The sequence below is a fragment of the Lunatimonas salinarum genome (assembly GCF_017811155.1).
GTDB classification, from domain to species: Bacteria; Bacteroidota; Bacteroidia; order Cytophagales; family Cyclobacteriaceae; genus Lunatimonas; species Lunatimonas salinarum.
This window is the reverse complement of sequence record NZ_JACVCV010000009.1, coordinates 1-57671: the sequence shown is the minus strand read 5'-3', so window position 1 is coordinate 57671 and position 57671 is coordinate 1. Positions and strand designations below refer to the sequence as shown.

Sequence of the window (57671 nt, the reverse complement as noted above, 5' to 3'; positions counted from 1 at the left end):
AACCGAGGAGAAGTCTTCTCCGGGAAAAAATCCTCTTCCGGCTATCTGTAGCTCCTTTCGGATCACGGCATCCGTAGCGGAATTGCCTGGCACCTTGATTTGGCTAAAAAATGCCCAGTAACTTTCCCGCTCCTTGGAATCCTCTATGGGTGCATATTGCAGCCATAGCTTGTAGCCTTCATTCGCAGACGCTTTAAAGGGAAGCTGGAAAACGAGAAATAGGCAAATCGCCCACAAGTAATTGCGATAGGAATTCATCATTGTATTTTGGTCTAAATAGGTTTGAAGAACCAAAATACACCATTTTACGCTCGCAACCAATTCAAAATACCCTATGTCTCACGGATATTCGGTAATTTCACCATCCAGGCACACCAGCACCTGCTAGCTTCAGCGCGTAATGCTGAAGCAGCAAAATGGTTTTGGCATCCTGAATTTCACCGGTGTAGACCATTTCCATGGCCTCCTTTATGGAGACTTCCAGCAGTTCGATGTCCTCCTGTTCCTCGTCGCGGCCTCCGCCATCCTCCACCTTCATTTTTTCGTCATAGGCGGCTACAAAAAAATGCATCTTTTCTGTAACCGCACCGGGAGAGGAAAAGGCTTCAAATACCTTCCTAACATTGGCGACCTGGTACCCTGTCTCTTCCATCGCCTCCCGTTTAATGGTTTCCTCCGGATTGCCCTCGTCGATCATACCGGCACACACCTCTATCAAGAATCCGCTTGGATGCCCACTTATAAACGCGGGAAGCCTGAATTGCTTGGTTAACACCACGGTTTGCCGCTTTTCATGATATAACAGCAGGGCGGCGCCGTTACCCCGATCAAAGGCCTCTCGGACCACCTCTTCGGTGATCCCATCGGTACGCCGATAGGCATAGGTTACCTTTTTCAGTGTATAGTAGTTGTCTGAAAGAATCTCTGTTTTCAGTATGCTCGCTCGGTCACTCATAATGTTAATTGGTCAAGTCCTCATCAAAAAACAACTGCCACTCACTCCCCAAAGGTCGTCAGGAATCAAGCAACGTCAAATTTACCTGCTGAATAAATCCTTCCTTCTGCGGATTCAGCGTGAAAAAAACTTCTACGTTGCCGTTGGTACATTCCAATACGAAGTATCCCCTTAACTGATTCAGTGCTGTGAGCTCTGATGTACGCAGGATGGGTCCGACCTGCTCCAATAGTTGGGTCGCATGGGCCTTTCTGCTGTCATATGAGCTGTCGAGAAAGAAATTATCCGCAAAAATACCCAGCTGATCCTCCGGCCAAGCGCCGGTGATGACGTCCAGCAATTCGGATTTCCGTTGCTCCAGCAGGGGTGATGGCTTCAATTTTCGAGGCTTTAGGTTCGCTAGGGCAATCAACGTATCCAATGCCTGTGCATTCAAGGCGCCGGGCGACCCGTAGGTCCGGTTACTAAACGAAACAATGCCGATACCATATTCCGGATACATACGCCATTCGCTACCGAAACCCGGCAGTCCTCCACTATGGGCGATCCTCACCCGCTCCCTGCAATCCTTCAGCCAACTCAACCCGTAGCCGTAGGCAGTTGCGGATGCACAGTCTGTTCCAAAGGGTGTCTTGGCATTAACCAGCAGGCTGTTAAACCGAACCGGTTGGTGCATTTCCCGGATGGTACTGCGTTTTACAGGTCCCGTCTCCGGATCGTTTCTAGGCGGCCAAGCATCTAGGTGAAAAGCCACATATTTGCTGAAATCATCAATCGAACTGATCAGCCCTCCCATGGCTCCATAGGCCCCATCGTGCAGGTAGGGTTCGGGTTCCCATGTGCCGCCTGTCCACCGATATCCCCAAGCCAGTATCTCATCCGGAATATCCGTGTATTCCCATTTGGTGTCATTCATCCCCAATGGAATCAGGATTTCTTCCGTAATATACTGCTGATAGGTTCTTCCACTTACCACGTGTATGACCTTTCCCAAAAGGGCATAGCCCAAATTACTGTACTCGTAGGTTATTCCAGGCACGTTGGAAAGCGATAGGCCCTGCCTCAGCACATCCAATAGCTGCTCGTCCGAGACGTCCAACTGCCGGTCCCCCCAAGGGTTGTCTTCTGGAAACCCGGCAGACATGGTCAACAAATGCTGTAAGGTGATCTCCGGCGCGTCGGTGGTAAGTCTACCGGCTTTTTCCATCTCCGGGAGGTAGTTGACTACCGGATCCATTAGATCCAGCTTCCCCTCGTCCCTCAATTTCAAAATCGCCAGGGCTGTAAAGCTTTTGCTCATAGAAGCGATGCGGTACAGCGTTTGGCTGCTGGCCTTCTCACTTGTTTCCAAGTTGGCCGTGCCCATGCTGGCGCTGTATTGCAACCGTCCTCCCGCAATGATGCCGAAACTCAACGAGGGATAGTGATTCTTCTCGGCGAAATCAAAAAACATCTGCTGTACCAGGGGATATGCGTCCGTCAATCGATGAAAGGAAGTACTGTCCTCAAAGGATGGAACCACATAGGCGGGGGTACTGGAAAACCTCCCAGACTCATCAACCGGTTCTGCCTGAGGGCTTTTGCAGGCAATGGCCATCAAACATCCGAAGCAAAAGAGTAGGGTCGATTTCATAAACTAAGTGTATTCATGCCCGGAGAAACTTACAGCTTTCGGACAGTTAGCTAATTGGAAGATAAGATGTTTCGGGCCATGGACTTATAGGCATCCAGGTCTGGTAAGGGTACCGACGTTTCCTTTGCTTTCTCGTCCCATTCCCTCATTTTAAGGATCAACGGATGGTCCGGGTCGGCCTCAAATGCCGCCGCCTCTTCTGCTGTCATGACGCCTCCTTGATAGCTAAGCGTTTGTTTACTTGCTTCGGAGAGCTTCTTGAAGTATTCGGGATACCTAAAGGTGAGGTAGCGCTTCGCCTCCACATGGCTTTCCACCAGCTTGGCCATTAATTCCGGAAAACCCAGATCTCTTAAAAAATCTGCGCCTATCTTTTCGTGATCCAGCACACCGAAGCCTCCCATTTCCTCCAGCTGTTCTTGCTGGGCAAAAAGGTGACCAATGTCGTGAAATAAGGCTGCCAACACAACGGTGTCATTGTACCCTTCTGCTTCAGCCAACTGCGCTGCCTGACACATGTGTTCCATTTGGGACACGGGCTCGCCGATATAGTCGGCATCGCCAAAGGATTCGTATAGTTTGAACGCTTCCTGAATCCGATCTTCGGTATTCAGGGAGGAATAATCTTTTCTCATATTCGGCGGGGACTATTAGATGGTGGTAAAACAAAATTGCATCTTCTGCGGCTAGAGCAAAAGATCCTCCTTATGGAGGGGTCAAATCTGCGAAGCAGAAAATCATCTGCTAAAAATAACAAATATTTTACTTTCGTGATCCGTGCAAGTCCGTTTGTTTATTTATTTTTAGCGCATCGAATGACCAACTGGGGGCTACTCGGAGATTGGCTTTCCCACAACCATCTCCTGCACACCCCAGGGGCATTGACTACTAAGCCAAATCCTGCCTTCTGAACCAAACCATAGGCCTGACCACTACACATGCTCCGAATTCCATCCGTTTCGAACAAGCTATCCTCCAGCGGGCCTTTCGCCATGAGCCTCTTCGCGGCCTGCATGGCATTTTTGACATACAGCAGCATGTATGCCTTTCGCAAACCCTTTGCCGCGGCCACTTTTGACGGGGAGAGCCTCTGGGGTATGGATCTGAAGGTTTGGCTGATCCTGGCCCAAACCCTCGGCTACATGGCGAGTAAATTTTATGGAATCAAGATGATCTCCGAACTAACCAAGGAACGACGTGCCATCCTTATTCTTGGGTTGATCGGTGTCTCCTGGTTGGCTTTGCTGGGCTTTGCTATACTACCGGCCCCACTGAATATTCTATGCTTTTTGCTCAACGGCTTTCCGCTGGGCTTAATTTGGGGGTTGGTATTTCACTACTTGGAAGGACGCAGGTTTACCGAGATGATGGGCAGTATCTTGGCGGTAAGTTTTGTTTTTTCTTCCGGATTTGTCAAAACGGTCGGTAAATTCCTGTTGGACACCGTGGAAGTAAACCCCTACTGGATGCCATTCTGGACAGGAGCCCTGTTTATGCCTCTGTTGGCTTTTGCGGTGCTCATGCTAAACCAAACGCCTGAACCCAGTGGAGACGATATTGCGCTCAAAACAGAGCGACTGCCCATGTCCAAAAAAGAGCGGCGGGCGTTTTTTCGCAATTTTCGCCCGGGCATCATCTTGTTGATTTTGGTGTACATGATGCTGACCGCACTGAGAGACATCAGAGATAATTTTGCGGTTGAGATATGGGAAGGGCTAAATATCGAGGTGAATCCCGAACTGCTCACCCAAACAGAGATCCCCATCACCTTGATACTATTGCTGATGATGAGCCTCCTGGTCTTGGTCAAGAACAATCAAAAAGCGCTGTTTCTGTACCATGGCATCATCATCGGTGGACTATTACTGTGCGTAGGAACCACGGTACTGGTACGTGGGGAATTAATCGCACCATTTTGGTGGGTAGTGGCTACCGGTACGGGAATTTACATGGCGTATATACCTTTCAACTGCCTGCTGTTTGACCGACTCTTGGCGGCTTTTAAATACGTGGGAAATGTGGGTTACCTGATGTACCTCATCGATAGCTTTGGGTATCTCGGTTCGGCCGGGATTATGGTGTTCAAGCAGTTTGGAAACGTGCAGGAGCTTAGCTGGTTGCAGTTCTATGGCGATAGTCTGTTGATTTTACTCAGTCTGGGCATCGTGTTTATGCTAATCAACGGGCTGTATTTCTATCGAAAACTGACCCACAGCGAGCGTTCGAACGTATCCACACCGATCACCCACCCAGTTTCTACCAACTAGCCTACTATGAAGAAAACAGCCATTATCGTAGGCGCAGGCATTGGTGGTTTGGCTATATGCAGAGCGCTTCACCAAGCCGGATTTGGACGAAAATAATTTGAACCACATAAGACACATGAGAGAATAGAAGAAAAAAACCAAATCTTATATGTCCTTATATCCCTTATATGGTTCCTTTTTTTTAAACCATATAAGCCATATAAGTGCATAGAAGGAAACCCGCAAATCTTTCATGTTCTAATACCCCTTATATCGTTCCCATTTTTTAACAACCATAAATCAGGCAGCCTCCGGTCAGATTTTCCGATCGGGATTTTTATTCGGGGACTTTTTCGTTTTACCTTCTTTCTTCTTGAAAAAAAACACCTGCCTGACCCAACGGGGCAGGAAGATGGCACCCATAATTAGGTAGGGATAATAGGAAAACATCCGCCAAAGAATACTCGTCACAAAGGTGTAACCGGTCAGGAACTCTTTGAAAAACTGGGAAAAGAAAAACTCTGCGGTTCCACTGCTGCCCGGCGTAGGGGAAATCATCATCACGATCCACATGATAATCTGACGTGCAAAAACGATGATATGCTCAAAGGCGTCCAAGTGTTCATACGCGGATATCAGCGCATTCAGCATCAAATACCTAGAAGACCAAATGAATAAAGTAGAAAAGATAATGATGAGCCAATACTTTAAGTTTTTACCCTTTAATTCTTTGGAAGCTTCAATAATCTGATCTCCGTATTGGTGGGCGTTGTATTTCCATCTGCGGATCCACCTGATGGAGAAAAGCCTTAGCAGAATCCACTTGAATACCCTTGGTCGATAAAACAAGGCCAGGGCCATCAGCAGGGAGTATACGGCATAGAGTCCGTAACTAGCCCAAAACAAAAACTGAAGGCTATTGCCAAGGCGCATCTCCAAGACCCTGCTTTCTGGGAAAATGTGCCCCTGTGCAAAAAACAGGATGATCGGCGCACCGATCACAAAAAACAGGTTGTCCATGATGGCAGTAAGCATGGTAAATGCCAGTGCCTTGCCCAGCGGAATCCCCTCCTTATGGAGAATGAACACCGCAACTGCCGTACCTCCGACGATCGACGGGGTAACTGCTGAGGCAAATTCCCACAGAATGATGACGTAAATAGCTCGGGTCCAGGTCAGGTGCTTATCGGTGACCTCGCGTATTCGATAGACATATCCGGCATCCCGTAGGAAGATGAATAGCCCGGCTAACAGCAGAAATGGGATGGATGCGTCAAAAACACCCCGTAAATTTTGGGAATTGACATTAGGATCCAGGTAAAACATCAAGAATACGATCAGCAACCCGATGAATACTGGTACCCAGACTTTGTTTGGATTCAGCGTCTTAAAAATTTCCTTATTGTCTATTTTCATAGGGAATTTATGCGGGAATAGCTTCTAACTTTTTTACCCAAAAGTTATTAAACCCCTCACCAATCGTAATCGTGACCAAAGACAGTTGAAGCAGTTCCAAAATAGCTAAGAAGGTGTAGATGACAAATATTTTATCTGGTTTCATCTCGATAAACTCACTGAAAGGAATTCGAGGACGCTGCACGAGTTGATCTAAAACTAGATTCTTTTGCTGTTCGATCGTGTAGGGATACTGGATCACCGTGTGTTTGGTGTCGTCTGCCCTTGCGGAATACCGAAACATGAGCTTCTGGTAGACCTTTAGCAATTTGAAGAGATCCAGATCCTGCAACTCCGCGTCGACATCGTCCACCTTTGCCAGCTTTTTTAATTCTGGCAAGACGTTTCCACGGCTCCACTTGGAAAGCCGCTTTTCCTCTAACTCCGCCAATTCACCCACTACCGATTTGTACTTTTTGTACTCCAGCAAATGCCGAATTAGCTCTTCCCTCGGGTCTACTTCCTCGCCATCTTCGTTCAGTTCGGGTCGGGGCAATAACATCTTGGACTTGATCTTCATCAAGGTAGCCGCAAAGAGGATAAACTCACTGGCTACTTCGATTTCCATTTTTTCCAGTGCGTGGATATAATCGAGAAAATCCTGTGTAATTTTTGAAATGGGAATATCATAGATATCCAACTCATCCCGCTCTATAAAGAACAGCATCAGATCGAAAGGCCCCTCAAAAAGCGGTAATTTGATTTCAAAACTCACTGGATACTCTAATAAATTGCTAATTTTGTGCGTAGATTTAGAATCAAAGATATCATATATCTAGCTAAATATGCGTTCTTCTGATTAAATTACAGCATCGGCTTGGGATTTCATGTCTTTTGCCCTGAAACGAAAAACATTAACCGATGATAGAAGTTAATAATTTTTACTAAGAACTTTCGCTAGCATGCAAATTCAACCTGGAAAGCTACTCGCCCAAATAAAAACTCCCGATGACCTTAAGAAGTTCAGCAAGGATCAATTGGTTCAAATTTGTGATGAACTCCGGCAGTTTATTATCGATCAGGTTTCCGTATATGGCGGACATTTTGGTGCGGGACTGGGTGTAGTGGAATTGACCGTGGCTTTGCACTATGTGCTAAACACGCCGGACGATCAACTGATTTGGGATGTGGGTCACCAAGCGTACGGTCACAAAATTCTAACCGGGCGAAGGGACAGGTTTCACACAAACCGCCTTTATAACGGCCTGTCAGGATTCCCGAAGCGCAAAGAAAGTGAATATGACTCCTTCGGTGTGGGACATTCCAGCACGTCTATATCCGCCGCCCTTGGCATGGCCATGGCATCCAAATACAAAGGTGAAAGCCACCGCCAACATGTCGCTGTGATCGGAGACGGAGCGCTCACGGGAGGAATGGCATTTGAAGCGATGAACCATGCCGGAGTGTCTGATAGCAACCTGATCATCATTCTCAATGACAATTGCATGTCCATAGATCCCAATGTGGGTGCGCTCAAAGATTACCTTACAGACATTACGACTTCCCGTACCTATAATAAGGTGAAAGACGAAGTTTGGAATCTACTAGGAAAGGTCAGTAAATTTGGTTTTAGTGCCCAAGACGTGGTGTCGAAAGTGGAAGGAGCGGTGAAATCCGCTCTCTTAAAACAAAGTAACCTGTTTGAATCGCTAAATCTTAGGTATTTCGGCCCGGTAGACGGACACGATGTAAACCACCTTGTAGAAATCCTAAATGACTTGAAGCACATTCCCGGACCCAAAATTCTCCATTGCGTAACCGTGAAGGGAAAAGGATACGGACCAGCCGAAAAGGATCAAACCAAATGGCACGCCCCTGGCAAGTTTGATAAGATTACCGGTGTCATTGCAAAAAAAGTGCATACCACCCCGCAGCCTCCCAAATACCAAGATGTCTTTGGCCATACGCTGGTCGAACTGGCAAAGCTAGACGATAAAATCGTTGGGGTGACTCCCGCGATGCCATCCGGTTCCTCTATGAACCTGATGATGAATGCTTTTCCGGAAAGATCCTTTGATGTGGGCATCGCTGAACAGCATGCCGTGACCTTTTCCGCAGGATTGGCTACTCAGGGGCTTAAACCCTTCTGCAATATTTATAGTACCTTTATGCAACGTGCCTACGACCAGGTAATTCACGATGTATGTCTACAAGAATTACCGGTTATCTTCTGTTTAGATAGAGCAGGATTCGCCGGGGCAGATGGTCCTACCCACCACGGTGCCTACGACCTGGCTTTTTTCCGCTGCATACCTAACTTGGTGGTCAGCGCACCCATGAACGAACAGGATCTTCGAAACCTGATGTACTCAGCGACGCTGTACAACGGCCCCTATTCAATTCGCTATCCCAGAGGGCAGGGTGTCATGACGGATTGGAGAACACCGCTGGAGCAAATTCCCCTAGGACAGGGCAGATGCTTACAAGAGGGGGAAGATGTTGCCATTCTAACCATCGGACACATCGGAAATTACGTCTCCAGTGCCTCCGAAATCTTAGCAAAAGAGGGCATTACCCCCGCACACTATGACATGCGCTTTGTGAAACCGTTGGACGAAACGCTGCTGCACGAAATTTTCCGGAAATTCAGCAAGGTGGTGACGGTGGAAGATGGCTGCCTGCAAGGTGGTTTTGGTTCGGCGATATTGGAGTGGATGGCGGATCACGATTACCACAGCCAAGTAGTTCGGTTGGGTATTCCGGACAAGGTGATCGAACACGGCGAACAAGAACAATTGCACGAGGAATGCGGATTCGATGCCAAAGGGATAGCAGCTTCGGTCAAGAAGTTATTGGAGCCTGTTGCTTCCAGGCACTAGGAAAAGATCGCTAGGTACAACCTAATGCAGGGCTCTTTGAGGGTGTATTCCGCACTTTCATCGGGTTTAGCCGGTTATGGGTTTTTTTATTATTTTCGTTAGAACTTATGTTAAGCTAACCACTTTATCCTCATGAAATCGCAACCCAATAACCGTAGAGTTTTTTTCAAAAAAGCAGCCGTTGCCACCACGGCAATAGGACTTGGCCTAACGAGCAATTCCTTTGCACAGGCTGCCAGAAAGCCAAAAAACAAACTCCCCAGATGGCGCGGCTTTAATTTGTTGGACTTTTTTTCTCCTGAGATGGAGCGTGGTCGAAAAAACAAAGAAGAATACCTCAAATGGATGGCTGATTGGGGCTTTGATTTCGTCCGAATACCTATATCCTACCCCAGCTACCTACAGTTTGACCGATCTAGGCCCATTCGGCCCGATGAGGTGCTAAACTTTGACGAGGAGCGATTGGCTGAAATAGACCGATTGGTGGATTTGAGTCATAAATATGGCCTGCACGTCAGCTTAAACCTGCACCGGGCGCCTGGATTTTGCATCAATGCGGGATTTATAGAGCCCTTTAATCTCTGGGAGGACGAAGAAGCCTTAGAGGCGTTTTGCGCACACTGGGAAATGTGGTCCAAAAGGTACAAAAATATTTCTTCGAAGAAGTTGAGTTTTGATTTGGTAAACGAACCCTATAAACGGCAAAATCCAAATGACCAGCATTCACCGGGCGGGCCAGTCCCGGTAGATGAATATCGGAAAGTCGCAAAGGCCGCTTTGGCAACCATCAAGGGAGTCAACAAAAAGCGGTTGGTCATCGCAGACGGTAATGGCGGCGGCGGGATGGCCGTTCCGGAATTTGCCGATTTGGACCTTTCCCAAAGCTGCCGAGGCTACTTTCCTATGCACATATCACACCACAAAGCCTCTTGGGTATACAAAGACCCAGATGCGCTGATTGATCCGATTTGGCCCGGAGAGCATAATACCAGTTATTATGGACGGGAACAGTTGGAAAAACACTACGCCCCTTGGATCGAACTCCTTAAACAGGGTGTGGGCGTTCATTGCGGAGAATGTGGCTGTTACAACAAAACACCCCACAAGGTTTTTTTGGCTTGGTTTGGTGACGTGCTGGATATCCTGCATGAAAACGGCATTGGATTTGGAATATGGGAGTTCTCGGGTACTTTCGGGGTACTCAACTCAGGACGAACGGATATTACCTACGAAGATTGGTACGGGGAAAAGTTAGACCGCGCCATGTTGAACCTTCTCATGAAATATGCCTGATCTCGCTTATACAAAAAAAGGAAACGGTCCTGCGGTTGTTTTGCTTCATGGATTCTGTGAGTCGAAGGAAATGTGGGAATCCTTCCAATCTTCCTTATCAACCGCTTACACGGTGTATTGTCCTGACTTGCCTGGTTTTGGTGATTCGCCATTAGGCGGGACTGATGAATTTTCGTTGGAAGCGGTAGCAAGCCAACTAAGAGAATGGATGGAAAACGTCCCTATTACCGATCCGGTTTTGATCGGACATTCTCTGGGAGGCTATGTTTCCTTGGCGTTGGCGCAGCAGTTAGGCAATCGCCTGAAAGGTCTTTGTCTCTTTCACTCTACCGCCTTTCCCGACAATGAGGAAAAAAAGAAGACGCGTAATAAAACGGTAGTGTTTTTGGAAAAACATGGATCCAGGGTGTTTGTCGATTCCTTTCTACCACAATTGTTCCCTGAGGAAAAACAGGAAGAGCTTTCGGAAACGATAGCGAAACTAGTAGCAGAAGCCCGAAAAATCCCCGTGGAAGTGTTGATCGCCTATACGAAAGCGATGAGGGATAGATCTGATAACACCGAAGTGTTGAAAAATATTGCCGCTAAGAAGGGAATGATTGCAGGAGAATGGGACATTGCCGTGCCCTTGGAGAATAGTCGAAAACACAGCGATTGGGTAGACCATTACCTTGAATTAAAAGGAACTGGGCACATGGGAATGTTTGAAAAACCAAATGAAACACTCGTGTACTTGGAGCAATTTTTGGCAAAAACCATGGAGGATCAAGCTATTTAGCACCACGCGGCATATCGTCCATTCTCTCATATGCTACTCAAAATTGGATCCATTTGGGCAGGGGCGTCTTAGTGGCAGGCTGTTTGTTGTAAGAGAATAAAAATGAACTAGCTTCCTTCAGCGGGCGCAGTTTTAAATTGTTAAACCTTAATACACATATTTATGGAAGAAGTTTTAGACCTATCTACGATGGAAACGCTGATCAAAGAAGGCATCGCCTTTGCAAAAATCGCTATTCCAAAAGCCCTATTAGCGCTGCTTACCTACTTTATCGGTAAATATGTTATCCGGTTTGTCATTCGGGCAGTGAACAAATTGTTTGTCAAATATGAAATAGAGCCTTCTTTGGCGAGCTTTTTAGGTAGCTTCCTAAATGGTGTACTCTACGTATTGTTAATCTTGGCGGTATTGTCGACGGTAGGCGTTGAAGTCACTGCTTTCATCGCTGTCTTAGGTGCAGCAGGTTTGGCGGTTGGTTTGGCCTTACAGGGATCCTTGTCAAACTTTGCAGGAGGGGTTCTTATTCTGGTATTCAAACCTTTTAAAGTAGGCGATACCATTGAAGCCCAAAACACCCTTGGGTCAGTAGAGCGGATTGATATACTCTATACGACGATCCGTAACTTTGACAACAAAGTAGTCACGATCCCGAACGGGACACTAGCAAACAATAATATCACCAACTTTTCAGAAAAAGAAACTAGGCGAGTGGATATGGCTGTCGGCATTGCCTATGGATCAGATATCAAAAAGGTCCGGAAAATTATTTTGGATACCCTCGCCGAAGATGAGCGCATTCATTCAGATCCCGAACCTATCGTTGTTTTCACCAACTTTGGTGACAGTTCGTTGGATCTTACCATTCGATGTTGGACAGATACCCAAAACCTTTGGCCTGTCTATTGGGACAATATGGAGCGACTCAATGAGGTATTTATCGAACAAGGGATTGAAATTCCATTTCCACAGCGAGACGTTCATCATATCTTTCCAGAGGGCAAGCTGAAGGTGGAAACCCAACAGCGGGAGAAGTAACCTGTAAGAATTAGGAAAAAGTACCGGAGCCTCCACACTACCACGTTTAAGAGGCTCCGGATAAACCCTACTTAAAAAAATAACCAACTATCAAACTATCTTTCCAATACATCTTCACTTCCCTCCACTTCACAAGTCCGACTCCTACTCCGCCTCTGCCTACTGCCCTGCCAACTACACATCGCCACAACCTCCTGCACGATAGTTTTTACTAAAAATGATTCAAAAAGTAAGCTGTCTTTACCAATCACCAACCAACCGTCTAGTTACAATCTTTGAAGAAGTCTTTGACCATCTTTTCTTCATTCCCTCTAGAGACCAAGAGACTTCCGCTCGATGGGTCTGGCTTTCCATACACCATACAGTCTTCCTGAAAAACCATGGGCTTGACTACCTCAGCGATCAATCGACGCCCGTATCGGTCTTTCAATTCTGTCCTGCCGGTCAGATGGAATCTTAACTTCCCACTTACAGAAGCTACTTCCAGATTTCGCCTATGATGATAGTCGAGATCAACGGCTTCTTCTCCCGGCCAAGTGACCGTACCATTCTCCATATTGGCTTCGAACGTAAGTGTCTTGTTACTCACCTCAAAGCCCATATTGTTCAACATCCTATCTCCAGTGATTCGCACGCCATCTACGTAAAAATCAATTAACTCAATGTGCGAAAAACTGCCTTTGGCCCAAAAATTAAGGGGATGATACATCTTGAATACGCCCCTGAATTTAACGCCCCGATCGCTTTCACTGCCCTCTCCAAACTCAACGGTTACCGACCTTTCAGCGGTATTTCTGGAAAGGGTCACCTTATCTCCGTAGTGTTCCAGTGTAGGCTGAATCTTCCGTCCGTTTGCTACCTCTTGTTGTACCAATGAAAGTGCAATCAAGTCTACCTCTTCGAAGATCATCAAAACTTCCGTGCCTCTTTCGGCCGGAATCATATCCGGGGGACTGATCAAATCTCCTTCTGCTGTCTGACAGGACGCCATTAGCAGAAATGAGAAAAGTACAATTCCGGTACCGAAATATGTTAGGAAAGCTTTCATCACCTTACCCTTTGAAAGGCGTTTACCGTTTATTTTCATTATGAAATTAGCGGAGAAAAACCTAATTTCATAAAAAATAAGAAGGTATTTTGTTCTAAAAATTAACAAAACATATAAGTGTTTTCGAAATACAAAAAATTATATTCGGAATTTTTAAATAGCTTATTTTATGTCGTTCCTACCAAATAAAATGTCTGTTATTTTTATTTATAATGTCAAACAGGAGGCATACTTCAAAAATGGGCATAAATAACAAAATGATTTCTTGCTATCGTACTGTTTTGAAATGAAGAAATCGAGCCTGCATATCGAACAAGCCTCTTGATAAACTAGGACAAGTTGTGCCCGGTAAGAAACAATTTTGAAAACATGAGAATTAATGGATGGCTGCAATCCCTGTGAGGGCAATAATAAATGGATTAAGCAGACAGTATGAAAGTAACCTGACTACACCTTGTTACTAGCAGATTCCTAAACCTATTTACCTTATTCATATCCGATTATTTTTGCCTCTTTTAGGATAAAGCATAGCTCGTTTACATCCGACTCATTCAGTATTAGCGTGCCCTTTACCGTAATTATTTGATCCATCTTCAATCTCTTTGAAGATTTTTCTTTTAAATACACCACAGCAACACTTTCTGGACCAGATTGACCGCAAAAAAAGCATTCTGCCATAGGAAATTTGGAAAGGATAAGTGCTTCGGTTGGACCTACCTCCAGCGGTATATAAAAACCTGATAGCACCAGTTCTTTGCCTTCCAAATCCCTAAGCGACTGCTGAAAGGTCGGATACAAATAGTATAAGTTGTGCTCTCTATTTAGTTTTTCTACAAAACGCGTCTGTCCAAAAACGCCCCAAAGGTTAGCGGTGTTGGGAGATTGGCCCAAAACGGACAATGCTCCCCAAAAAAGGAGCATAAACAATATTACCTTTTTATGCATAATCAAGAGGATAACAGTACGACTCGGTAAGCGACACAAAGATAGCTAAAGGTTTATTTAATGCAACATTGTTGCATTAAATAAACCGCACTAAATTGAACCTTCCAACAGCGGGTAGCCTTTATGAAATCACCATGCAGGTGAATGATTAAAAACGATAAAACCAGTTTTCCAAGAAATATGGTTTCCCTTTTATCTACTCGGGACCCATTTAATGTAGGCAGGGAGGAGAAATACGTTATGGATACCAAAAAGCAACAACAGATGAATGAATATCGTTACCTTGCGATTCCTTTCTGATGCATTTAATGCCTTTTGAATACGTTTCGGAAAAGGAGTCGATGCCATTCTTTGGTAGATGTATTGGGTTTGCAGGGAATACTGGGTATCATCTCCAGTCTGTATTGGGGGGGGCATACAGATAAACCGGCGCAGCTTGTGCCGCTAAAAAATCAATCATAAACACATGAAATCGAGCACGACGCAAGCGACACACGGAGGGACGATTGAAATTCGTGCGAGATTCCATCTGACCGCTAAAGAACAAATTATAAACAGATGAAAATAGACTTTAGCCTTTTTGACCCGGGAAGTCAACTTACACGTTGCCGAAAAACGCTTTTCCTTCTTAGTATTTTGCGTGTGTTCGTGTTTTTGGGCTTGGTAGCAACCTTGGTCGTAGGGATTACCGATAGATCCACCATTTTGATGCTATCTGTACCGTTGAGTTTCATCTTTATCTTTTTGATAAAAAAGCACAACCAAGAAAAGGACAAGGAGCTATTCCTACAGGCATTGAGCCAAATGCAGGGAGAATCGGAATTACGGGCAAAGCGGGATCTGCGCTCCTTTTACCGCGGTGAGGAATTTTTGGAAAAAGACCACCCATTTGCAGCAGATTTAGATATTTTTGGCCCCCATTCGCTATTTCAGCTACTTAACCACACGGTTTCCAAGGGGGGGAAAAACCTGCTGGCAACTTGGTTAAAAGCCCCTACGAATCCGCAAACTGCTACCTACCGCCATGGTGCCGTGGCTGAGTTAAGCCGCCTTCCGGAATTTCTTACCAAATTTGAAGGACTTGGCAGGGCGTTTCTCTCCCAAGAAAAACCAAAGACGGGCCTTTTCAAATGGCTATCCCATCCAAACTATTGGAAAAACCTGTACTGGCTACCTGCTATTTTAGGGCCGTTGTTAGGATCCACCTTGCTTATAGCCGTATTATGGTTCAATCTTCCCTTCGCCTACCTAGGCATGTTCATCTTAGCAGGGATTTTAATGCTGGGATTGATTTTTAAACCATTGATGCTTTCCATGAAGGTCATACCAAGCGAAAGCGACCTCAAAACCTATCAGTCATGGGCCTACCTACTGGAAGAAGCTTCCTTTTCGCATCCTTACCTGAAGGAGTTGCAAGCACCCATTTCGGATACCCAAGTTAAAGCTTCTCAAGCGTTGGAATCTCTGGAGAAGCAAAGCTTCATCGTACAAAACCGCTCCAACTTACTGTATTTGATATTTAACCTCTTATTTTGGGTAGACTTTTGGGTCCTTTACCGGTTAGAAAACTGGAAAAACACCTATGGAAATCACGTTAAACGTTGGGAGGAGGCATTCTGCGAATGGGAAGCCTTGATTTCTCTTGCCGCGTTCACTGCATCAGAAGGCAACGCTGCAAGCATCCAATGGATCGAATCCGAAACCTTGGAAGTAAGAAATATACGCCACCCACTAATTCGTCCCAGTGCGTGTATAGGAAATGATTTTGCGCTCTCTGACGGGCAACAAATCGTGTTACTGACCGGCTCCAATATGTCCGGGAAAACCACCTTCATGCGTACCTTAGGGATCAACTTGGTGATGGCCAACATCGGGCTCAACCCCCTTGCAGATGTGTTCATTTGTGGGCCCTTTCAGCTTTATACGAGCATGCGAAATTCGGATAATCTGGGTGAAAGTGTCAGTTCTTTTTATGCAGAACTCCGCCGCATACAAGGACTCCTGCGAGAGACAGCCAAAGAGCAGCCTGTTTTCTTCTTATTGGACGAAATCCTCAAGGGTACCAATACCGATGACCGGGTTACGGGAAGTCGGGCGTTGATCAAACAGCTGTTAAAAACCTCCTCAAAGGGCGTAATCTCCACACATGATATGGAGTTGACCCTGCTTGAAAACGAGCTAAAAGGCATCATGAACAGGAGTTTTCACCACACCATAGAGCAGGAAGAGATTCGGTTTGACTATAAAATAAAATCTGGAAGCTGTCCGAATTTCAATGCCCACAAACTGATGGAACTCATGGGGATAACATTCGATCAGTAGGAGATAAGCTCGAAATAGCTGAGAGGAGACCGAATTCGGGTGGTCATTTCCATTTATATACTTATTTTTGTGGCATTTGGAAGAATAATCAGCGCATGGTACAGGAAAATTACCAACAAAAGACCTTGGGGATATTGGGGGGAGGTCAACTCGGCCGGATGGTCATCCAATCGGCCATCAATTATAACCTCACGATCCACATCTTGGATCCAGACGCAAATGCGCCTTGCAGACATATTTGCCAGCAATTTACCCAAGGCAACCTGAAAGACTTTGATGCGGTATACGAATTCGGAAAAAACTGCGACGTGATCACCATCGAGATTGAGCACGTAAACACCGAAGCGCTCAAACGATTGGAATCAGAAGGAAAAAAGGTATTTCCTCAGCCCCACATCATAGAACTCATTCAAGATAAGCGCAGCCAGAAGCAGTTTTATAAGCAAAAAAACCTTCCCACCGCAGACTTTGTACTAGTAGCGGATAAGGAAGACATTCACAAGCAGTCACATTTTCTGCCTGCCGTAAACAAATTAGGCAAAGAGGGGTATGACGGCAGGGGCGTACAACTGCTAAAGTCCGCGGAGGATCTGGAAAAAGCTTTTGATGCGCCCGGTCTGCTGGAAAAGTACGTGGACTTTGAAAAGGAACTGGCTGTAATTGTAGCCAGAAACGAGGCAGGCGCGATAAGTACATTTCCCCCGGTCGAGTGTGCCTTTCACCCCGAGCAAAATCTGGTCGAGTTCCTCTTTTCTCCAGCAGATATTTCTGTGAAGATTGCCACTGAAGCGGAGCAACTTGCTATCGCAACCATACAGAATTTGGGCATGGTGGGAATTCTTGCGGTGGAAATGTTTGTCACCAAGACGGGGGAATTGCTAATCAATGAAATAGCCCCGAGACCACACAACAGCGGGCATCATACCATCGAAGCAAACTTTACTTCGCAATTTGAGCAGCACCTACGTTCCGTACTCAATATGCCGCTAGGGAATACGGAAGCCCGTTGCCCTGCCGCCATGGTAAACTTACTCGGAGAAGCAGGGTTTACCGGAGACGCGATCGTAGAAGGCATGGATGCTGTATTAGCCGAAAAAGGAGTTTTTATGCACCTTTATGGTAAAAAAACAACCAAGCCATTTCGAAAAATGGGCCATTTGACCATCTTGGAAGAGAACAGATCCTTGTTAAAAGAAAAAGCACTCCGCTTAAAAGAAACCGTTAAAATCAAAGCCTGATATGAGCGTAGACGTAGGTATTATCATGGGAAGCAAATCAGACCTACCCATCATGGCAGAAGCAGCCAAGGTACTGGAAGAACTGGGAGTAAGCTATGAACTTACGGTGGTTTCGGCACATCGAACACCTATTCGGATGATAGAATACGCCAAGACGGCCAAGGAGCGTGGGCTAAAAACCATCGTGGCAGGCGCAGGCGGTGCAGCGCACCTACCAGGCATGGTTGCCTCGCTGACTACGCTGCCCGTCATCGGAGTGCCTGTGAAATCTTCCAACTCCATAGACGGCTGGGACAGCATCCTGTCCATTCTTCAAATGCCCGCAGGAATACCTGTCGCCACGGTGGCCCTGAACGGCGGCAGAAATGCCGGGATTTTGGCAGCCTCTATCGTCGGTGCCTATGACGCCACTGTCTCTGAAAATCTGGAACATTTTAAGCATAACCTGAAAGCTAAAGTAGAAGAAAGCGCACGCGAAATCGAGGAAAAAGGCTGGAAGGAAATATAAGCCTGTTTAAATATACACCAACTCCTATTGCTTACTTAGGGAATCAAATACGAGTATGGCCTAAGGGAACACCTCCATAAAAAGTGATTTTGAAAAGATGGATAAACCTTCCCCATTCCGCTGCCAAGTGAAATGGGAAAGGTGAGCAAGTATACTTTTAAACTAAAAGGGTAAAATATCGTCTCCACTTTCATCGTGAAAGCTAGTCACGTCAGGCTGGGATGCACTCGCCGATTCCTTTGTGGAAGGGCCACCATTCTTGGTCGCTTTCCAAACTTTTACATCTGTATACCATTTGCTGTTATACTCCCTACTTTCGAGTTCTACACCCAGGCTTACCTGATCGCCAACCTGCATGCCGAACTGATCGATTTTATCTCCCCATACTGCTACACAGACTTTCTTGGGATAGTTACCCCCTGTTTCTATGATATACTCCCTCTTCCTCCAGACACCATTGCGCCCATTTCCTGATTGCTCATCCAATGCCTGTATAACTTTTCCGTTAACTTCCATGTTTGTTTTATGTTATGATGAAAGAACGAAGGTAACCAAATCAAACCAAAAATTAAATGTGATCTGAGGGCCTTTGCAGAACCTGACAAATAAAAGCCACAAAAAATCCCGTTAACTTGCCCATTTCAAACGAATAGATTTTTGCCGCTCGGAGGTTGCTTTTGGCAGATGCAAGCAGAATTTATAGCTTTACCAGATGGAAATATCAAAACAGGAGAGGCGGACATTTTTGATACGACAAATTCTTAAAGGCCTATTTTTTTTGGCTGTTTTGATTATCGGATTCTTGGTTTTCGAAAAAGCATTTCCTGCCAACGAACGGGAAGTTTGGTTTGGAAGCATCTACGACAATATATCCTTGGTGCTGTCTATCTTTATCACCTCAGAAGTACTTTTCGGGATAATCCCACCGGAAGTATTTATGCTATGGGCACTACGCACCGGCCATCTCGGGCAATACTTCATCGCTATAGGCATCCTTTCGCTGATCTCCTATTTGGCCGGGGCGTTCAATTTTAACTTGGGGAGATGGATCCGCAACACCAGGTTCTTTGTCAGAATTCGAAGAACCTGGCTACAAAACTCGTTGCTTCAATTGCAGCGCTATGGCGGTTACCTAATCGTGGTGGCCGCATTGACGCCACTGCCGTTTTCCGCTATCGCACTTCTCAGTGGGGCGGGCAATGTCGATTCCCGAACCTACTATATCAATAGTCTTTGGAGAATCGTGAGGTACTTTGTATACGCCTTAATCCTCTACGAGACGAGCCTTTGATCTGGCAGTTTATTTGGTGGTGTTTTCCAAAATCAGGTAAGGTACGCCGTTCTTAGCCCAGCGGTCAAAATACGTCGTAAAGTCTGTTCCAAAAACCATAGATCCCAAGATAATGTCCATATCCCCGTCTCCATCTACATCCCCCACATCCATGGCAATCCAACGCCCTTGCGCAGCATCCTGAAAGGTAGCAGCCGAGTACGCTCCATTCCCATCATTTTCCAGAAAAACGAAGCTCTCTGCTGGCCGGTCTTTGTAATCGGGAAAAAACGAAATCGCTGCAATATCCAAGTCCCCATCTTCATCAAAGTCTGCCGCCATGGCCTTGTAAGCACCGTTTAGCGGATAAAAATACGTCTCTGTGAAGTGATTTGTCCCATCGTTTTCAAAAATCCGTATCCCGTGATAGTCTTTTAAAATGGGGTCGTAATCGGCATTATCTCCGGCCGTATAAAGAATGTCCAAATGATTATCGGCATTCAGGTCCACCAATTCAAAGTAACTGGACCCATAACTGGGTGGAAAGGAGAGCAACCGCTCTTCGACAAAATTTCCGTTGCCTTGATTATGGTAGACAAAAATTCCTTCATCACCCTGACCAAACAACGCCACGATATCCTTGCGGCCATTGCCGGTCCAATCCACCACATACGCCTTCGTGGCGCCCGGTTGCGCTCTTAGTACTTTTTTGCGATATACCCCGGTAGGATCCATATTCCACCAGGAGAGGGCACCGGTGTGTTTGCCATATTCGCAAATAACGATTTCTAGCTGCCCATCTCCATCCAAATCTCCCAAATCAACGTGAACAGGTCGTTGCAAATCCTGCGCAAGTATTCGTGCGTCTCCTCCACGTTCTTGGGGCAACGTCATCAAATACCCAATATTCATATCGGTAGGATTAAAAGTCCCCATTACCAACGCCATGCTTTCACCTCCCGATTCGAAAACCCAGGACACCCCTTCTCTCGCCGGTGCATTGCGTTTGATTGAAAAATTCCGATCCATCACTGACAAACTGGAACGGCCTACATCGCTGATGTAAACCTTATTTGGTGCCGCTATCTTAACCAATGAAGTCATTGGGCTGTTGGCTCGATAAGGGGGCTTTTTCACGGTGAAATACGGTAGACCAACCGTGATTGCTTCCCTAGTAGGTATAGGCAAGGCTTCAGGTGCGTTCTGTAAATAGTAGGTTCGAATCTTCTCAAAAAGCAGCGTGTCAATGGTCGGCTGCAACGGAAACAAATTGGCCTGCTCCACAAACTGGCCTGCCCTGCCACCTTCGAGGATACCGGCGCGCGTATCTGCTGCCTCATAAATGCCATAATAATGGCCCATACGATGGATAATATATTCTCCCCAGGTCTTCTTATCAAGCAGGCCAGGCTCAGGAAAAAGATGGCAACTGGAACAATACCTTTCAGCTAACTCAGCCCCAGTTAGGCTAGGAATATCCTCAATGCGGTCAGGAACGGAAATGATCTCTCTTTTGGCCTGCTGCGTTTGTTCTTCTTGTTTATTTCCACAAGAATATATACTTACACTTAAAATGCCTCCAATAAGCAAGGGAAGCATCCTCTCCCGTAATTGTTGTATCATGAAATCCAATTTGCGCCCTTTGATCGCATCGGCAAAGGGGACCGATTCTACTCAGGTTTTTTGCATGTAATCTTCCGAGGTACCCGGTAGAAATTTCCCTCCATCAGTGATGTACGGCTAATTCAAGGATTGTACTATGCCTCTGTTGTTGTTTCGGTTGTTGTTTCGGTTCATACACCTATATCTTCATTCCACAATGTGGGACGCTCCTTGATAAATTTCTCCATCAGTGCAATGCTTGGTGCATGATTTAGGACTTCTACAATCACACCTTGAGCCCTCAAATAATCCTCTGAGCCCATAAAACTTTGGTTCTCACCAATGATTACCTTGGGAATTTTATACAGCAAAATCGCGCCGGTACACATAGGGCATGGAGACAACGTCGTATAGAGTACAGATTCTCGGTACACGGAAGCAGACAATCGCCCGGCATTCTCTAGCGCATCCATTTCCCCGTGCAAGATGGCACTGCCGTTTTGTACCCGCCGATTATGCCCCCGACCTACTATTCGCCCTTGATGTACCAGCACAGATCCGATGGGAATGCCTCCTTCGGAATAGCCTTTTTCAGCCTCTTGGAACGCCGCCAAATAAAAATCATCTACATTCATAGCCTACCATAATTTTAGTAATCGACACATAATGAATGCCATACACGACCAAAGGCTCCATTCCACGTAAAGGTCAAGTTGGCAGTTTGCACAGCTGAAGCCAAAACTCCTCAATCTGCAAAATCGCCTTTAAAAACTCATCCATGGAAATGGGCTTGGTCACATAGCTGTTGGAGTAATTCTCATACGCTTTGTTGATATCTCTTCGGTTAGAAGAGGTGGTAAGCATGATCACCGGAATAGTCCGAAGATCATGGTCTTGTTTGATTTCCTGAAGCACTTCGTGTCCGTTCAATATTGGTAGATTGATGTCCAACAAAATAAGATCCGGTCGCTCTGCGCTAATATACGCACCTCGCTTATACAGGAAGTCCAACGCATCCTTTCCGTTCTTTACCACACTGACATCCGTTAGGAGCTTACTCTCCTCAAAAGCCTCTAGCGTGAGGACGATATCCCCTTCGTTGTCCTCTACCAATAAAATATGTGCCTTCTTCATCTATTTTTTATTCACCGTAAAGTAAAACGTACTTCCAAAACCGGGCCGAGACTCTACCCATATTTTGCCTCCCCATGATTCCACCTGTTTCTTGGCGATGGACAGCCCAATTCCGCTTCCACTCTCGGCGTTCCGGTTGTGTAAGCGTTGAAAAATAACAAATATTTTATCGAAAAACCTAGGCTCGATACCAATTCCGTTGTCTTGCACCGAAATTTGCCAGAAACCACCCATATCCAGCGCCGAAACGGTGACTTGTGGGGGCACACCTTCTCGGGCATACTTAATCGCATTGTCAATCAGGCAGTGCAATGTTTGGGTAATGGGTGCCTTGTAACACAGGACAGTCGGAAGATTATCTGCATCAATCTTGGCATCCCTGTCTTCCAGCAACTTTCTCCGTAAGGCCCGGTATTCTTCCATCAATTCATTCAAGCTGACAAGCTCTTTTGTTTCTTCCAGCTTCCCCGCCTGCGAAAACTCTAGCACGTCCAATATTATTTGCTTCATCCGCCGGGCGCCATCCACGGCAAAATAAATATATTGATGCGCTTTTTCATCCAGTTGATGCTGGTATTTCTTTTGGAGTTGATTTAAAAAGCTGGTTATCATCCGTAATGGCTCTTGCAGATCATGCGAGGTGATAAATGCAAAATGCTCAAGCTGTTCGTTTGAAATCTCCAGTTCCCTCGCATATTTTACCAGCCGTTCATTGACTTCCCGCAGTTCAATCTCATGCTTTTTGCTGTCCGAAATATCGGTTGTAGCTCCCACCATGCGCGTAGGTTCACCCGCCGCGTTTCGAATAATGATTCCCTTGTCTGTCACATATTTCAACTCCCCGCTGGCGTGGATGATGCGGTAGTCTGCTTGCCAAAATTCCCGGGTAGGATCGGCCAAGGCGGCTGCCAAGCTGTCTTTAATCAAAGGAAGATCATCGGGGTGGAAGCTGTCCTTCCAAAAATCCCGCTCCCGGAGACTTCGCTTTACCTGATACCCAAACAGCTTTTCAAATCCTTCGCCACGGAAATAGATGTCTTCGGCAATATTCCAATCCCAGATGGCATCGGTAGTGGCCTGCGCCACCTTTTCGAAACGCTCGTTGGCCTCTCTAACCCGAATATCCGTTTTCTTTCGGAAGGTGACATCCTTAAAGAATACTGAAAGCCCCAATTCATTCGGATAGGCCGTAACGTCAAACCACCGGTCTATGGGTTCAAAATACTCTTCAAAAGACACCACTTTCCCTGTATTCTTCGCTTCGTAATACATGCGGTAGAATTTCGTACCCAACGCATCTGCATACTCCTCCCACAGAATCTTCCCTACAATATCCTCTCTAGGCTTATCCAAAAAGCGCTCGGCCTGAGCATTCCAGTAGGTTACCCTCCATTGATTGTCAACTGCAAAAAAAGCGTCCCCGATGGACTCTAAGATAAGGCTCCGCTCCTCATAGGCACGTGCTAGCTCCAAATGCGCTTGGTTAGACTCGATCGCTGACGACAAGTTAGCGGTTATCGTCTTAAGAAAAATAATCTGATCTACACTCCACTGCCGCTCCTCGTGGCAATCATCAAATCCGATAAAGCCCCAAAAGCTGTTTTTCAGAAAAATAGGGAGCACCAGAATGGACTTGATCTCCTGGTCATTCAGCAACGACTTGGCGTTAGTTTCCGGCATCGTTCGCACAATCGCCTGGTAGGGCTGGCCATTGGTAAGTGGGGCTATTACATCTTCGATCGAGGAAAAAGGTATATTCTGAAGGGCAGGGTTGTCAATTTGGGCACTTACGCCTGCTTTAGCCCATTCCATGCGCTGACTCGTTTCCATTTCTCCGGAATTTTCGTTCCGGGCATTTTGGAAATAATATATTCGGTCTACATGAACAGTGTTGCAAATTCTTTCAAATGCCCGTGCAATGACTTCATACCAATCGTCATAACTCAGCAATTCACTGTTCATTTCCGCAATGATGTCCAGCTGCTTGCTTTTCAAAAGCAGTCTTTCGTCCGCCTTTTTCTGTTCGGTTATATTCCTAAAAAAAACACTGACTCCGTCAGGAGTGGGATACATATTCACCTCATACCATTGGTCAAAAGAAGCAATATATTCCACTACTGACAACGGGCGTTTGGCTAACAGTGAATCCTTGTATTCGCTTAGAAACGGCAATTTGTTCACCTCCGGTAACTTTTCCCAAAAGTCATTTCCTACCATCGATTCACGCGGCAATCCGGTCAACGTCTCTGCCTTGCTGTTCCAATACGTAATTTGCCAGTCTTGATCCAAGGCAAAGAAGGCATCTCCGATGCTTTCCAGAATTCGGTTTTTTTCCTCGTATGCGTGACGAAGCAACTGCTCGCTATTTAAGCGCTCATCAATATTCTTGAAGTAACTGGAGATACCCCCTCCCGATGGATAGGTGGTGACTTCATACCAGGAAGTATTTCCTGGATAAAAATATTCAAATCTCTCTGACTTTCCGCTTTGCGCCACCCGGCGGTAAATGGTTTCGATATAGGTGCCTTTTGCGGGTGCAAACTCTTCCCAAATATTCCTTCCGATAAGCTCTTCGGATTTTCTGCCAAGTAAATTTTCAGCCTCCCGGTTGAAGTAGGTAAAATTCCAATCCCTGTCTACAGCGTAGAACGCATCGGAGATACTGCCGAGGATCTCCTTGACCTGCAGTTGGGTCGTCTTCATGCTATGGATGTCTTGAAAGCTTCCAAATATTTTTGTTCGCTTTCCGTCTACCACTTCACTCTTTCCGATACAGCGTATCCATTTTTCCTTTCCAGATGCCGTAATGAGTAGCAGTTCCTCATCGAATTCCACCCCTTCTTCTATCAGCCGGCTTATTGCCGAACGGATCGTTTCCTCACTTTCCTTTGTATAGAATTCAAAGCCTCCGGTCAGCGAGGGTTGATAATCGTCACCTACCTCCAGTAAGCGTTTCACCATCGGAGACCAGTACATGGATTCGGAACCATCTTCGGCTGTTAGGCCCATTTCCCAGCTACCTATTTTTGCCAGCTCAGCCATCTCATCTGAAAGCCTCGCCGATTTCACTTCTTCGGTGATATCGAATATCATCGAATTAAACAAAATGGTTCCATCAGACAGCCTGTAGGGAGTACCAAACCCTTCATGCCAGCGCAACTTTCCATTAGGCAACACATTGCGCCACCGGCTATGCCATTGGGTAAGGTTTAGCATAGAATGCCGAATATCTTGGGTAAGCTTTTCGAAGTCACCACCTTTTCTAATTTGATCCCATACCAAATTACTATTCGCTTCGCATTGAGCCGGCGTCATCTGCCAAATGTCCTCACTGGCACGACTCACCGATTCCAGCTTACCACTACCGTCCGGAAATAAAAAATACTGAAAAGTGACACCGGGAAGGTCGTTGTTGATGTCTTCCAGCCGCTGTTGGACAGCCTTTAGGCTGGTAATGTCTTGAAAACTACCAAACAATCGCACACATCTACCATCCAGTATTTCCGGCTTTCCGATAATTCTTACCCACTTCTCCGCGCCGGCAGCACTGACAATGGCCGCCACGATATCAAAGGGGAGACCATCAACAGTAGCCTGTTCGAACGCCTTGTTGACATGGTCTATGTAGTCCTTGCGGTAAAAGATAATGGACGATTCAAAGTCCGGTTGGTAGGTGTTTGGGTCTGTATCAAAAATATGGTGGATTTCCTTTGACCACACAAGCTTGGAGTTTAACAAGTCTATGGACCACCCCCCAATTTGAGCAAGTTCAGACGCATTGCTGATTAATTCCCTTAAATCTTTCTCTTCAGTGACGTCTTTTGCAGATGTAAAGATAATTCCGTCGTCAAAAAATACGCTTCCATTCCACGCAAGCCAGGCTATCTGCCCGGATTGCCGGATGATTCGGGCCTCAAATCTAAAAGCTGACTCGCCAAGCTGCACCCGTTGCAATTCACCCAAAAGCCTTTCCCTGTCTTCAGGATGCAAAAAATTCAAGAGCGGGTTTCCCAAAATCTCCTGATTCGAATAACCCATGATGTGCCGACCAGCGGAATTTATTTGTAGGATCATGCCGTTGAAATCCAAAACGCCAACTAGGTCTGGCAAGGACTCGACCACGTGTAAGCGCTCGTTTTCCATACGCTTTCGCAGAATCTCTGATCCCAGGTATACCTCCAATCTTTTCAAAATAGGCTGATACTGCTGTACATTGGACAATTGCTGTGCGCTGCCTATCATCAGCACGCCAATTAAATCGCCCTTCTGAAGCAAGGGGATGCCTAATACTGTCTTTATTCCTGCTTCTTGTGCTTCCCTCCTTCTGACGAAGAAAGGTGCTTCAATCGGCTTATCAGAATAGATGGCAGATAAATCCTCCCAAACTTTTCCCGGTAATCCCTGACCCAAGGCAAACTCATAGCCTTTGAAATTCGATCGGTAAAAAAGTGATCCGGCATCGTCTCCCGCCGCGTTTGCCGACATCTTCAATTTATCCCCGTGAATCGTTGGAAGCCAGACCTCTGTAAAACTAAACCCGCCTACCCGATTAATCAGTTGGCATATCTCATATAACGCCTCCTTCAAATCATCAAACTTACCAAAAACCGCCCCTATCCGGCTCAATAGGTCTTTTTCGATGTTCTCGTTCATCTCGTCGGTAATGTCCCTGACGATGCCTTCAAACGCAATTGGCTGGCCTTCTGAATCCCTATTCAACCTGCCTATTTCGCTGACCCACCGCACCCTGCCATCCGGCAATAGAATTCGATGGGCAAAATTCAAGTCCTTTCTTCCCGAGAAGGTTTCCTCCTGCTCCCTGTCAAATTGCGCTAGATCATCGGGATGTATGGTCGCATAGAAAGAATCAAAATTTAACGTAAACGTTTCCTTCTTTCTGCCCCAAATTTCATAAACCTTATCGGACCAAGTCAACGTGTCGGCATCCATCTCGAGCTTCCAATATCCAATATTGGCAATATCCGAAGCAGCCTCTAGCTTTCCTTGTGACATTTTGATCGCCAGGATTTCAGCTTCCCGTTGGGTGACATCTTGGGCGAGCAACATGACACAGGGCCGTCCGGCCACTTCCAGCCGGTGCCCATTGATATCCATCTTGATTAGTTTACCATCCTTCTTTTGATGAGTAAATACCCCAAAATAAATATTTTCATGCGAATTGTCGGTTTCCCCCGGAACGGGCAAGTGGGCCGCCCCTTCTTGGAACGCATGCAAATCCTTGAGGCTCATTGAAAGAAATTCCTCCTTGGTGTATCCATAGTGGGAAAGGGCTGCGGGATTGACATCAATCAGCTGAAAAGTCTTTGCATCGTAGACAAACGCAGGCAAAGGACTAAGAAAAAATAAACTGCTGTAGTCGTTGGAATGCTGCATTAGGTTATATCAAAGGTGGCACTTTTGCTTCGATTTGTTTATTAGTGAAAGATAGCTGAAAATTCGGGTACGTACAAAAAGCCTGAACCAAATTTAGAATAGGCGGCTCCTGTGATCTCAATCACAATGAAATCCAATGGCTTGCCACTACCTTTGTACTCCGGGATTGAAAGCTTGCTTCTAAGCTCATTTTCCGGCAAAGTCAGTAATTACTAACGTACTGGAATGGATGGGTATCTAACGATGAGGCTCATTCATGCTTTAGTGTACAGGATGAGAGAACCTATCGACCACAAAAAATAGTGGCTGGCAGGGGACACAATCCTAACCATCTACATGACAGAGGGAGTATCCAAATGTCTCCTTGGTTTATTATTCAAATTATGTAAACGCAACCCCTATGGCGCAATCCGTGTCATTCGATTTAGATCACGTTTTGCATGAGCTAAGTCACTATCTTCCAGCGCAGTCTCCACTAAAAGACTTTGTGCATCACAATACCCTGCATGCTTTTCAACATCTGCCTTTCCATCAAGCGTTACAATTGGCTGCTGAAAATTTTGGATATAAGGTTTACTGGAACCTAGCTACCTTCCGGCAACTCTATGCCCAACATAAAATCAACCCGTTAATTCTAGAGCGGGTGATCACCGAACACAAAGGCAAGGACGAGCTGGCCTATTGGAGCAACCTCTTATTGAACAGTCCGGTACAGGAATATCCTGAGCCGAAGGTTGGCAGAATCCGAAAACTGTGGAAAGATGTATTCAACCTAAACTTAGATAAAGAGGTACACGAGTTACTCTTTCGACTTGTGAGTTCCTACTTGGATCAGGGAATTGCGATTTGGAAATTTCCGGTAGAATCAAAGGGCTTACTTTCGGCTGTCAGGTCTTTGGAAAAAAACAGTTTCAGCACAATCGTCAAGAGTGAACGAGCAAGAAACCTACTTCTTGGAAAAAACACCAAGTTATCGGATTTACTCCACCTGTTGGTCGGCGACGAAAAATGGTTCGCCCAGTACCTGTTTGACCAACAATTCGCCCATCCAGGCTGGTCTGGAATGGTGGCGGTGTTGGAACACCAAGAACAGTCGCTTTTGGATAAGCGAAAAGTGAGCCTTCATGACTTGATTTTTTTAGAGTGCATCTTGGAAATCGATGCATTGGATCGGAAAAGGGGAGAAAAATGGTTTGCCCTAGGAAAGTATATTGACGAAGCCATGAGCCCACTTTTTGCGCCAGTCGAAAATAGTGAATGGTTTGAAATACACAAAATTTGGCAGGAGGCCATGGAATGGTCCTACTATGATCAGGTCATCAGAGGCCTACAGCTAAGCCATGCGGCCGACTTCAATAAAGCACCTTCGTTTCAGGCTATGTTCTGTATCGATGACCGATCCTGTTCCATCAGAAGGTATGTCGAACGATTTGCCCCTGATGCCCAAACCTACGGAACAGCAGGCTTCTTCAACCTGCCTTTTTTCTTCCAGCCGGAACACGGCAAATTTATGACCAAAGTATGCCCTGCACCGGTGACCCCAAGACATGTGATCAAAGAAACCGCATCGAAAATCAGGCATAAAAAGGATGCCCACTTTAGCAAGCATTCCAAAGGAATCTTTGGCGGCTGGGCGATCTCACAAACGATGGGCTTTTGGTCTGCTTTAAAAATGGCAAAAAGCATCTTTTACCCTTCTGAGACACCTGCAATGGTATCATCTTTTCACCATATGGATCCTAACGGAAAGCTGAGCATTTCCTGCACCGATCCTGAACACACCCATCACGGTATGCAGGTAGGTTTTACCGTTTCCGAAATGGCCGATGCAGTAGAAGGATTGCTGAAAAGTATCGGTTTGGTGCGGGATTTTGCACCACTGATTTACGTGATAGGACATGGTGCCAGCTCACTAAACAATACGCATTACGCCGGATACGATTGTGGGGCCTGTTCCGGCCGATCCGGTTCGGTCAACGCCCGTGTAGCCGCAGCTATTGGAAACCAATCAGAAGTAAGAGAAATTCTGGCAAAAAGAGGTCTCCATATTCCTGAAAGTACCCAATTTATCGGAGGGCTACATGATACCACCCGCGATGAAATGGAGTTTTATGATCTGGAAGCATTATCTGCGTCCAATAAAGTACTTCATGAGAGAAATCTACAGACGTTCGAAATTGCCCTTGATTACAACGCGAAAGAAAGATCCAGACGTTTCCATACCATAGATTCCACGCAAGATGCGAAGAGGATTCATGAGCAGGTAAAAAAGAGGGCTTTGTCGCTCTTTGTAACCAGACCTGAATGGAACCACGCCACCAATGCGCTCTGTGTGGTAGGCAAAAGGGAAAATAACCGACATCTCTTTCTTGATAAACGCGCCTTTCTGAATTCATACGATCACCTTATTGATCCAGAGGGAGCCTACCTTTTTGGCATTCTCAAAGCAGTGGCTCCCGTATGTGGGGGAATTAATTTAGAATATTATTTTTCAAAAGTAGACAATCACCGATTGGGTGCGGGAAGTAAATTGCCCCACAATGTAATGGGATTGATCGGTGTAGCGAATGGTATGGATGGCGATCTGCGCACAGGATTGCCCCTTCAGATGGTCAATATCCACGACCCACTCCGAATTTTGATAACGGTAGAACACTACCCGGAGGTACTTCTAAAAACCATCCAAAGGCATGACCCTACCTATGAATGGTTTGTGAATGAATGGGTGAAACTAGTGTGTATCCATCCGGAGAATAAACAAGCGTACGTATTTAAAGCAGGGGCATTTGTGGAATATCAGCCCATTACTTCGGACATAGCGTATGTTGACAACCTAGAAAAAGTGCTGGAATCCACCGCTGAAAACCTTCCCGTCTACCTAATCGCTTAAGCCGTGGAACATCAAGTGATGATGAGCATATTCGTCTTATTGCCTTTGTTGGCATTTGTGATCTCTCTGATACTGCCGGATAACGGGGAAAATCATTTTTCCAGACTGGCATTCGCCGCGGTAAGTTTGCAGCTGCTGGGAATAACCGGCTACACCATCTATTGGATTTTCGAAGGAATGGTGCCGGTCAATATCGCTGAATTGGAGCTATACAACAACGGGAGCTACCAGTTCTTGCTAGACTTCTATTTTGATTCCCTTTCGGCCGTTTACCTTTGGGTGGGAGCATTCGTTACTTTCTTGATCACCCGATACAGCCGGTTTTATATGCATATGGAGGAGGGATACAAGCGGTTTTTCAATACGCTGCTTTTCTTCTTCCTTGCCTATAATCTGACAGTGTTGGCCGGAAATTTTGAAACCTTGTTTTTGGGATGGGAAATGTTGGGCATTTCTTCTTTCCTTTTGATTGCTTTTTACCGGGATCGGTATTTGCCGGTCAGAAATGCCGTAAAGGTTTTTTCCATTTACCGTATTGGGGATATCGGTATCATCTTGGCGATGTGGGCGAGTCATCACCTATGGCACGAGAACATCACATTTATCAAGCTGTTAGATACAGCGTTGGTTTCAGACCAATTGGCCTCGCATGAGGGCATTGGGCTATTTATCGCTATCTCCCTGGGCATAGCCGCTGCGGCCAAATCCGCACAACTTCCCTTTTCCTCTTGGTTGCCTCGGGCCATGGAAGGACCTACCCCATCCTCTGCTATTTTTTATGGATCGCTATCGGTACATTTTGGGGTATTTTTGCTGTTGAGGACCTTTCCCTTTTGGGAACACCAACTTGCAGCCAGGATCTTTATTGGCCTTTTGGGATTGGGGACAGCCATTATCGCTTATCCGATTGCGAGGGTTCAGTCCACCATCAAAACCCAGATTGCTTATGCTTCCATTGCACAGATAGGAATCATGTTTGTGGAAGTGGCCTTGGGCTTGCAGGCCTTGGCCATGATCCACTTTGCAGGCAATGCGTTCTTGCGCACGTATCAGCTTTTGGTATCACCTTCGGTAGTTGCTTACCTGATACGGGACCAGTTTTACCATTTCAAACCTCGTGAGGTCACCTTGGAAGATACGTTCCCCAAAAGGTTGGAATTAAGCCTCTATGTTTTATCACTCAAAGAATGGCATCTGGATAAAATGTTGAATAGCCTTGTGTTCAACCCAGCTAAACGTCTTGGACGAAAACTGGATTTCCTGACTCCCAAGAATCTCTCTTTGTATTTCCTGCCCCTCTATGGGGTGGGCCTGATCGCCTACTTCCATCAGGAACGGATCCCCGCGCCAATCCTTGGATTTCTGCCGGGATTCTTCGGCCTGATGGCATTGATGATGGTTTTCAAGGCCTTCTCTGAAAGGAAATACCCTAGGCTGGCGTGGATGCTAGTGATGGCGCACCACTTTTGGATGGCATTAGCCGTATCATTCAATGAAAGTTTTGATTATAGCCAAACGATGATTTACCTCAGCGGTGTGGTCGCCGCCGGGATTGTCGGTTATTGGGCTATCGATCGACTACGGAAGCACGAGCCTGCCTATTTCGACCTAAACCAATACTATGGCCATGTGTATGAATATCCCAAGCTTGCCTTGCTCCTGCTGTTGACGACATTAGGTGTCATGGGATTTCCGATTAGTCCCACTTTTGTTGGAGTGGATTTATTATTCAGTCATATACATGCAGATCAGTATGTTTTGGCGTCCATACAGGCCGTTAGCTTTATTTTCGGAGGTATCGCCTTAGTGCGCATCTATGCGCGCCTGTTTTTGGGACCTCATGTAAAAAATTATCATCCAACTGCCCAAAAATCATCCTGATTGGCTACGTGTTCTGACCATTGAAAATCAATTATAGACAAGTAAAAAAGCGAACACCGCACAGGAAGTCGAGGTATTTGGGGAGGGAAGCGGTTTCCTCGTTTGAGTGGGTAAGCTAGTTGGGTGACCTTCTTCTCCATGCCTTCCAACCCTCAATCCAAAAAACTCCGACTATCGCAGCTACCAAAGCTTGCAATACGGTATCCATACCTACAGCCTCAAAATCGAAAACAGATTGAACCAAGGGCACTGTTAGGATAATCACAAGCAAAAAAAGTGAGGTGGCGAGAATCAGCGGAATGAGCTTGTTGGGATACCTCAAGGTTTTTAGGAATGAATGATGGAAAGACCTATTGACCAAGGTTAAAAAGATATTGCTGAATACTAACGTAGCAAAGACTACTGTGCGGACAGTCTCCTCCGACTCCCCTCCCTTCATCAACCAATACCCCAGCCCCAGACAGGCCCCTGTAATCATGAGCCCTTGTAATACGCTAATCGAGAGTTCGGGCCAGGAAAAAAAAGTCTGAGTTACCTTACGGGGAGGCTTCGACATGGAATCAGGTTCAATCGGCTCATTTTCAAAAACGATAGAGCAGGTAGGTCCCATGATCAATTCAAGGAAAATGACATGGATGGGCGAGAAGAGATTGATGTATTCCCAACCAAGCACCAAAGGCAGCAATACAATCAGAATAATGGGGATATGGATCGATACGATGTATTGGATGGCTTTTTTTAGGTTTTCGTAAATTCTTCTTCCCAGGGCCACTGCCTCGGTCATGTGCCCAAGGTCATCATCCATGAGTACCAGCGCTGCTGCACCCTTCGCCACTTCGCTTCCCCGCTTGCCCATCGCAATGCCAATATGCGCTGCTTTCAACGCCGGACCATCGTTGACTCCATCTCCCGTCATCGCCACTACTTCGCCATTTGACTTCAAAGCCTCCACAATCCTGAATTTGGCTTCGGGAAACATTCGGGCGAAAACGGTGTACTGCTTTACCTTTTGTTTCAATTCCGAAGGATCTAGGGACATGATTTCTTCACCGGTAATCACGGAATCAGGCGAATGCAGGCGAATCTGAGAAGCGATCGAAGAGGCGGTTTGAGCATAATCTCCCGTGATCATTTTTACATCAATTCCCGCGTCGTAGAAACTTTGAAGGACTTCGGGAATATTCTTTTTTGGTGGATCATAAAACGCCAGTAACCCAATGAAAGAAAATTCGAATTCCTGTTGGGTTTGGGGGTATTGGGCGATTTCCGGATCGGCTTTTCCCACGGCCAACACCCGATATCCTTGGGCTGTAAAATTTTCCACCCGGGTATTAATCCGATGTTTCTCCGACTCCGTCAGTTGGCATTGGCGCATCACTCCTTCCACACTTCCTTTGACCGCAATTACTTTCTCACCACTTCCCTTTCGGAATACGTGGGTCATGATCGGTGGCTTTCCACTCAGCGGATATTCGTGGAGCATGCTGGCATTCTCCCTTTCATCTATTGGAGCTAGGTCCCTGTAAAAAGAATGAATGGATTTTTCCATGGGGTCAAAAGGAAGGATTTCCGAAGACCATAAAGCATACTCCAAGGCTGGACTGAATACCGGATTCCCTTCGGTGAAGTTCTGAAGGCTATCTGAATGGAAATCAAAGATAGCCCTAAGTTCCATCCTGTTCTCTGTAAGGGTGCCGGTTTTGTCGGTACAGATCACGGTGGCCGCCCCCAGTGTTTCGACGGTATAAGGGCTTTTGGCAATGATGCTGCTTTTATACAACCTGTAGGCACCCAAAGCCATAAATGTGCTGAAGGCAACCGGAATTTCCTCAGGAAGGATGGACATGGCCAGCGTTAATCCTTGCATCAGCGCACTTAGAATATCTTCTGAAAGAAGGTAATTGATTCCCCATACCAATAAAAATGCGATGGCCCCGAATACGACCATATTCCTGACAAAACGCTTTATCTGGGTTTGAAGGGGTGTTTTGGTCTGTTCGATACGTTCCAGACTGGTTCCGATTTTCCCCAGCTCGGTCTTATTCCCGATAGCCTGAACCTCGGCCATACAGTTTCCGCTGTCTACTAAAGTTCCTTGAAAAATAAGGGGCGACGCGGAAAGGTGATCCTTCGCAACGGAAAGGGATTCCCCTGTCAGGATACTTTCATTTACCGAAAAATCATGCGCTTCGATGATTCTGGCATCTGCTGGAATCAGGTTACCGTCTTCCACCAGAATCAGGTCCCTGACCACGATCTCGTCGGTTGGGATTTCTATCAGCTTACCATTTCTATATACCCGGGCTTTTGGGCTTGACAACATCCTTAAGGCATCCACCGCCTTACGGCTCTTTCTTTCCTGGACCAAAGAAATTCCCGAAACCAAGCCTAGGGCAACCAACATGATAATTCCCTCCGTACTTTCCCCTACCAAAAAATAAATTGTAGCCGCCACGACCAAAAGAATAAACATGGGCTCGCTAATAATCTCAAGTAGAATCCCCCAAACCGGATTTTTAGCCTGATCACCCATGCCATTCGTTCCGAAACTGTTTCGGCTGGCAATTACTTCTTCATCACTGAGACCCTTGTAATCCATATATTTTAAAAATTGTCATACCTGACAATGTAAAAAAAACTGTTCGATTATTCGCCTTTGTCCGGGATAAAACCCTCTCAGATTTACGAATGCCGGCAGTGGTTCCCTATTGCAGAAAAAGGGATGATGGCCGGAATAGCGTAAACAACGGGACGAATGGAGGTGATAGCCGGGGAATCGAATGTGTGCAGGACGACTTATTTTATCAACTGAAATCCCCCATTAGTAAGGAAGAGGGCGTTGGTATCAAAGTCGTTTGCATTAAGGATTTCCACCATCTTGTCATCCTGCAGGCCTATATCCACCTTGACCTTTTGGAAATAATAGAGGTCATTTTCCTGTTTGTCCAAGACAAGTACGTAGTTTACCTCATCTGAATTAATGACAGCAGAAGTTGGCAGTGCCGTTTTTTTGTTACTCTTAATGCCAATTTTCGCTTCGATGAACATTCCCGGAACAAGCAATTCTCCCTCTTTTTCATTATCAAGGTGAACATGAACATTGAGCATTCTTTTTTCATTGATGGATTGACCAAGAAGGAAAATTTTCCCCTTAAACTCCCTGGACTTATTGTCAGGCAAGTAGAAAGTGACCAGCTGATCGGCTTGCAGGCTGACTGCATCCTGCTCGAAAACATGGAGATTGATGTGCAAATGGTCCTTGTTGATAATAGACAGGGCAATGTCGGAGGGGTTTAAATAGGTACCCTGATTGACGTTGATGGATTCAATATAGCCGGAAATGGGAGCATAGATATTTGCCCTGGAGGTGATTTTGGAGGCATCCAATTCGGTAGTAGCGATGTTCACCATTTGGAGCTTCTTTCGTAAACTTTCCGTGATGGCCAAGGTACTTTTGTAGTCCGATTCTGCCTTTGCAAAGTTCTTTTGGGAGGAAATGTTTTCTGCCCTAAGTGTCTTTTGCCGCTCGTAATCCGATTTAAGATAGGAGAGTTGGCTCATGGCATCCAAATAGTCCCTTTGCATTTGAACAAACTGCGGATTTTCAATCGTAAAAAGAACCTGTCCTTTTTGGATCTTTTGTCCTACCAACAAATCGAAAACAACAATATTTCCGCCAAAATAGGAGCTTACCTCAAAGCGCCCTTCGGCGGGGATACTGACCGTTCCATTGGTGAGGATTGCATCCGCGAAAACATGGTCAGCAAGGGAATCCAACTGCATCTTGGCCTTTTCAAACTGCACCTGGTTGATGATGATTTCATTGGGGTCTCCTTCCTGATCGATCTCAATGGATTGATCATTGCCTTTTCCACACGCCGATAAAACAAGCAGGGAAAGAACAAAAAGGAAGGATAGGTGAGAATGCGTTTTCATAGTTCAGGGATTGATAAGGTAATTGATCTCCAAAACAGTCATATTATAACTTTGCAGATTGATCAGGTAGTCAACTTCGATGTTTCTTGAGTTCTCGATGAGTAGGACGTATTGGAAGAAGTCGATTTCACCTCCTCTGTATGCCAGATCGCCCTGTGTAACAAGCTGCCTGCTGAGCTGCTTCCCTTCGTCGTTGTAGAAGGATATGGCTTCCTGAAATTTGCGTAGTTCGATTTCAAGCTGCTTTCTTTTATTTTCAAGTTGAAAGGAATAATTCTCAGATGCCAAACTGACCTCGGAGAGCTCAAACTTGGAAGCGTTGATTTTGGCTTTTTGTGCACCAAACCAAAGCGGAACCGAAACCCCGACCTGGAATCCGGGGTACACCCTGGCATTTGGGCCGGTATTTGTTCCCCTAAAAAACTCCCCATGGAGATCCGGTAATAGGCGCTGTTTTTCCAGGTACAGATTATCTTCTTTCAGATTAACGGATTCCTGGAAATACCGCATACCGGGATGATTTTCCCAATCCATGGTTTGGATAGGAAGGGGCAAAAGTTCCTGTTCTGGAATCTCGATATCCTTTCCCATCTGGATCAATTGTTCCAGCCTGACAAAGGCTTGGGCCTTGCTTTCCCCTGTTTGTGCCAACCTCACAGCGAGTTCACGCATTTTGCTCCTGGCAGTGAGTTTTTCCAGGTAATTGGTTTCCCCAAGCTCATACCTTCGCTCCGCTGCAAGGGAAAACTGCTGGTAGAGGCTATCCAGAAAGCGGTAATTGTCTTCGAGTTTTTGCAGATAGACGATGGTATAGTAGGTCTGCGAGACTTCCTTGATGATCTGGTTTTGGGTGAGGGAAAATTGCTGCTGCTCTACCAATAGGATATCTTGAAAGACCCTTCGTTGACTCGCGTAAATGGTGGGGAATTGCATGCTTTGACCGATACCCAGCACTCGGTTGGCATAGCCATTTTCGGCAATGTCGTTTTGGTCATGGCGGTAAAATACCTCGGTCTTATCCAAATTAAATCCCATAGGAACCATTGCACGGGCCGCTTCTACTTTTTGTTGAGCAGATTTCAGACCGAGGTTTTGCAGTAGGGCCTGTTCGATGGCATCATTCAGGCTTAATGCAGCCGTTTGGGCATAGGAATCGGCAGGAAAAGCAAGAACTAAGGCCAAAAGGAGGTAGATTGTCTTATACAGGAAGTTCATGGTTCTTTTTGCTAGGGTGGAACATGGTGTATAATACAGGCAGCACAATCATGGTAAGGAGAGTGGCCGATATCAGTCCTCCCACCACGACGGTTGCCAAAGGCCGCTGAACCTCCGCTCCGGCAGAAGTGGAGATAGCCATGGGCAAAAAACCCATGGCTGCGGCTGCAGCGGTGAGCAGCACGGGTCTCAGTCTTTCTTTTGTTCCCCTTAAAATCAGGGATTTCATGTCCTGAATGCCTTCTTTCTGGAGTTCTTTGAAATGCTCTATCAATACGATGCCATTAAGAACGGCCATCCCAAACAGGGCGATAAAACCAACTCCTGCTGAAATACTGAAAGGCATTCCCCTCAAATAAAGCAGTAATATTCCTCCGACCGCCGAGAAAGGTATGGCGGTGTAAATCATCAGTGCCTCTTTGATGGAGGAGAGGGCAAAAAACAGAAGCAGAAATATCAGGCCAAGAGCGATCGGAACGGCAATAAGTAGCCTCGCCTTGGCCATGTTGAGATTTTCAAACTGTCCTCCATAGTCTATAAAATAGCCTTCCGGTAGCTCCACTTTCGATTGGATAATTTGTTGAATATCCGTCACTACCGACTGCAGATCCCGGTTTCTTACATTGACGCCAATGACCACTCTCCTCCTGGATCCGTCCCGCGAGATTTTTGCGGGTCCTTTGTCCAGGTAAATGGCTGCAAATTCACTTAAGGGCAGAGAACTGCCGTTTGGAAGGTTAATGGTTGCTTGCCGGATATTCTCGAGGTCCTGTCTGAATTCTCCGGCAAATCGGATAACCAGGTCAAACTGTTTCTCCCCTTCGAACACCGTTCCGGCGGTTTTTCCCGCAAATCCCATGGTGACAATATCATTAAGCGTACTGATATTGATGCCGTATTTGGCGACTTTTTCCCGGTCATACACTATTTTCATTTGGGGCAGACCCGCGGTTTTTTCCACAATAATATCTGCGGCTCCTTCCACTCCTTGGATAGCAGCCTCGATTTCCTTCGCTTTTTGGTTGAGAATCGTGAGGTCTTCCCCAAAGACTTTGATCGCCAGGTCGGCCCTAACCCCAGTAATCAGCTCATTAAATCGCATCTCTATGGGCTGGGTAAATTCAAATTCCAGTCCTGCAATTACCGAGAGGGATTCTTTAAATGCATCTGCCAGCTCATCTTTGGTAGATACCGTAGTCCATTCTTTTCGGGGTTTTAAGGTTACAATGATGTCACTCTCCTCCATGGACATGGGATCGGTAGGAATTTCAGCAGCTCCAATTCTGCTGACTACCTGGTCTACTTCTGGAAACTCTAAGAGGATTCTTTCGATTTCTGTGGTAATTTCAATGGTATTGGACAAGGTCGTTCCGGTTTTGAGAACCGGCTGAATGACAAAGTCGCCTTCATCCAGCGTAGGAATAAACTCTGCTCCCATTCTCGAAAAAATTCCAAAAGAGACTGTCAAAAGCGCTATGGCCATGGCCAAAACGGTCTTTTTCTGCTCCAATGCCCACTCGATGGAGGGCTGATATAGGCTGTTGATCCAATCGATCAGCCTATTGGTAATATTTCTTTTGTTCGGATCTGTAGCCTTCAAGAAAAGCGAAGATACGACAGGCACGTAAGTCAGGCCCAACAGCATGGTTCCCAATAAGGCAAAACTGAAAACCTGGGCCATGGGACCGAACATTTTTCCTTCTACCCCGGATAAGGAAAGTATGGGAATAAAAACGATGATAATGATAATCTGACCAAATACAGCCGAATGCATCATCTTGGAGGCACTGTCCATGGCGATCTTATCCTTCTGCTTCTGTACTTCTCTCTTGGATAGTCCCACAAATGAACCATACTTGGCGCTAAGCTGAAAAGCGATGAATTCAACGATGATCACCGCGCCGTCAATGATGATCCCAAAATCAATCGCGCCCAAACTCATCAAATTGGCGTCGACGCCAAAGACATACATCATGGACAGTGCAAAAAAGAGGCTCAAGGGAATGACGGAAGAAACCACCAAACCCGACCGAAAATTTCCAAGCAATAAAACCACCACAAATACCACGATTAAACAACCCAGTATCAGGTTTTCCGCAATGGTAAAAGTGGTCTTATCTATAAGGTCACTTCTATCCAAAAAACCATTGACAACGATTCCCTCCGGTAACGATGGTGCAATCTGATCTAATTTAGCCTTGACCCGGTCTATGGTAGCCTTGGAATCCGCGCCTTTGAGCATCATAACCTGGCCAAGTACTTTTTCACCCTGACCATTTGCCGTGATGGCTCCGAAGCGGTTAGCATGTCCAAAGCCTACTTTTGCGAGGTCACGTACATAGATGGGCATCCCTTGTCTGGTATCTACCACAATCAGTCCGACTTCTTCCAAGGTTTTTACCTGGCCTTCGGCCCGTATAAAAAATGATTCGTTGGTTTTTTCTATGTACCCTCCTCCGGCAATGGCATTGTTTTCTTCCAACGCACTGTATACCTGAGTCAGGTCAATATTCATGGCTTTTAGCCTCTCTGGGCTCACGGCAACTTCATATTGCTTCAAAAAACCACCCCAAGTATTTACTTCTACCACCCCAGGTATTCCGGAAAGCTGCCTCTTAACGATCCAATCCTGAATGGTTCGAAGGTCTGTTAAGCTGTATTTATCCTCATATCCCGGCTTTACATCGATGATGTATTGGAATATTTCCCCAAGGCCGGTGGTGATGGGCCCCATAAAGGGTTCCCCAAAGCCCGGAGGGATATTTTGTTCGGCTGTTTTGATCTTTTCTGCGATCAACTGCCTGGGCAGGTAGGTGCCTACCTTATCTTCAAAAACAATGGTCACTACCGAAAGTCCAAATTTGGAAATGGAGCGGATTTCCTTTACCCCTGGAAGGTTCACCATTTCCAATTCAATAGGATAGGTCAGGTATTTTTCCACATCTTCGGTCGAAAGATTTCTGGAAGTGGTGATTACCTGCACCTGATTATTGGTTACATCGGGAACAGCGCCTATGGGAATCTGTGTCAGTGAGTAAGTCCCAAAGCCAATAAGGCCAAGGATAAAGAGAAATACGATAAGTTTATTCCCTAAACTCCAGCGTATGATGTTGTCTAACATGATGACTTGGTTCTGAAGACCAAAGCTAACCAAGGCATCTTAGGGGCAACTTAAGGAATTCTTAAGATTTGCTTAAGATTGCAGAAGGGGTTTAGAAAAAAGCAACGTGAACGTGGTGCCATTTCCTTTTTGACTCTTTATACGGGTTTCCAATTTGAGGTCATTGCATAGCTTTTTGACTATCGATAGGCCCAGACCGACTCCTTGAATTCTTCCTAACCGGGTACTGTCTCCCCTGAAAAACGGATTGAAAACCATGGCTACTTGTGCTGCATCGATGCCGATCCCATCGTCACAAATGTCAACTTCAATGCCATTTGGCGATTCCTTCAATCGAACCCGCACAGGGAATTCCTTTGGAGAATATTTGAGGGCATTTTCGAAAAGATTGTGAAAAATGATGGAAAGTGCCTTTTCGTTTGATAATACATAGATTGGCTTCCCAAGCTGATTTTCAATAAGGATCTCTCGATTGGCTTGCACTTCCTGTATATGCCTCACTGAATCCTGAATCAAGTAGGTCAGATCCACTTCATGCAGCGTTATCTTTTCCTTTTCCAGTCTAGCCAGTATCAATAACTGGTCTAGTATATCAATCATTTCATTGATTTTATCCAAGCCTGTATGGATTTTGGATACATATTCTTCCGGGCTTCTTGGTTTGCGTACCAAGACCTCAAAGTTTCCCTTCAGAACAGCCAATGGCGTGCGCAGTTCGTGCGAGGCATCTGAGGTGAATTGTTGCTCTCTCTCCATGGCGTTCTCGAGTCTTTCCAAAAGTTTGTTGATGGCAACCGACAATTCCATGATTTCATCCTGATGCTTGGGCTGAGGAATACGTTGATTCAGGTTTTGACGGGAAATATTTTTGGCCTTTTCCGTGATATCAAGAATTGGCTGAATGCTTTTCCCGGCTAAAAATCTCAAAATCAGAAATAGGGATAGGAGGATAAATGGGAATAAAAGAAAGAGAATCTTTTGGAGGTTTCTCAATAGCCGGCTTTCATTTTCAAAAGAGGTAGCTACCAACAGGTATCCCACCGTTTCTTCTTTTCTTTTTAGGCCGATTTGCATTTGCCGGACATCAATTTCATCAAATCTGACGTTATAGCCTTGGTTTGGATTGGAAAAGTCCGGCCTAAAAATAAGGTGATTCTTGCCCAGGTTAGGTGATTTGTCCAAGGAAACACCTTGTGCATTGACAATTTCTATAAAAATGGGATTGAATTGGACCTGTTGATGTTCTCTTTCTTCCCACTCTCCCTTGTGGATAAATCGCACAGCTTGGTCGACAATGGAAATCTGACCTTGGTGCTCCTTGGTTTCGTTGGATAGGCTTTCATCAACGCTTTTCAATATAGTCCAATGAACAACCAAATAAATCAACAGGAATGCCATCAGCACAATCAACGCAGAGGCCGTGATAAGGCGGAGTGAAATTCTGTTTTTATAGTTCAGTGTCATTATTCTTGGGCCATGTAGCCTATACCTCGGATAGTCTGAATATAATTGTCCTCTTTATTGAAGCCCAGTTTTTTTCGCAGAGAATTGATAAAAACGTCAATCACCCCGGTATCGTAATCAAAATGCATGTCCCAGACAGTTTCTATGATTCTGCTTCGCCTGCAAGCTCTTCCCTTATTTCTGATCAAGTATTCCAAGAGAGCGAATTCCTTTTGGGTAAGTACGATCTCCTTACCTTCCTTTTCGACTCTATGATGATCTGTATATAAGGTAATTGGCCCCAATGTAAAGGTGGATTGCTCTCCGGTGGAGGACCGGAGCTGCACCCTTATCCTCGCTATAAGTTCCTCAAAATGAAACGGTTTCCGAATGAAATCATTGGCGCCCTGCTGAAGCGCAAAAACGGCTTCCTCAGGTGTATCTTTTGCCGTTAGAAAGATGATCGGAGTATGTGGAAATTGTTTTCTGAAATTTCTGATCAGTTCAATTCCACTGATTCCAGGAAGCATCCAGTCCACCAATAGTAAATCATAATCTCCATTTAAGGCCAGTTCCAGTCCCTCGTTTCCATTTTCAGCCACATCTACGGAAAAGGACTCTTCTTCCAGTCCCTGCTTAAGGAAACCCGAAATCCCCGGCTCGTCTTCAATAATTAGAATCTTCATTTCATCAAAAATGGCTTTTTCTTCGAAATAATTTACCGCTTCGACTTTAAAAAGCCAAGTAAGTTAAAGAAAACTTACTTGGCTTTTCATTTGATCAATTCAGCTGCCATCCTCCTCCCAAAGCTCGGTATATATTTACTTTGGCATTTAGCTGCTTGGATTTGATTTCAACCAACTCTATTTTGGCCTCCAGTGCCTCCCGCTGGGTCAGCAATACTTCTGCATAGTCCGCCCTTGCGGAGTTGAATAGGTTGTTGGCGATCCCAATGGATTGCTTGAGCAGTTCCACCTCCCTGTTTTTGGTTTCATAACTTTTGGAAAAGTTGGCCAATTTAGAAACCTGGTTCAATACGTCCACATAGGCATTCAGGATGGTTTGTTCGTAGTGGTATATCGCTTGCAGCTGTTGGGCATTGGCACTGTAGTAGGCCGCTTTAATCGCATTTCTGTTGAGGAGTGGTGCCATCAGATCTCCCGCCAAGTTGTAAAAGAGGGATTCCGGATTGATCAGGAACTTGGGATTAAATGCCTGAAAACCAACTCCCGAGGATATGCCTAAAGAAGGATAGAAGTTGGCACGGGCTACCTCTACATCCAATTTGGTAGCTGCCAACTCAAATTCCGCCTGTTTAATATCCGGCCGATTGGTCAATAACTCAGCTGGTAATCCTGTCTCAATGGCCTCTACTTGGATATTCATAAAGTCAGCTGCGTTGCGTGCTACCTTGCTTGGGAACCTCGCTGTAAGGAAGTTTATGCGGTTCTCCGTTTCAACTATCCGTTGCTTCAGCTCATATTGCAGGTTCTGCGTGTTCAATAGTTGAGCTTCAAAGCGGTTTACGGCCAATTGGGTAAGCCTTGCGGCATCTTTCTGCTGCCGGACTACCCTTAAGGCACTGGATTGAATATCCCTATTTTGGTTGATGATCTCCAGCAGGTTATCCAATGCGAGCAATTCATAATAGGCATCTGCGATTTCGGCTATCAGGTTGGTTACCATGAAGTTTCTCCCTTCCACACTTGCCAGGTACCGGTTCAATGCTGATTTTTTGGCATTCCTTAGCCGTTTCCAAATGTCCACCTCCCAGCTTGCCGAAGCTCCTAGCCATAAGTCGGAGAATGGTTCCGGAAACGCTTTCCCCGGTTTAATCTCAAGTTGCTCCTCCAAGGCCCCAAATCGGGTGTAATGGCCTACCTTATCTGTAGCAGTTCCCGCCCCAATGTGGACAAAGGGTAAATATTCTCCCTTCCTTGTGCGGATTTCATTGCGGCTTATTTCAATTTCCTGCATCAGGATGTTCAATTCCTGGTTATTGGCCAAGGCGGTGTCAATCAGTGCAATCAGGTGCCGGTCTGAAAAGTATTCCCTCCAGTTGGTACTGGAAAGACCGCCTTGCGCACTTAGGGAATCCAAATAGCTCTCCGGAACAAACTTATTTTCCGTTTTGGTGGCTATCTGCGGGGTTTTACAGCCCCAAAGGGCAAACATCAGTATTCCGCCCCAAATGAATAGGATTTTTGGCTTAAATTTCATCTTGCTTGTTTTTTCGTTGTGCAGCGTTAAGAACTACCCTGAGTTTTTTGATTTTTTTGATCAGGGATGCTTCAGATCTGTTTTCTACAAAATCTTCAGACAACGGGTTCTCATCCTCTCCCTGAATCAGTTTTCGGCCCTCCGCCATTCTTCCGAAGACATAGTAAAGTCCGGGTACTATGATGACACCGAAGATGGTACCCAACAGCATGCCGCCCAAAGCGGAGGAGCCGATTGTCCTATTTCCAATCGCACCAGCGCCCGTAGCACGGACAAGTGGTATCAAACCTGCGATGAAGGCAAAGGAGGTCATCAGGATGGGCCTAAACCTCACTTTGGCTCCTTCGATGGCCGCGGCCAAAACCGTTGCACCCTGATTGTGTTTTTGAACGGCGAACTCTACGATCAACACGGCGTTTTTTCCCAGCAGACCGACCAGCATGATCAATCCAATCTGCGCGTAGATATCATTGGCAAGTCCCATCATCTTTAACAAAAGGAAGGACCCAAACACACCCGCTGGAAGTGAAAGCACGACAGATAGGGGTAGGATGAAACTTTCATATTGGGAGGCCAATACGAGATAAACGAAGATCAACACCACCACAAAAATGTATATGGCCTCATTTCCCCTGCTTGCTTCATCGTAAGAAAGTCCCTCCCAAGCAATATCATAGCCCACTGGCAGATTTTGTGCGGCAACTTCCCGAATAGCGTCTATGGCATCTCCAGTCGTATATCCCGGAGCCGGCACCCCTCTAATGGAAGAAGAAGTGTATAGGTTGAAACGCGTGATCTCATTCGGCCCTTGGGTTTTTTTGAGGGTAATAAATGAAGAATAAGGCACCATTTCCTCCTTGTCATTTTTTACATACAGATCCAGGATGTCCGAGGGCAGTTTTCGGTATTCAGGGCTAGACTGAGTATAGACCTTAAAGAAGGTATTGAAACGGGTAAATCCCTGTTCGTAGGTGCTACCGATCAAGACGTTCAGGTTTTCCATCGCTGTTCCGATAGAAACGCCTTTTTGCATGGCCTTTTCATTGTCTATTTCTATTTCATACTGCGGATAATTGGCTGCATAGAAAGTGAAAAGACCACTCAGTTCGTTGCGCTTGCCCAAAGCATCCATGAATGCTATGTTGACCTGATCGAACTCTTGGTAATCAACCGAAGGATTTTTATCCAACAGTCGTAGGGAAAACCCGTCTGATGATCCATAGCCCGGAACCGCGGGTGGCTCAAAATATTCCACTACTGCGCCGAGATCTTGGGTTTTTTCTTCCAGTTCTTCGATGATTTCCTTAACGGAATGCTTCCTATCGTCCCAGTCTTTCAAATTGATCAAACAGGTACCGGCATTGGAACCCCTACCTTCGGTCAAAATTTCATACCCTGCCAAAGAAGTCACTGATTGAATGTCTTCAATTTCTTCGGCCAAGGCCTGCAATTGCTTGGACACATCGTTGGTTCGTTCCAAGGTACTTCCCGGAGGAGTTTGTATGATGGCATATATCTGACCCTGATCCTCGTTGGGGATAAATCCCGTTGGAAGGGCTTGGTTAATACCGAAAATGCCAAAACCGAACGCTGCCAAAAGCCCAAAAGTCACCACCCGTCTGTTGACGATTAGTTCCAGAAGCCTGCTGTACCTGCCGGTAAGTTTTTCAAAGGTTCTGTTAAACCAATCAATGAAAATGCTGATAGGGGTTTTTCGTTTTGGCTTACCATGGGTGTTTTTCAAAATCATGGCACAGAGTACAGGAGTCAGGGTAAGCGCTACAATTCCGGACAAAATAATCGCACTGGCCATGGTGATGGAAAACTGCCTGTAAAATACCCCCACTGGCCCGGTCATAAACGCAATTGGAACAAAAACAGCCGTCATAATTAAAGTGATCGCTATGATAGCTCCACTGATTTCACCCAATACTTTTTTGACCGCTTGATAAGGTTTCAGGTGCTCCTCCTCCATTTTTGCATGCACGGCCTCTACCACGACGATGGCATCGTCCACCACAATTCCAATCGCCAATACCAAGGCAAATAGGGTGATGAGGTTGATCGTCAGCCCAAAAAGCTGCATAAATACAAATGCGCCTATCAAGGAAACCGGAACGGCAATAATCGGAATTAAGGTTGACCTCCAATCCCCAAGGAAAATAAACACCACCAAGGCTACCAGGATGAACGCCTCAATCAAGGTATGCATGACCTTGTCGATGGAAGCATTTACAAACTTGGATACGTCATAATTGATTTCATAATCCATCCCGGGAGGAAAGTCAGCTTTTAGCTCATCGAGTTTTTCCTTAGTCTTGGCAATTACGGCACTGGCGTTTGTCCCAAAGTTTTGTTTCAATACAATAGAAGCAGAAGGATACCCGTCTTTGTTGGAGTAGATGTCAAAGAATTCACTGCCCAGTTCTATCTCGGCCAGCTCTTTTAATTTCAAAATTTCTCCCTCCGGAGTCGCTCTTACAATGATGTTTTCATACTCTTCCGGCTTATTAAATCTGCCTTTGTAAGTAAGTGTAAACTCCAAGGATTGGGCGGTTTTGCCAGAGGCTTGGCCTAATCGTCCTGGACGGCCGATGATACTTTGCTCCTCCATAGCTTCCAACACCTCTTCTGTAGATACATTGTAGGCCCGCATCCTATCTGGCTTTAGCCAAATACGCATGGCATACGTTCTGCTACCGAGGATTTGCGCCCGTCCCATGCCACTTATCCGCTGTAGTTCCGGAATTACGTTGACGTTGGCATAGTTATAGAGAAATTTTTCATCCGCGTTTTTATCCGTGCTGTAGAGGTTTACATACATCAACATACTAGGCTGTATGGGCGTAATGATGATCCCCTCCCGCTGTACCAAAGGAGGTAGATTGTTCATAATGGCATCCACCCTGGTTTTGACGTTCACTACTGCTGCATTGGGATCTGTACCCGGTTCAAAGATAATTTGAACCGTGGCTTCACCGGCGCTTGTTGCATCAGACGTAATATACTGCATACCCTGCACACCATTGATGGCACGCTCCAGTGGAATCAGCGTTGATTCTACCAATACCTGGGCGCTAGCACCGGGATAGGCGATGAAAATATTAACCCTTGGAGGGGCAATATCTGGAAACTGGGAGACCGGTCTTGTGTTGATGGCCAGTATGCCCAGAAATACGATCGCCAAAGAAATCGATATAGCCAGGACAGGTCGTTGAATAAATTTACCAAACATCTTGTTTCGATTTAGGGGCCCTACTTACTCGGCATATAGCTGATGCAGTTCAGCAATGATTTTGGACATTTCCGTAAAATGGAAATGAATTTTTTGCCCACTCTTCACTTTTCGAAGTCCCTCAACCAGAATCTTGTCGCCTGCTGCGAGGCCTTCACGAACCACATATAAATGGGGCATTTCCGACCCCACCTTGATTTCTCTGGCTTGGACTATTCCATCCTCATCGACTACATAGACATATTTTCTGTCCAAAACCTCAAAAGTGGCCTTTTGGGGGACTAGCAGGGCGTTTGGCAGGTCTACGGGCATCAAGATATTTCCGGTCTGCCCATTTCTCAAGATGCCTTTTGGGTTTTCAAACGTTGCCCTAAAAGCGATATTTCCGGTTTCGTTGTTGAAGTCCGCCTCGATGGTTTCGACTTTACCATCTAGCTCGTAAAGTTGATTATTGGCAAGACGTAGGCTTACCGGAGTAGGTGCTGAAGGTTTGGGTTTCGTGGCGTAATCAAAATATTCTGCCTCCGGCACGTTAAAATACACCCAAATGGTCCGGTTGTCAGACAGGGTGGTCAGTAACTCCCCTTCGTCTACCAAACTCCCCAAACGGACTTCATTGAATCTGCCTACAATGCCGTCAAAAGGAGCCTTTACTTCGGTAAAACCTAAGTGGGCACTGGCTAATGCCAGCTCCGCTTTGGCGACTTCAAGCGTTGCCTTCGCCAAGGCAAGCTCATTTTTGGAAACTATCCCACTATCGGCGAGCGCTTTGGTATTTTGGAACTCAATATCCGCAAAGGAGACTTCTGCCGCCGCCTTGGCTCTTTCGGCTTGGTAAATGATCGGCAGGATCTGGAAGAGAACCTGACCTTTTTTAACGGCTTGTCCTTCATCTACATAGACCTTTTGAAGGTATCCCTTCTCCAAGGCTCTCAATTCAATGTGCTGAATGGAACGGATTTGGCTGACGTATTCGTGATGGATCACAGTATCCTTTTGGATAGGACTGGTAATCATGAAATTGCCCGCTTCGTGTTTTTCCGTGTGGGCATGCTGATTGCAGCTCGTTAGTTGGATTGCTATAATCCAAATGAGCGAAAAATAAATTTTCATCTTTCTATAATTGTTTTGAAGTTGCCACAACTTATCCCGGTTTATCGGAATGCCTGCCTGTTCTGTAGGCAGGCCCGATTTCGTTAGTGTGTTGATTAATTGATAAAAGGGAAATAAGGGCATTCAACCTCACCGGAAGTTACCTTCGCAAGGGAATGACTGTAAAACTACTGCTGGAGTAGAAAATAGGGTGGAAGAAAAATTCAGCTTAACTCGCTCCTCCACGTGTGGAAGAGAACATACAGCTTGGGTTTAAAAATCGAGAGGACTTTCCGGTTTATAGCATTGCTTCTAGCCTGAAATTCCTGATTTAATAGTTTAAGACGAAGCTGACCGGAAGATAAAAAGTAGTCAAGCGATTCGGTATCTTCTACCTCGGACTCACCTTCTTGCTGACTTTCGTTTTCCTTTCCGACCGGTAGGTCAGACGGAAATTGATCTTCTGATTCATGGGCAGAAATCAGTACATAGCCTTGATTACTAAATGCATCCACTGAAAAAAGACTGCCTTCCGAGACAGGCAATCCGATCAACATGGCCAAGATAAAAATATGCCACGCCCCCGAAGTGGTGATCAGTGAAAGGAATAAACGCTTTAAGTGGTTCATCTACAGGGTATATCCTTGGCGATATAATGCAAAGGTAAAGGAAATAATTCTAAAAAATCAAAAAAGATTTTTGACTTCATCGTGTTGGGGTAACTAGTCTGTTAGCAAGGGTCCATACGCTATTTTGCGGTATTTGCTAACCACATAGTACCAAATCGGTAGGTGACATGAATGGAACAGGGGTGCCCTTATTCTGCAATATACTCCAATATATCACCGGGTTGGCAGTCCAATGCTTTACAGATCGCTTCCAAGGTGGTAAACCTGACAGCCTTCGCTTTGCCTGTTTTCAGGATGGATAGGTTGGAGAGGGTTATATCTACCTTTTCGGAGAGCTCGTTTAAAGACATCTTCCGTTTCGCCATCATGACGTCCAAATTTACGACTATCGGCATAGTTAGACTGTTAAATCGTTATCAGCCTGAATCTCTACACCCCGCTTGAAGACCAACGCAATGGCATAGATCACTGCGCCCATGATTAAATACTCAAAGGCACCTCCCAAGAATCCGCCAACAGCAGGGCTATGCATTGTTTGGGACGATAACCATTTTAGATAACCTGACGTCACGATAATCAAAAGGCCCACCTGTACAGTAACTTCCCCAATTCGGGAAATAAGAACAGACACCTCCCTGCTAAAGGGATGAACCAGGTCAATCTTCAGGAAAATACGGATCACCAAAAGGAAAATATAGGCTTTAGCCACCAAAATTCCCAGCAGTAAAGACATGGCCGCTAGGTAATACCCCGTATGCCATTCCCGAAGGACCGACATATCCAAGCCCTTGTACAGGTTTTGTGCCACCAAGGGATCATAAAGGCTATATACTGTGGTGAACAACAAGGCCCCTGCCTTGATACATAATCCGATAAAAATGCCCCAAATCACAACGGTGAGCAACATCAGTAGGGGTTGATTCTCCCATTTACTTTTCCAAGCTTCTTTTCGGTTCATATGCGTTAGCTTTTTGATTAAACAAATATCAGCAAATATTTATTAAAATACAATAAATATTTATTTTTAGTAGAAAATTTACGCTTTTCAAAACCTTACTCGTTGCCAATAATTGCGAATAAGAAACCCTATCCTGAACCCCTTTCAGAAGGCATTGGCTACGCGGTAGAAATAAGTTTATAGTTGGAATTTTGTTCTTTTAGGACTAGTTTAGGGATATGATTAGTTCGTGGAAATTTTTCGGCTTGGCATTATGCCTTGGATTTTTGGGGTTTGCCGGTAACGCCGAAGCGCAGGAAAGAAAAATCATCCACCTAGATATGCATTTTTTGCCCACAGAATCTGGAGCGGATGATCACACCTACAGCAAAATCGTGACTGTCTCCTCCGAAGGAGAATTGGTAGAAAAAACCTATGACCTGAATTATGCGCTGGTTTCGGTGAAAAAATCACTCTTCGAGGAGTCGGTACCAGATGAGCCGCTTTGGGAGGAAGAAACCCATTATTCCGTGGATGGTGCCCCTGTTTATACGCAGTTCAACTACAGGAAGGACAATGCCAAACATACCAAAGTAGTGGTGGAAGAAATAGTGGTGCTGGACCTGGTTTGTAATGGTTCAATGCCCTGCGAAGGTACCTTTGTAGCACCTAGCGGAGAAGAGGAAACGGTAGACAGAGATATTTTTAAACCTAGTTTACCTAGCGTTAAGGTTTGGCAGGAATTTTTAGGCAAAAATCTTTCCTATCCCCAATCTGCCATAAATACGCGGACAGAAGGAGAAATCTGGATTGGACTGAGAATTGATGAGGAGGGGAAATTAGTGGAACGTTTCATTTTAAACCGTGAATCCTCAGACCCTAGTTTGGTCAAAGAAGTGGAGCGGGTATTGGAGCGGTACACTGGGGGCTTCGTTCCCGCCCGTACCATTTATGGGAATCCAACAACTGCCTGGTTATACCTTCCGATTCGGTTTAGATTAGGGTAGGAGGGTTCCTTTTGCTTTTTTGAGGCGTTTCACGAGCTGGATCTGTTCCTCAGATGATTCGATTATATAAGTGCGCTATCGAAGATCGCGCTAATACCCTTCTGACTCGGCATCCACCCTTCCCCAGAAAGTGCGGTACACGAAATAGCTGTATAAAGCCACCAATGGCCCACCTACCGCTACAAATCCCATCATAATTTTAAGCGTTTTTGTTGACGCAGCAGCGTTGTAGATAGTGATACTATTTTCAGTCACGTCATTGGACCAGAGCAACGTTGGATACAGTTCAAAAGCTACGATCACTAATAGTAAGGCGATGGTTAGACTAGTAAAAACAAAGGCCCAACCATACTTTTCCCTGCTTGCAAGCCTAGGGACGTTGGCGATACTTAAAAATGCCAAAACGGGAATGGTAAATAAGACCTTGTTTGCTTTAAACTCCGATAGCAGATGATCGAGCGTGTATAAACCGTAGGCCGTCGTGATTAAATAAGAGACGATAAAGAAAGCCATCCCCTTATTCAAAAACCCCTGAACTCTGCTGTATAACTGCCCCTTGGTTTTCAACAATAAATAAACGGCTCCATGCATCATAAAGAGCGCAAGACTGGTCATACCCACTAACACAGAAAAAGGGTTTAAGAACTCAAAGAATCCTTTGCCGATGTATTCAAAATTCTCATCCAATGGCATGCCGTGGAGTATGTTTCCCAATACTACGCCGAGTAAAAAGGCCAGCATGATACTCGATATGGAATAAGCCCAATCCCACATTCTTCTCCACCAGAGCATCTCTTCCATGTTTCTAAACTTGATGGAGATCCCTCTAAAAATGATAAATAAAAGGAATAAAATAAACGGGGTGTACATGGCTGAAAACAAGGTGCCATACAAAACCGGAAACCCAGCAAACAAGGTTCCACCACCTATAACCAACCACACCTCATTGCCATGCCAGGTAGGGTCTATCGCCTTTAAGGCGGTCTCCCGACTGCTGTCTCTCTTAAAAAACATATGCCATGCCCCGGCTCCGAAATCAAAGCCATCCAAAATCGCATAGCCAGAAAACAGTCCTCCAACAACCAAAAACCACCAGGTAGGATAATCCAATCCAAATAACGTCTCCATCGCTCCTTAGTTTTTTGAAATTACCTTTACAATCTCGTTGCTCAAACTGCCTTCATCAAAATCAATTTCGCTTGAAGGACCTTTTTGTATGGCTTTGTTCATCAAATACAGGAAAAGCAAAAAAAGGATAGCATATACAACAAAGAACAGTATCAAGGAAAATAAAACCTGATTGGCCTGAACGCTTTTTGAGAGGGCATCTGACGTTCTAAGTAGTCCATACACCACCCACGGCTGCCGACCCATTTCTGCGGCAAACCAACCAAACTGATTGGCCAATTGAGGCAAAATGGCTGTAAAAACAAAGGTCCATAAAAGCCATTTTCGCTCGAAGAGTTTACCCCGTTTCCATTGCAGCAACGCAAATAGACTCAGTGCAATTAAAAACATTCCGATGGCGACCATCAAGTGATAAAACTGAAAAACGGCATTCACCTGAGAGGGTCTATCGGCTTCCGGAAAGGCGTTGAGGCCCGTAACCGGTGCGTTGAAATCCTGGTGGATCATAAATGACAGACCACCAGGCAGTCCGAGACCGGTTACCTTTTGGCTTTTTTTATCTACCCACCCAAACAGGTACAGATCTGCCGGTGCGCTAGCATCAAAATGCCCTTCCATGGCCGCTAACTTAGCAGGTTGGTTTACGGAGACACCTTCTGCTGAATGATGTCCGGTAACTAGTTGCGCTAACGAACTTACAGCAGCCACAACCAACGTGATTTTAAATGCCCTTTGGGACATCAAAACAAACCGACCTTTGAGTATGAAATAGGCATGCACACTTAGGATCAGAAAGCTACCGGCAAGAAAAGCGCCAAGCCAGACATGGGTAATTCGGTCTACCGAAGACGGATTAAAAACCATTGCCCAGAAATCTGTGATTTCGGCTCGTGCCTGCAGGCCTTCGCCAACAATATGGTAACCAGCCGGTGTTTGCTGCCAAGAATTAGCTACTACAATCCAAACAGCCGAAAACATGGATCCCAGAAAAACGGCCCATGTGGCTACGAGGTGAATCGCCGGCTTTACCTTATGCCAACCAAAAAGCAGTACCCCTAATGCACTGCTTTCCAGTGCAAATGCAAAGATGCCTTCCGCAGCCAATGCGCTTCCAAAGATATCCCCTACATACCGGGAATAGGTAGCCCAGTTGGTGCCAAACTCAAATTCCATCACAATCCCCGTAACTACGCCAATCCCAAAGGTGATCGCAAAAATCTTGGTCCAAAATTTTGCCAATACTTCGTACTCAACTTTTTTGGTGCGGAAATAAATGCTTTCAAAAACGACCATCAAAAGTCCTATACCTATACTTAGCGGAGGGTAGATGTAATGAAAGGCTACGGTAAAGGCAAACTGTATACGAGATAAAATTTCTACATCCATAAGCTATTTGTCAAAATCACGCCCTAGTTCCACTCGCTCACCCAACAAAAAAAAAGCGTTTTACTTGAATCGTTGCGCTGCATTCTCAAGAGTCCGGGTAAATATAACGGATTCATTCAGGTGGTCGAGTGACATGAGTTACAAAATATAGACTTGAGGGGAATAAATCTTCTTTTCGTAAACGGACTAAAAAAGCGACGACCTACCTATGCGACGATAACAATGTATACAGTGACTTGGAATCCAAATAAGAATTAATTTTTTTTCTTATAAAAAATCGCTCATCCAATAGAATGATGAGAGGAGGGGCGAATGCCTTTTGCTCTCCGCTAAATAACAGGGCGATATCATGAAAGGGAGTTCTCGATTTTTTTAAATTCCGATTTGAAAAACGCTTCCCGTCAAACAGCACATCTTCCGGATATTCGGCATCAAACTTCACCGCATAATAATGCTCCGAAAGTTCTGTAGAGATGATCTCTTTGGTAAACACCTCGGCTTCCATCTTTCGACAATAAGAGCACCAATCGGTTTGGAAATAGAGGAATACCGGCTTTGGATTAGCCCGAAGTGAATCCTCCAGTTGCTCAAAATCCAACCAATAATCCTGAGCAGGTACATACCTGCTCAGGACCAACACCATCAACGTCATTAAAACAGATTTCATGGAAGCAAATTACCGATTTTTAATCCCATAAAAAACGTTCTAGGCCTCATTGGCCCAAATACATAATCTGAATCTCTCGTCGGTCCGGTGCTAAAATCCCGTTGGAAACTATCGAACACATTTTGCACTCCTCCATTAAGCTCCAAGCTGAATTTGTTTTTGAGCTGCCACTTATAGGCCATTCTTAAATTGGCATCGATAAACGTGGGGGTTTCAGTCAATTCGATGAACGCGTCGTCGTTGACTACCAAAGGTGCTACCATCGAGCCGGTATAGGTTCCAGTGACATCCAACGTAAAAGCCTTGTTTGGGGTCCAATTGGCTGCCAAAAAACCGTAAGTATTGGGCGTTCTAATAAATTCTGAAACGGTGATTGCGGGAAATTCCACCGATCCTTCCTCTGGCTCGAACAAGACCTCATCCTCATCATACAAGGCGTTTTGAAGCGTTCCGCCAAGCTGAAAAGATAGGTAACGGGAAGGCGAAATCGTGTACTCCAGGTTTACACCTGAAACGGTCGCCCCACTTCCATTTCTCGTTTCTTCCAAAAAGGAACCATTAGCCTGCTGTCCGATATTTACCCGCTGAAATTGGTTGTTCAGCTTGGTATAAAATCCCTCGATAAGAAAATTACTTTGGATAAGTCCGGTATTGCTTCCGAAATTAAGGGAGGCTGTGAACGCATCGGAAGTCTCCATTCCAAGTTCATCAGATAAAATAACAAAGCGCTGCTCTCCACCAACGGAGGAAATGTGCAAATCCTCATCAAAGGCCTGAGGAGCCCTGAATCCTCTGGCGTATCCCCCCCGCAATTGTGCTCCAGGGATCAACTCATACAGTACGGTAAACCTTGGGCTCCAGATACCTCGATTAAAATCCACATCACGGATGAGGTCACCGATCTCGTAGAGTCCATCCACATCGACTACATCATACCTTGTTCCCATAAAAAGCGTCAACCGATCCATGGCCTTCCACTCAAACTGGCCATAAAAGCCAACAGAATGTACATTCTGATCGATCAGCTTCTCGTATCCCGCAATTTCATCCTTTACCGAATTCCCTTGGTATTCTACGCCTCCCACAAAAACATTCCTGCCGGTAAAGTTGTGGGTAAATTGGGTTCCCAAAACCCCTGCAAAATCATTTGTAAGCCCATACGCACTGGCAGCCGCAACACTGTCTTCCAGTGTTCGTGCACCACCTAAGCCGCCATAAAAGCTCCTTCTAACACCCGAAAGCAAACTACCATAAGTTGACACTTTTGTCTTTCTATCTGTACTGAATTGATCGTATGTGAGTCCCACATTGACGATATGGTGATCCAATTGCTCCGCGATATCCGTTAAATGGGGTGGTAAATCGAGCTGATCACCTCCTCTTCTGAATTCGTCTATGGCATTGATATCCAGGGTGAGCTTGCTGAGTTCCGTGGGCTTATAAAACGCCTTGGTACCAAAGGTTAGGTTCTTTAACTGAACGATCTCGGTGAACCCATCACCGTCGGCATCAAATCCACCCCGATCCCGCTTCATTCCGTAAAACGTCACCCCGCTGTTGAGGTCTTCACTTACCACCGAGCCATTAAAATTAAGGGTATTGTCCGGAATATCTCCCCTCATCAATCCAACGTTTGAACCAATCTGCCAGGAATTTTCTACTGGTTCTTTGGTTATAATATTAACGGTACCGGCAATGGCATTGGAACCAAACAATGCGGAACCTCCACTTCGAACCACCTCCACACGCTCTATGGTATTGGCCGGAATCATTTCAAGCCCGTACACGCCAGTCAAGGTACTGAATATCGGTCGGCTATTGATCAAAATTTGTGAGTATGGGCCCTCTAGGCCGTTCATTCGCAACTGGGTAAACCCACAGTTTTGGCAGTTGGACTCAACCCGTATGCCCGGCTGATAACTCAGTCCCTCGACCATTGATACCGATTGGGTCGCATTCAGGATTTTTGAGCCTACTACCGATACCACACTCGGTGCGTCCTCTCTGTCCAACTCGTAGCGACTGCTGCTGACCACTACCTCGTTAAGGCCTATTCTGTCTTGGTTTATTTCTTTGGAAAATTCTGTGGTTTCTCCAGCCTCGACACGTAGATCCACGACTGTCGTTGCAAAACCCAGTGCCCGAATCTGAAGCTTGTAATTGCCTGCGGGAATATTTGCAATACTGAATTTCCCGTCAAAATCGGTCACTGCGCCCAAATTAGTGCCTTGCAGCATCAGGGTGGCCTGAACGACCGGACCTTCCTGACTGGTTAAAATTCCTCTTAAACTCCCGGTTTGTTGAGCCATTAATGAACTAACCGAGATTAACAGCATGCTTATAATCAAAATATATCTTTCCATGATCGTTTTGGTAAATAGGTAATACAAAGTGACGTTTCACCTTACCAGATGAATCGTAAGTGGGTAGGAATTAAGCAGCACCAATGCGGAAAAATGCATTGGTAGCAAGCGAAGCTGCCATTAGGTGCTTATCGAATATTCAAAATGGGGTGCAAAGCAGGGGGGACCCCTGACGTCATGAAAGCATGTATGCTCGCTTAGGAAAAAGTTAAAACTTCCAGGAAAATACTTCAAAACTTCCGAGCCCTCTCTGTGGATGCCAAACTCAAAAAAAGCCAATTCCAGTGCCGGAGTATTGTAGATTAGGTCGTATAATGCGTACTCCTCATTGGAATGGGTATCCCGCTCTTTGTTGTCTTCATCCGCCGAACCTATAGCGGAAGGGTGGGCATGTAGCGCCACCAAACGTCCGTTTTTCCAATGGGAATGTAAAAAGAAACTGCTGTTGCACAGAGCCAAAAAGTAAACCAGCATGAATATGCCAAATCCAATTCGCCTACGGAGTGGAAGTACATTTTTCACAGTTGCCGGTTTAAGCTATGGTAACTAGTTAAAATTCAAATTGTTTGAAGGTACCTTGGATGCGGTGGCCATGGGAATAGCGTTTGATTGCCGAGAAATCCCTCCTTGGACCAATCGAATGCACAAAAATAAAAAAATGAAACAAAGTTGCAATAAATTCTTTGGGTGAAACTGTTTGGCAATTTGATTTTTACATAGATAGAAGCAATGAGGGTGTAAGGCAGGTCACAAGCATGGCAATCAACCTGTAGGGAGGGAAGTATCACTTTAACCCGCATTATTCAGTAGGAATTTAAAATCGGTTAAAAATCTTTGAAAATTCTT

Annotated in this window: 42 protein-coding genes (1 of these 42 running past the window's edge); 12 read left to right on the top strand and 30 right to left on the bottom strand. The window is 45.6% G+C overall.

The features are described 5' to 3' along the window. The 4 genes from IAQ59_RS12395 to IAQ59_RS12380 form a co-directional block, all read right to left on the bottom strand. A protein-coding gene (locus IAQ59_RS12395; RefSeq protein WP_245189576.1) for an alpha-glucuronidase family glycosyl hydrolase crosses the window boundary here: on the bottom strand, nucleotides 1-261 show its start. It extends 1899 nt beyond the left edge of the window; 261 of the gene's 2160 nt are visible here — the first part of the coding sequence; the start codon lies at nucleotides 259-261; its stop codon lies off the left edge, out of view. Between the two features lie 97 nt (nucleotides 262-358). Further along, nucleotides 359-955: an NUDIX domain-containing protein gene (locus IAQ59_RS12390; protein WP_209331135.1), complete on the bottom strand. Its 597-nt coding sequence runs from the start codon at nucleotides 953-955 to the stop codon at nucleotides 359-361. Between the two features lie 58 nt (nucleotides 956-1013). After that, nucleotides 1014-2588, bottom strand: coding sequence for a serine hydrolase domain-containing protein (locus IAQ59_RS12385; protein WP_209331134.1), 1575 nt, complete (start codon nucleotides 2586-2588; stop codon nucleotides 1014-1016). 50 nt (nucleotides 2589-2638) lie between these two features. Continuing rightward, a complete protein-coding gene (locus IAQ59_RS12380) occupies nucleotides 2639-3223 on the bottom strand; it encodes a phosphonate degradation HD-domain oxygenase (protein ID WP_209331133.1) in 585 nt (194 codons plus the stop codon). Between the two features lie 303 nt (nucleotides 3224-3526). Here IAQ59_RS12380 and IAQ59_RS12375 point away from each other — a divergent pair, with 303 nt between their 5' ends. Next, nucleotides 3527-4855, top strand: coding sequence for a DUF5690 family protein (locus tag IAQ59_RS12375; protein WP_209331132.1), 1329 nt, complete (start codon nucleotides 3527-3529; stop codon nucleotides 4853-4855). A gap of 294 nt (nucleotides 4856-5149) precedes the next feature. Here the strand turns inward: IAQ59_RS12375 and IAQ59_RS12370 are convergent, their stop codons facing one another. Then, on the bottom strand, nucleotides 5150-6250 hold the full coding sequence (locus IAQ59_RS12370) for a lysylphosphatidylglycerol synthase transmembrane domain-containing protein (protein ID WP_209331131.1): 1101 nt from the start codon (nucleotides 6248-6250) through the stop codon (nucleotides 5150-5152). A 7-nt stretch (nucleotides 6251-6257) separates the two neighbouring features. Beyond that, nucleotides 6258-7004 (bottom strand): segregation and condensation protein A, encoded by a 747-nt coding sequence (locus IAQ59_RS12365; protein ID WP_209331130.1) that lies wholly within the window; start codon nucleotides 7002-7004, stop codon nucleotides 6258-6260. A 187-nt stretch (nucleotides 7005-7191) separates the two neighbouring features. Here IAQ59_RS12365 and dxs point away from each other — a divergent pair, with 187 nt between their 5' ends. The 4 genes from dxs to IAQ59_RS12345 all read left to right on the top strand — a co-directional run bounded on the left by dxs (nucleotide 7192) and on the right by IAQ59_RS12345 (nucleotide 12214). Further along, nucleotides 7192-9108, top strand: coding sequence for a 1-deoxy-D-xylulose-5-phosphate synthase (gene dxs, locus IAQ59_RS12360; RefSeq protein WP_209331129.1), 1917 nt, complete (start codon nucleotides 7192-7194; stop codon nucleotides 9106-9108). A gap of 132 nt (nucleotides 9109-9240) precedes the next feature. Next, the gene (locus IAQ59_RS12355; RefSeq protein WP_209331128.1) at nucleotides 9241-10401 is read left to right on the top strand and encodes a glycoside hydrolase family 5 protein; all 1161 of its coding nucleotides are present in this window, start codon (nucleotides 9241-9243) and stop codon (nucleotides 10399-10401) included. Beyond that, nucleotides 10394-11179 carry an alpha/beta fold hydrolase gene (locus IAQ59_RS12350; RefSeq protein WP_209331127.1) on the top strand — a complete coding sequence of 262 codons (786 nt, stop codon included), beginning with the start codon at nucleotides 10394-10396 and terminating at the stop codon, nucleotides 11177-11179. Before IAQ59_RS12355 ends, IAQ59_RS12350 begins: the two co-directional genes overlap by 8 nt. Nucleotides 11180-11341: 162 nt before the next feature. Next, a complete protein-coding gene (locus IAQ59_RS12345) occupies nucleotides 11342-12214 on the top strand; it encodes a mechanosensitive ion channel family protein (protein WP_209331126.1) in 873 nt (290 codons plus the stop codon). A gap of 262 nt (nucleotides 12215-12476) precedes the next feature. On the opposite strand, the gene IAQ59_RS12340 is transcribed toward IAQ59_RS12345, so the two are convergent. Together IAQ59_RS12340 and IAQ59_RS12335 are read right to left on the bottom strand one after the other, a co-directional pair. After that, nucleotides 12477-13262: a hypothetical protein gene (locus IAQ59_RS12340; RefSeq protein ID WP_209331125.1), complete on the bottom strand. Its 786-nt coding sequence runs from the start codon at nucleotides 13260-13262 to the stop codon at nucleotides 12477-12479. 486 nt (nucleotides 13263-13748) lie between these two features. Next, nucleotides 13749-14207, bottom strand: coding sequence for a hypothetical protein (locus IAQ59_RS12335; protein WP_209331124.1), 459 nt, complete (start codon nucleotides 14205-14207; stop codon nucleotides 13749-13751). Nucleotides 14208-14765: 558 nt separating this feature from the next. On the opposite strand from IAQ59_RS12335, the gene IAQ59_RS12330 reads away from it, so the two are divergent. From IAQ59_RS12330 to purE, 3 genes are all read left to right on the top strand, one after another. Further along, complete coding sequence (locus IAQ59_RS12330) at nucleotides 14766-16529, top strand: MutS-related protein (RefSeq protein ID WP_209331123.1); 1764 nt, start codon at nucleotides 14766-14768, stop codon at nucleotides 16527-16529. 95 nt (nucleotides 16530-16624) lie between these two features. Then, the gene (locus IAQ59_RS12325) at nucleotides 16625-17767 is read left to right on the top strand and encodes a 5-(carboxyamino)imidazole ribonucleotide synthase (RefSeq protein WP_209331122.1); all 1143 of its coding nucleotides are present in this window, start codon (nucleotides 16625-16627) and stop codon (nucleotides 17765-17767) included. A 1-nt stretch (nucleotide 17768) separates the two neighbouring features. Further along, the gene (purE, locus tag IAQ59_RS12320) at nucleotides 17769-18275 is read left to right on the top strand and encodes a 5-(carboxyamino)imidazole ribonucleotide mutase (protein WP_209331121.1); all 507 of its coding nucleotides are present in this window, start codon (nucleotides 17769-17771) and stop codon (nucleotides 18273-18275) included. Nucleotides 18276-18437: 162 nt separating this feature from the next. On the opposite strand, the gene IAQ59_RS12315 is transcribed toward purE, so the two are convergent. Then, nucleotides 18438-18791: a DUF3127 domain-containing protein gene (locus IAQ59_RS12315; RefSeq protein ID WP_209331120.1), complete on the bottom strand. Its 354-nt coding sequence runs from the start codon at nucleotides 18789-18791 to the stop codon at nucleotides 18438-18440. Between the two features lie 196 nt (nucleotides 18792-18987). Between IAQ59_RS12315 and IAQ59_RS12310 the strand changes: the two genes are divergently transcribed. Continuing rightward, complete coding sequence (locus tag IAQ59_RS12310; RefSeq protein ID WP_245189575.1) at nucleotides 18988-19566, top strand: VTT domain-containing protein; 579 nt, start codon at nucleotides 18988-18990, stop codon at nucleotides 19564-19566. 9 nt (nucleotides 19567-19575) lie between these two features. On the opposite strand, the gene IAQ59_RS12305 is transcribed toward IAQ59_RS12310, so the two are convergent. The 4 genes from IAQ59_RS12305 to IAQ59_RS12290 form a co-directional block, all read right to left on the bottom strand. Then, complete coding sequence (locus tag IAQ59_RS12305) at nucleotides 19576-21168, bottom strand: FG-GAP repeat domain-containing protein (RefSeq protein WP_209331119.1); 1593 nt, start codon at nucleotides 21166-21168, stop codon at nucleotides 19576-19578. Between the two features lie 170 nt (nucleotides 21169-21338). Continuing rightward, nucleotides 21339-21782 (bottom strand): nucleoside deaminase, encoded by a 444-nt coding sequence (locus tag IAQ59_RS12300; protein ID WP_209331118.1) that lies wholly within the window; start codon nucleotides 21780-21782, stop codon nucleotides 21339-21341. A gap of 73 nt (nucleotides 21783-21855) precedes the next feature. After that, complete coding sequence (locus tag IAQ59_RS12295) at nucleotides 21856-22281, bottom strand: response regulator (RefSeq protein ID WP_209331117.1); 426 nt, start codon at nucleotides 22279-22281, stop codon at nucleotides 21856-21858. Continuing rightward, nucleotides 22282-27675 (bottom strand): PAS domain S-box protein, encoded by a 5394-nt coding sequence (locus IAQ59_RS12290; protein WP_209331116.1) that lies wholly within the window; start codon nucleotides 27673-27675, stop codon nucleotides 22282-22284. A 400-nt stretch (nucleotides 27676-28075) separates the two neighbouring features. Between IAQ59_RS12290 and IAQ59_RS12285 the strand changes: the two genes are divergently transcribed. Beyond that, nucleotides 28076-30565: a YbcC family protein gene (locus IAQ59_RS12285; protein ID WP_209331115.1), complete on the top strand. Its 2490-nt coding sequence runs from the start codon at nucleotides 28076-28078 to the stop codon at nucleotides 30563-30565. Nucleotides 30566-30583: 18 nt separating this feature from the next. Then, the gene (locus IAQ59_RS12280; protein WP_209331263.1) at nucleotides 30584-32446 is read left to right on the top strand and encodes a proton-conducting transporter transmembrane domain-containing protein; all 1863 of its coding nucleotides are present in this window, start codon (nucleotides 30584-30586) and stop codon (nucleotides 32444-32446) included. Between the two features lie 115 nt (nucleotides 32447-32561). Here the strand turns inward: IAQ59_RS12280 and IAQ59_RS12275 are convergent, their stop codons facing one another. From IAQ59_RS12275 to IAQ59_RS12220, 12 genes are all read right to left on the bottom strand, one after another. Next, nucleotides 32562-35045 carry a cation-translocating P-type ATPase gene (locus IAQ59_RS12275; RefSeq protein ID WP_209331114.1) on the bottom strand — a complete coding sequence of 828 codons (2484 nt, stop codon included), beginning with the start codon at nucleotides 35043-35045 and terminating at the stop codon, nucleotides 32562-32564. 197 nt (nucleotides 35046-35242) lie between these two features. Further along, complete coding sequence (locus IAQ59_RS12270; RefSeq protein WP_209331113.1) at nucleotides 35243-36382, bottom strand: efflux RND transporter periplasmic adaptor subunit; 1140 nt, start codon at nucleotides 36380-36382, stop codon at nucleotides 35243-35245. Between the two features lie 3 nt (nucleotides 36383-36385). Continuing rightward, nucleotides 36386-37597: a TolC family protein gene (locus IAQ59_RS12265; RefSeq protein ID WP_209331112.1), complete on the bottom strand. Its 1212-nt coding sequence runs from the start codon at nucleotides 37595-37597 to the stop codon at nucleotides 36386-36388. Continuing rightward, entirely contained in the window at nucleotides 37581-40718 is a 3138-nt protein-coding gene (locus IAQ59_RS12260; RefSeq protein ID WP_209331111.1) for an efflux RND transporter permease subunit, read from the bottom strand. Before IAQ59_RS12260 ends, IAQ59_RS12265 begins: the two co-directional genes overlap by 17 nt. Before the next feature lie 72 nt (nucleotides 40719-40790). Then, nucleotides 40791-42182, bottom strand: coding sequence for a sensor histidine kinase (locus IAQ59_RS12255; protein WP_209331110.1), 1392 nt, complete (start codon nucleotides 42180-42182; stop codon nucleotides 40791-40793). After that, nucleotides 42182-42847, bottom strand: a complete 666-nt coding sequence (locus tag IAQ59_RS12250) for a response regulator transcription factor (RefSeq protein WP_209331109.1) — start codon at nucleotides 42845-42847, stop codon at nucleotides 42182-42184. Before IAQ59_RS12250 ends, IAQ59_RS12255 begins: the two co-directional genes overlap by 1 nt. Before the next feature lie 94 nt (nucleotides 42848-42941). After that, nucleotides 42942-44381 (bottom strand): TolC family protein, encoded by a 1440-nt coding sequence (locus IAQ59_RS12245; protein ID WP_245189574.1) that lies wholly within the window; start codon nucleotides 44379-44381, stop codon nucleotides 42942-42944. Beyond that, nucleotides 44371-47616 carry an efflux RND transporter permease subunit gene (locus IAQ59_RS12240; RefSeq protein WP_209331108.1) on the bottom strand — a complete coding sequence of 1082 codons (3246 nt, stop codon included), beginning with the start codon at nucleotides 47614-47616 and terminating at the stop codon, nucleotides 44371-44373. The genes IAQ59_RS12245 and IAQ59_RS12240 overlap by 11 nt, the downstream gene beginning before the upstream one ends. Nucleotides 47617-47640: 24 nt before the next feature. After that, complete coding sequence (locus IAQ59_RS12235) at nucleotides 47641-48729, bottom strand: efflux RND transporter periplasmic adaptor subunit (RefSeq protein ID WP_209331107.1); 1089 nt, start codon at nucleotides 48727-48729, stop codon at nucleotides 47641-47643. Nucleotides 48730-48932: 203 nt separating this feature from the next. Further along, nucleotides 48933-49337, bottom strand: a complete 405-nt coding sequence (locus IAQ59_RS12230) for a hypothetical protein (protein WP_209331106.1) — start codon at nucleotides 49335-49337, stop codon at nucleotides 48933-48935. Between the two features lie 188 nt (nucleotides 49338-49525). Then, on the bottom strand, nucleotides 49526-49732 hold the full coding sequence (locus IAQ59_RS12225) for a helix-turn-helix domain-containing protein (RefSeq protein WP_209331105.1): 207 nt from the start codon (nucleotides 49730-49732) through the stop codon (nucleotides 49526-49528). 2 nt (nucleotides 49733-49734) lie between these two features. Further along, complete coding sequence (locus tag IAQ59_RS12220) at nucleotides 49735-50295, bottom strand: DUF2975 domain-containing protein (protein WP_209331104.1); 561 nt, start codon at nucleotides 50293-50295, stop codon at nucleotides 49735-49737. Between the two features lie 245 nt (nucleotides 50296-50540). Between IAQ59_RS12220 and IAQ59_RS12215 the strand changes: the two genes are divergently transcribed. After that, nucleotides 50541-51281, top strand: coding sequence for an energy transducer TonB (locus IAQ59_RS12215; RefSeq protein WP_209331103.1), 741 nt, complete (start codon nucleotides 50541-50543; stop codon nucleotides 51279-51281). Nucleotides 51282-51371: 90 nt separating this feature from the next. On the opposite strand, the gene cydB is transcribed toward IAQ59_RS12215, so the two are convergent. The 5 genes from cydB to IAQ59_RS12190 form a co-directional block, all read right to left on the bottom strand. Continuing rightward, nucleotides 51372-52409 carry a cytochrome d ubiquinol oxidase subunit II gene (gene cydB, locus IAQ59_RS12210; RefSeq protein ID WP_209331102.1) on the bottom strand — a complete coding sequence of 346 codons (1038 nt, stop codon included), beginning with the start codon at nucleotides 52407-52409 and terminating at the stop codon, nucleotides 51372-51374. A 6-nt stretch (nucleotides 52410-52415) separates the two neighbouring features. Then, complete coding sequence (locus tag IAQ59_RS12205) at nucleotides 52416-53795, bottom strand: cytochrome ubiquinol oxidase subunit I (RefSeq protein WP_209331101.1); 1380 nt, start codon at nucleotides 53793-53795, stop codon at nucleotides 52416-52418. 202 nt (nucleotides 53796-53997) lie between these two features. Further along, complete coding sequence (locus tag IAQ59_RS12200; protein WP_245189573.1) at nucleotides 53998-54462, bottom strand: thioredoxin family protein; 465 nt, start codon at nucleotides 54460-54462, stop codon at nucleotides 53998-54000. Next, on the bottom strand, nucleotides 54459-56825 hold the full coding sequence (locus tag IAQ59_RS12195) for a TonB-dependent receptor (protein ID WP_209331100.1): 2367 nt from the start codon (nucleotides 56823-56825) through the stop codon (nucleotides 54459-54461). The genes IAQ59_RS12200 and IAQ59_RS12195 overlap by 4 nt, the downstream gene beginning before the upstream one ends. Nucleotides 56826-56945: 120 nt before the next feature. Then, nucleotides 56946-57347: a hypothetical protein gene (locus IAQ59_RS12190; RefSeq protein ID WP_209331099.1), complete on the bottom strand. Its 402-nt coding sequence runs from the start codon at nucleotides 57345-57347 to the stop codon at nucleotides 56946-56948. Between the last annotated feature and the right edge of the window lie 324 nt (nucleotides 57348-57671).

Bases quoted from the DNA above. Each gene is read 5' to 3' on its own strand.
- IAQ59_RS12390 (WP_209331135.1), bottom strand. From the start codon at position 955: ATGAGTGACCGAGCGAGCATACTGAAAACAGAGATTCTTTCAGACAAC.
- IAQ59_RS12385 (WP_209331134.1), bottom strand. From the start codon at position 2,588: ATGAAATCGACCCTACTCTTTTGCTTCGGATGTTTGATGGCCATTGCC.
- IAQ59_RS12380 (WP_209331133.1), bottom strand. From the start codon at position 3,223: ATGAGAAAAGATTATTCCTCCCTGAATACCGAAGATCGGATTCAGGAA.
- IAQ59_RS12375 (WP_209331132.1), top strand. From the start codon at position 3,527: ATGCTCCGAATTCCATCCGTTTCGAACAAGCTATCCTCCAGCGGGCCT.
- IAQ59_RS12370 (WP_209331131.1), bottom strand. From the start codon at position 6,250: ATGAAAATAGACAATAAGGAAATTTTTAAGACGCTGAATCCAAACAAA.
- dxs (WP_209331129.1), top strand. From the start codon at position 7,192: ATGCAAATTCAACCTGGAAAGCTACTCGCCCAAATAAAAACTCCCGAT.
- IAQ59_RS12355 (WP_209331128.1), top strand. From the start codon at position 9,241: ATGAAATCGCAACCCAATAACCGTAGAGTTTTTTTCAAAAAAGCAGCC.
- IAQ59_RS12350 (WP_209331127.1), top strand. From the start codon at position 10,394: ATGCCTGATCTCGCTTATACAAAAAAAGGAAACGGTCCTGCGGTTGTT.
- IAQ59_RS12345 (WP_209331126.1), top strand. From the start codon at position 11,342: ATGGAAGAAGTTTTAGACCTATCTACGATGGAAACGCTGATCAAAGAA.
- IAQ59_RS12340 (WP_209331125.1), bottom strand. From the start codon at position 13,262: ATGAAAGCTTTCCTAACATATTTCGGTACCGGAATTGTACTTTTCTCA.
- IAQ59_RS12335 (WP_209331124.1), bottom strand. From the start codon at position 14,207: ATGCATAAAAAGGTAATATTGTTTATGCTCCTTTTTTGGGGAGCATTG.
- IAQ59_RS12330 (WP_209331123.1), top strand. From the start codon at position 14,766: ATGAAAATAGACTTTAGCCTTTTTGACCCGGGAAGTCAACTTACACGT.
- IAQ59_RS12325 (WP_209331122.1), top strand. From the start codon at position 16,625: ATGGTACAGGAAAATTACCAACAAAAGACCTTGGGGATATTGGGGGGA.
- purE (WP_209331121.1), top strand. From the start codon at position 17,769: ATGAGCGTAGACGTAGGTATTATCATGGGAAGCAAATCAGACCTACCC.
- IAQ59_RS12315 (WP_209331120.1), bottom strand. From the start codon at position 18,791: ATGGAAGTTAACGGAAAAGTTATACAGGCATTGGATGAGCAATCAGGA.
- IAQ59_RS12310 (WP_245189575.1), top strand. From the start codon at position 18,988: ATGGAAATATCAAAACAGGAGAGGCGGACATTTTTGATACGACAAATT.
- IAQ59_RS12305 (WP_209331119.1), bottom strand. From the start codon at position 21,168: ATGATACAACAATTACGGGAGAGGATGCTTCCCTTGCTTATTGGAGGC.
- IAQ59_RS12300 (WP_209331118.1), bottom strand. From the start codon at position 21,782: ATGAATGTAGATGATTTTTATTTGGCGGCGTTCCAAGAGGCTGAAAAA.
- IAQ59_RS12295 (WP_209331117.1), bottom strand. From the start codon at position 22,281: ATGAAGAAGGCACATATTTTATTGGTAGAGGACAACGAAGGGGATATC.
- IAQ59_RS12290 (WP_209331116.1), bottom strand. From the start codon at position 27,675: ATGCAGCATTCCAACGACTACAGCAGTTTATTTTTTCTTAGTCCTTTG.
- IAQ59_RS12285 (WP_209331115.1), top strand. From the start codon at position 28,076: ATGGCGCAATCCGTGTCATTCGATTTAGATCACGTTTTGCATGAGCTA.
- IAQ59_RS12280 (WP_209331263.1), top strand. From the start codon at position 30,584: ATGATGAGCATATTCGTCTTATTGCCTTTGTTGGCATTTGTGATCTCT.
- IAQ59_RS12275 (WP_209331114.1), bottom strand. From the start codon at position 35,045: ATGGATTACAAGGGTCTCAGTGATGAAGAAGTAATTGCCAGCCGAAAC.
- IAQ59_RS12270 (WP_209331113.1), bottom strand. From the start codon at position 36,382: ATGAAAACGCATTCTCACCTATCCTTCCTTTTTGTTCTTTCCCTGCTT.
- IAQ59_RS12265 (WP_209331112.1), bottom strand. From the start codon at position 37,597: ATGAACTTCCTGTATAAGACAATCTACCTCCTTTTGGCCTTAGTTCTT.
- IAQ59_RS12260 (WP_209331111.1), bottom strand. From the start codon at position 40,718: ATGTTAGACAACATCATACGCTGGAGTTTAGGGAATAAACTTATCGTA.
- IAQ59_RS12255 (WP_209331110.1), bottom strand. From the start codon at position 42,182: ATGACACTGAACTATAAAAACAGAATTTCACTCCGCCTTATCACGGCC.
- IAQ59_RS12250 (WP_209331109.1), bottom strand. From the start codon at position 42,847: ATGAAGATTCTAATTATTGAAGACGAGCCGGGGATTTCGGGTTTCCTT.
- IAQ59_RS12245 (WP_245189574.1), bottom strand. From the start codon at position 44,381: ATGAAATTTAAGCCAAAAATCCTATTCATTTGGGGCGGAATACTGATG.
- IAQ59_RS12240 (WP_209331108.1), bottom strand. From the start codon at position 47,616: ATGTTTGGTAAATTTATTCAACGACCTGTCCTGGCTATATCGATTTCT.
- IAQ59_RS12235 (WP_209331107.1), bottom strand. From the start codon at position 48,729: ATGAAAATTTATTTTTCGCTCATTTGGATTATAGCAATCCAACTAACG.
- IAQ59_RS12230 (WP_209331106.1), bottom strand. From the start codon at position 49,337: ATGAACCACTTAAAGCGTTTATTCCTTTCACTGATCACCACTTCGGGG.
- IAQ59_RS12225 (WP_209331105.1), bottom strand. From the start codon at position 49,732: ATGCCGATAGTCGTAAATTTGGACGTCATGATGGCGAAACGGAAGATG.
- IAQ59_RS12220 (WP_209331104.1), bottom strand. From the start codon at position 50,295: ATGAACCGAAAAGAAGCTTGGAAAAGTAAATGGGAGAATCAACCCCTA.
- cydB (WP_209331102.1), bottom strand. From the start codon at position 52,409: ATGGAGACGTTATTTGGATTGGATTATCCTACCTGGTGGTTTTTGGTT.
- IAQ59_RS12205 (WP_209331101.1), bottom strand. From the start codon at position 53,795: ATGGATGTAGAAATTTTATCTCGTATACAGTTTGCCTTTACCGTAGCC.
- IAQ59_RS12200 (WP_245189573.1), bottom strand. From the start codon at position 54,462: ATGAAATCTGTTTTAATGACGTTGATGGTGTTGGTCCTGAGCAGGTAT.
- IAQ59_RS12195 (WP_209331100.1), bottom strand. From the start codon at position 56,825: ATGGAAAGATATATTTTGATTATAAGCATGCTGTTAATCTCGGTTAGT.